Origin of the sequence: Candidatus Nitrosotenuis aquarius, from assembly GCF_002787055.1 — an archaeon.
Taxonomy (GTDB): domain Archaea; phylum Thermoproteota; class Nitrososphaeria; order Nitrososphaerales; family Nitrosopumilaceae; genus Nitrosotenuis; species Nitrosotenuis aquarius.
Map to the genome: position 1 here is coordinate 557027 of NZ_CP024808.1, position 57447 is coordinate 614473.

Genomic DNA, 57447 nt, shown 5'->3' on the forward strand with positions numbered 1-57447 from the left:
TTTTCGTTGAGTTTACCTTGTTTACATAAAATCCATTTTCGTATTGCGCAAACTCGTATGGGTGCATCATTACTACGGCATAGCCATACTCGAAGATGCTTTCCTCTATTTTCTCCATTATGGTATCATTAGAGATATGGCGCCAGATCCCAGCTGATGGATCTAGTCGTGCGGTGGCTGGAACTATAGGAAACTCGTAAAAGCTTGATTTTTTGAAGATTGGTGGTTCCCTAGTGGTTGTGGCATGGCTAAGATGGGTAAAGCCGTTTGTTTTTAGTACCGATATTGTGTCATTGTTAAAGAGATTCTCTGGCGGAATGAATACTGTGGGAGTGATTCCAAAGAGCGATTTTATTTTGTCATTTGTTTGAATTATGAGACTTTCTTGTTCTTTTTTTGATAGTGTTGAGAGGACTTTGTTGTTCCAGCTGTGACTTGCTATTTCTATTGGCGGATCAGCTGCAAGACCTCCTTTTATGGTATCAATTAATGCCTTGTCGGTGCCAATCAATCCTCCAATCACACCAATTGTAAATGTCGTATCTTTTCTCTCAAATAATGAGATCAGTTCAATTTGAGCAGGGGCGAGGAAATAATCTTGTACGTCATCTAATCGAAATGCGACGCAATTACAGTTTAGGTTATCGCTGTTTAGCTCTGGATTGTTCAGATAGATTTTGATAATTCCTGTGTCATCAGTTATTGTCACTTTTTTGGCTGCAACCGTATTTAGCTGGCCGGACACATCTTGGGATTTTACATATAGCGCATAATTGCCCACTTTGAGCTTTGAAAAATTAGCAGTTCCCTTTGCAGTGACCTGGGATTCGGCAACCCTGTTCTTTTTAGAATCATATAGTTGTGCTACAAAAGAGCCATCCTGCTTTGTTACCTTGTTTTTTGTGTTGTTGTAGACTTCGACTGGAAATGATTTGTCCACTATGACGGGCCACTTGGTAACTATTTTGAGGTCTTGGGCAATTCCCGCCTCTAGTTTTATCGGGGTGTAAATATACTTGAGATTTTGGCCCAGTGATATTTCGGCAAAATAATGATCATCTAGTTTTGTAGTAGGATAAAGCCAGGCTCTAATTGCCTGACCGTTTTGCGCCGTCTCTGAATAACTCCACCATTTTCCGTCGTGAGATTTTATCCAGACTTTGGCTCCAGGTAAAGGAGTTTCGCCGTCTTTGTAATAGATGTTCAATAGCAACCCGCCGGCGTTCTTGATTGGAATTTCTATGCTGGTATTTTTTTTGAGATCGATAAACTCGGTAGTAGCATACATGCTATTGGCATAAACCTCAATGCTGTACCGTTGATCAAGGGGCAAAGACGAAATTGTGAACGGGTTGGTTTGTAGCGAGTTGATCTCTTGGATTGGGGTTTTTTCTTGGTTTTTGTAGACCTTGACTGTGATTCCTTCGGGGGTCACCCGTTCGTTTTTTTCGTTTTTTATATAGACGTCAACGTTTCCAGTTTTTTCCTGAGCAAACGCTGGTGCAATTAATCCGGCTGCTAAAACAATCAGCATTGCAAAAATCAGTCTCATTGGTGCACTCTCTTTGCGCTAGTCCACTTTGCCTTGAGACCCAGTAATTCCTCAAATGCTGCTCTGAGTTGCATAAAGTCAATAATTTGCTTGTATCCCATGACCAAAAAGACTGAATACAGGATCATTCTTTTGTCATCACCGTCCATCCTTATTGCCATTGCGCTTAAAAGATACTGTAGTGTCACAAACATCGAAACGGTAAAGGCTACAAAGTAATAGTTACCAATGAGTAGCTGGTAAATAGCAAAGCCCCAGACCATTATGCTTGTGATAGGAATCAGTATCATGTGGATGACCATCAGGGGGAATGCAAAGCTGTGCAAGTAGCCAAACCTAGGATTTGTCAAAATATCTGAATGCCTTCGCAAGATCTGCAGGTTTCCGCGGTACCATCTTTTTCTTTGCTTGTAAAAGTCGACAAATGTTTGAGGTGCCTGAGTATATGCGATGGATTTGTTGCTTCCCTCAACAATCATGCCAGAGCGCAACACCTTTACTGTCGCATCAAAGTCCTCAACCAGAGTGTCCTTGTGATATGTTCCCGCCTCGAGTAGCTTGGTTTTTCTAAATGCACCCAATGCACCAGGCACGATGTAGATTGCCCCAAAATAGTCAAGACCTCGCCTCATTATTTGGATTCCAGATAGATATTCCAGTGCCTGGCACCAGGTAATCCAGTTCATTTTGTTTCGTATCTTGACATTTCCTGCCACCGCTACGACATTTTCATCTGCCATAGAGCGTGCCAGATATTTCAGTCCGGAGCGACTGCATATTGTATCGGCATCAACAATTACCACAATATCCCCAGTAGAATACAGCAATGCCATGTTTAGTGCGGATGCTTTGCCACCGTTTTCCTTGTGTAGTACCTTGACTCTGTCTTTGTATTCCATTGCAATTGCCAAAGTCCTGTCCTTGCTGCCATCATCCACTACGATAATTTCTTTGTCTGGATAGTCAGCGTCGATTAGCGCCTCTATTGTGGTACGAATTACTCTTTCCTCGTTGTATGCAGGCACAATTACGCTCATTCTTGGATATACCGGTGGTTCCTCTATCAGAGATTCTTTTGCAATGCTTCGAATTGCCAGGGGTACAAAAAGCATTGTTTGCCAAAACGACAGAGTAAGCATCCACACAAACAACACCTGAATTATCGACATTGTGCCAGTATAGCCATCGTACAACATCAGACCGCCCAGCACAAACGGTAACACCATCACAACTATGGAATAAAACGACGCGGTACGTGTTTTGTACTTGTATTGCGACGACGGCTCCCTTCTAGATAGAATCTGGTAAAACGACAACACGGCTGCAATGCCAATTGCCACATAACTGAGATAGCTGAACATAGAATATGCGGTAAAGAAGAGCAATGCAAAGATCGCAATTGCCAGCACAACCAGAACAGGATCTGCTCTTGCTTTTTTCTTTCTTGTTGATTTTGTCTTTACTTGTTTTGGTGTTGATGTTTCCGGGGTTTGAGCTTTTGGAATAGGTTCTGAAGTAGATGGGGACATTGATTTTGGAATGGATGATCCGATAGAAACAGTTTGTATGACAAATTTTGGTTCTCTTTTTTTTTGGATGGAGTACGTTTTCTCTGACACAATTGTCGCCCTATAGACATTTGGCTTTGGCAGTGATGTTTGTTTTTGCGGTATTGGTTTTTTTGGAATTGTGTCTAGTTTTTGTTTAAAGCATGATTCATGGAACCATTGGTTTTCATACCTGATGGACTTTTGGTCCAGTCTCAATTCCACAGTACAAAATGCACATTTGGCTAGCGAATAGTTTGTCAAACTTGATGAATCTGAAATTTTGTAATTGTTGTGCATAATTGTCACAATAATTGCGTATATTGATCAAGTTTGTTTAGACGGCTCAATTAAGGAGAGTTATTTCTTTTTGAACAAACTCGGAATTATCCAAGCCACGCACCCATAAAATCTGATGCAAAAAAGCGGAGATGTACTCCAGTCTCAACTGAAAAGTAGCCATAATTGCGCATTGTGCAGCTCAGAGTTGAGACTTGATGAACGAGTTATTCGCCACAAAGACCTGTGGTATCACATACAATGTTTTACACAAAATAAACACCGAATGAAGACGGAATTTGACGAAATAGATGAGAATCTGTTTGGAGGCAAAATAATAAAGACGATTTCTGCTTCCGAAAAGCCGCTTCGAACATACAAGGCAATCATACTAAAGCAAGAAACAAAACTGCCAATAAAAAACCAGCCAGAAAAAATGGTGCGGCAAATCAGTCCAGAAACAGAACTGCAAAAACCAGAAAAACCAAAAGAAAAAACACCAATAAAATGCAATTTTTGCAAAGACGACATTTTTGAAGAGGAAAAAACGATCAGTGCAAAAAACAAAACCTATCACGAGATCTGTTTTGAATTTGTACTAGACAAAATAAAGCCAGAAAAACAAAAAATTTCCAAAGACGGAAAACCGCAATATGGCCGTGTAGATCCAGTTTTGATTTTGTTGATGGGTGGAATCTTTGGAATGCTGATCTTGACTGCATACTTGATGTTATCAGTGCTTAGCGCAATTGCAATCACCATTGGGATGGCACTATCATTTTATCACATAATTGATGCTGGGCGAAGCTTCTCAAAGAAGAACAAGCCTCGGCAGTTGCCATCGTATTTTGTCTTTGTCACACTGATCATGCCGATAATATTTGGAGCAATAATCGCAATAGATGGATACGAAATCTGGTATTCTGCACCAAAGGCAATCATAGTCTGGGGTCTTGCACTAACATTTTGGAGCAACATGGTCTTTGTGCCACTATCCATCTATAGCAAGTACAAAGAGTCTGCACCATATGACAACACGTTTAGGCCGTTTGTGAGTGTAATTGTGCCTGCATACAACGAGGAAAAGGTAATTGGCAGGACAATAGAGTCGGTTCTCGCAGTGGATTATCCGCGCATGGAGGTAATCGTAGTAAATGACGGAAGCACCGATAGAACATTACAAATCATCAACACCTACAAGCCAAAAATCAAAGTAGTCGACAAGCCAAACGGCGGAAAATACACTGCGCTAAACTATGGCTTGCTGTATTCCAAAGGAGAGATAGTAGTCACAATAGATGCAGATACTATTTTGGCACCACAATCCATTACATCCATTGTAGAGTCATTTAAGAACAAAAATGTTGGCGCAGTTGCTGGAAACATCAAGGTACGAAACAGAATAAACTGGATTACCTGGTGCCAGGCACTTGAATATGTTGCAGGCATTCAGATCTTCAGAAGAACGCTGGATTTCTTTAATTCAGTTGCAATTGTTCCGGGAGCACTTGGTGCATTCAGGAAGAGCTTTTTGCAAAAGGTAGGCAATTTCACTGGGGACACACTTGCAGAAGACTTTGATGCAACGCTCAAGATACTGAAGTCTGGCCTTGTAGTGGCAGGCAGGATCAACTCTCGCGCATACACGGAATCGCCCGACTCGCTTGCACAATTCATCCGACAGCGAAAGAGATGGTACAGAGGAGACATGCAGGTCTTATCCAAGCACAGTAATGCCTTTATGAATTCCAAATTTGGCACACTCTACAAGCTTACCTTCCCGCTGATGATAATCTCCATGTTTGTAACACCTTTTGCTGGAATCATAGTCTGGACATTTGCAGTAATAGACATACTCGGGGGTGGAGCAATGTTTGTCGTACAGATGATGATAATTTTCATCATACTGCAACATTTGCAGGCGGCACTTGCGGTTAGAATAGAAGGAGAAGATCCAAGGCTGATTCTGTACTCGACATTTTTTGTAGTAGGCTACAAGCAGATAATCGACATATTATTGATGAAATCTGCAATAGAGACCCTGCTTGGAAGAAAGGCCGTGTGGACTACGGTAAAGCGCCAGGGACTAAATCCGCAGAAAAAATGAGCCTAGATTGTGATTATTTTATAGCCCGTGCTTTCACGCCATGCTGCGTTGTCTAGCTCGAATTTATTATTGCAGTTAAGGCACCTAAAATTCCACTGTAGTTCTGGGAACTTGCCCCCACAGTCATTGCAAAAATAAAAGTTTTCAATCAGCCTGTAATCCGCACCCAAGACCTTGACATCGTTGTTGCATGCTGGACATTTTTCGTTTTTGTATGTTCTGGCTGGGCCAATATTGCCACAACCATAGTGCTCAATCACTTTGTCTTTTTTGAAATTATAGCTATAGCAAGACGGGCAATGAAAGAACTGCTTTACCTTGACTGTGCCGCATTTTCCGCAGCTGATCTCCTTCAGTGTTCCAGACTTGACAATGTTGCCGTTTTTCTCAAACCCTTCTAGTATTGTACTAAGATCCGTTTTGTTTTTGCCCGTGCATTCAGTTAGCATCGCCATGCTTATTCTGGAATAATTTTTGAGAAACATTCGGATTATTTCCATGTCTTGGGAGTTATCCCGCGTGTTTAGGTCTTCTTTTCGTATTGTTTCCACTATTTGGCGAACCTCCTCATAACCATATGGTTTTGATAGATACCCATATGCGCCATACGATATGACATCGCGCACCTTCTGATCAGTTTTATCCAGTGCTGTTTCCAAAATGACACGCGTTTCTGGCCTCAAATCCAGAATTTGCGCAATGACTGAAATTCCATCCATGTCTGGAAGATTATAGTCCAGAAAAACCAATGGTGGTTTTTTTGTATCCATGTATTCTTTGAATGCCCGGATTCCTTCTGTGCCGCTCTTTGTAATGTGGATTTTGCCAAAGTTTAGCTTTTGGCAGAATTCTTTTAGCCTCAAACATATGGCCGGGCTATCTTCTATTATGACTACATCGTTTTGCTCCACAAGTTATGAGTTTATGCAAAAGCTAAGTTAACCATAGTTTGTTCGATTTAAACAAATTCTACGATGCCTTTGGCTTGGGCGGGGTTTTTGGCAGTTTTATGGTAAATCTGGTAGGGCCGTTGCTCACAGATATCTTGCCGCCGTGTTGCTCTATGATATTTTTGCAGCTGGCAAGCCCAAGGCCGGTTCCTGTCTGTTTTGTGGTAAACAATGGTTCAAAGATTCGGTCTATTTTGTCCTCCGGAATGCCTGGCCCAGAGTCCTCAACGTCAATTAGATATGCCCCAGTTTGTTCAGTTAGCCGTATTTTGATTTCCCCATTTTCTTTGATTGCCTGAATTGCGTTTATTATTAGATTAACAATCACTACCTCAAGTTTTTTTGGATCACAGTTAAGCATGGCATCACTTTCTGGCCTTACTATGGTTATAGTATCTGGTTTTTTGATTGAATTCAATATAGAATCCAACAATTCTTTAAACGGTATCTCCTTTATTTGGAGAGGACTTTCTCTCACATAGTCTAGCACATCCTCGATTTGATGGCTAATTCTTGCAATGGATTTTGCAAGCATGTCTAGTTGTTTTTCTACCTTGTCATCCATGTTGTCCTTGAACTTTAGCCGCATTATTTCAACGGTATTTTTGATAACAGATAGTGGATTTCGAATATCGTGTGCTAACCTTGATGCAATAAGACCTATGGTGATTAGTCGTTCGTTTTCGAGCTCCGATCTTGACTGATGCAGCTCGTGTTCTATCTCTATTTTCTTTTTGATAGATGTTCTAAGAAGATCAAATGATTTGCCAATTTGTTCTATCTCATCGCTTCCCTGGATTTCCATTTTGTAGTTCGCCTTGCCTCGAAGAATGTAGGATACGGACAGTGGCACCTTGTTTAGTTGCGATATGACATTTTTTTGTAAGTACACATACAATGAAAAGAATACGGCCACAGAAACCAGTGTTGATAGGGCGGACACCAAGACAGCATACATCTGATCTTGGCTTAGTGTTATGTTGAAAAATTTTAGTTGTTCATTAGAATCAATCATTGTAGATATTGTAGTGCTTGCAAAGTAAATTGCAGGAACAATTAATGATATAATAATTGCAAAAACAATTGCAAGTTGCGAGCCTAACTTCATAATTTACACAAAGATTGTTTTAACTAAAGCGCATGTGTGTTTGTCATTTACAAACAATGCGCTCAAGTATGGAATTATTGATCTGATTTGACCTTGTTTTGTAGCGCTTCTAGCGCTTGAGCTATCTTGTCACTATTATCTGATATTCCAAGTTTTTTTAGCTCGTGTTTTAGTGTCAGGATTGGGTCTTGTGGCTGCTCTTGTTTTTGCTGTTGTCCCAAATACTGTAGTTCTTCTTTTAGCTGCTCGATTTGCTGCCTTTTTGCCTCCAGATCAAGCCTTGTTTTTTGGATTTTTGCCTGTTCATGGTCAAGCCTTTCCTTCATGGTTTTGTATTCAGATTCCAGATTGTCGATGATTAGTTTTGCATCGTTCTGTGACACATATTTTGGATTTACCTTGTTTAGCTCGGTTTTGTCCTTTTTGGCATCTTGGAAGAAGCTCATCTCTTCGGCAAATCTTTTTTCATTGTCTAGCATTTTTTTAAAATCCTTGACTCGCTCCTGAAGCAGTACATTGACGAATTTTTGATATTGGTGCGTATTGCTCAGATTGTCCTTGACTTCTTCGGATTTTTCTTGGACTATTTCCTGCTTTGTTTGCGGTTTGGATTTGCTTGCAAAAAAGATTGACCTGTCAGTTACATCCATTGCGTCGCGCGCTTCAATTTTAGAGCCAACGCCAGTAATGTGCGACCATTCGTCTGCGGCATCATCATTTTGATTATAATGCTTTTTTAGATCCTCCTCTTCCTTTGATATTCTATTGATGTGCTTGACCAATGGTAAGAGTTTGATTTTGCCAATATGATACCTTTGGTGGTTGAATCAAACAAACAGTTTTTTGAATTTATGATATATTCTAGCGCTTTCTCTTTGCTAGCCAAGAAACCACGATTTGCTGGGCTAGCTTTTCTGGGTCTTCTTCCCTATACATGGAGATTCGTTCCAGCCTTTTTGCATACGTCTTGGGTAGTGTGACAGGCACAGTCTGTCTGACGGCAAGTAATCGTGCCTGTCGTAGTAAAGCAGTATGGTTTGCTCGTGGGTGCCTAGATAGTGCCCTGAGGTATGCTTTCTGCATTTTGGCATCAAGTCGGGATATTCGATGAGCTATTTTGACGGATTTTTTGACATTTGGGACTAGCTGGTGTAATTGTATGGCAGTACCGCTGGTAATTGTTCCCGGAACTAGGCTCTTGAGCTGTCCTGGCAGTGCTGCAAAGCCGACGTATTTTTTGAATGTTTTTCGTGAAATGCCTAGTGAGCTTGCTCCCTTTGAGACGCCCATCTTTTCTGCCAAAAAGCTGCACGAGTGAGCCATGTCTTTAGGATTCATGCTTTTTCTGTGCAAATTCTCAATGACGGATGCAGCCTTTGCGTTTTCTAGATCATAGCCCTTGGTTAAAACCAAGACTGGAATCTTTTTTGCTCTCAGTCGTTTGAGGGCAGCCAGTCGTCTTTGGCCAGACATTAGTAAGAATTGTCCACGTCCGTCCTTTTGGACCATTGGTGGATTTTGCAGTCCCTCGTTTTTGATCGATTTTGCTAGCTCTGCAATTCCTTCCCTGTCAAGGGATCTTGCTTGTGCTTCGTCCCAGACGCGGATCTTTTTAATTGGAATAATTTTTACTCGGTAGTGGATTTTTTGGCGGTATCTTGCTGACATCAGTCGGAGTTATGATGGAAAAGGAGCTAGTAAATGGGTGGGTTAAATTGAATTTGCCTTTGTGTGTGAATTTTTCCTCTGAATTTTTGTGAAATTGAAAAGCGCCGGGTAAGGGATTACCTAAAATCGGTTGATACCCCACATAAAAAGACCAGTTTATCCTTCAACCTGCACAATAGAACCCAAATCCATCAGATGGCTCATAAAGCAAAAAGGGACATTGTTATTTTGGACTGAGAAAGGTTGAGTGTATTGAAGTGTAGCGAATTGGTTAAACTATTCTAGTAATTTCAAAGCGGATGTTTTTGTGGCTCCAATATTCGTTGTATGTCATGAATTATCCCCTTTACAGATCCAGTTTCCAGTTTTTTTTGTAAAAATGTGATATTCCAATTGGTATCATCTTTACCTCCAGTTCCAGTCAATCTTGCGTATGGGGAATTTTTCCACACTTGTTGTTCTTCCTTAGTTGGTTTATGACTCAAAATACGGGTTCTAAAATCATACTGCGAACTAGGAGATATTGCAGCAAAGATTCCTCCTCGATCTACAAACTCCTTAAATTTTTCATTAATGTGCTCATCTCTGAAGGAAAAACCAATTACCACACACATATCTATGGATTTCATTAATTCATCAAACTTATTTAGAATCGAATTGTATGGCTCTTTCCCATTTGCTTCTTCTTTTGGAGATAATGTTGGATATATCAGAAAATCTTCTTCATAATTCGGATCTTCGGGTTTTCTTTCATAGGTAGTTCTTTCAATTCCATAATTCTTGTGTTTTTTCCAATTTAGTGAACCGTGAATCTTGTATAAGTATACTTTAGTCTTGTTTGTTATTGCATCAGCATAGGAGTAATCACCACCATTCCAACGGAATCTTCCGCTATCTTCATGTAGTTTGAATCCGTCAACACAAAAGTAATTGTTATCGTCTCTGCTACAAAATTCTTCTACCGCCCTATCGTAGTTTGTGGTGAAAACAATAATCTTCTCTGATTTTGTTTTAAGAAGTTCTAAAATTGGATGTAGTATTTGGTATGCAGCATTATCGGATTGATCCTTATCCCAGGAGTAGTTCTCAAATACTTCTTTTTCTAAAGTTAATTTGATATCTCCGAGATCACCTACTAAGTCATTATATCCTTGATTTCCACGATCAAGTCCTATTATCAATCGGCCTTTCTCTCCAAGCCATTGTAGGAATTGACCCCCTAGTTGTTTTTGGAATATAGTTAGATCCTTCATTGTTTGGAGAATATGCTCCACATCTTCAAAAATATCGCATGCAAGTAATGTTTGTAAATAACTTCGGCCTGGTTGATTTCCAAATTTATCAATTAAATTGTTCCGCAATTGAGACGTTGTTGGTTTTCCATATGGCACCGATGCTCCAGCTCCAAGAAACAGCGCTATTTTCAACTTTGATCATAAATAATGGCTTTGATATAACTATGATCTGGGTAATTATGCGATTACCTAAGCATATTCTCGAATTTAACGGTCATACTGTAATCAACTGAGACCATCTTAAAATAAAATTTAAAATAGAATGTAGAATCATGCATGCATGGTTTCTGTTTTTGTTTCCCACAGTAAACATGATATAGAATTACGCAAATTCTTTGCAGAGATCTTCAGTGGAATTGGGTTAAGAGCTCACTTCATGGAATTTGCTGAACTTGGAGGAAAATACGCCGGAAATGAGATCTCATGGATGATAAGGGCTGGTTTTTTCAGCGGACATGATACAACAGCAGTTTTTGTTCTGCTTGGAAAGAGTTTGGCAAATCCTCCAACAAACACACCTGAATTTACTCACAACTGGATAAGCTTTGAAGTAGGCGCTGCAGCAGGTTGTAGAAAACCGGTTTGGGTATTTGAAGAATTCGACAAAAACATACAATTTCCAATTCCGTTTGTTACTGATTATGTGAAGTATGATTTGGATAATGTAGATCATCTAAAAATTCTAAGACAGATCTTCAAGGAAAAAATTCAATATCCAAGCGGACAACAGACCATAAAACCAAAACAAAACGTAAAATGCCCTTGGGAAAACTGTAACGCAGAATATCGATTTTGGTCTGATGCGGATGCAATAAACTGTCCCGTTTGCAGAAGAGGGATAACTTTTAACAAAACTCAATGAATTAAATTTCTTAATTCTCCAGTTATTTTCACAAGATTATCCCACGACGAACATATAGATTACAAAAAACTCACGGTCCATATCCCATACGAATGTTGACTATGAATTCTGTAATGACTCAACATATAATCGAGTAAGGAATAATGAAAAAATCAGCCTAAGTTTTTTGGTTAAAACGAATAATTAAATTTCGTAAAGCTATTTTCGTTATAAGGCCTCTTTTGGTCTTCATAATCCAAAATATAGATGACGTCGTAAACAGTGGCAATAATGTTTTTCCTGTCTTTTTTAGATTTGATCGATATGCGTTTGTTTTTATGCACTAGTTCGTTTCTCAATCTGAATAATTGCTCAAACAAATCCCAACTCTTGTATAATGGGGATGCACGGTACGGATGATCTGATTCATTACCAAGTATGCTTCGTAATTCTTGGCTACGATGTCTCAATAATTGGAAGAAGTCTTTTCCCAACAATGTGGAAAATACATGATAAATTTCCTTCAGATTCGCAAACGAGTAATTCGATAAAATTTGTATGCCTAGATCCTTTCTTGTATCTCTGTTTTCTAGCAACGATTCAGCCCTCTCTGGATATTCTTTGATAAGTAAATCGCAATGATATCTTAGCTGTATTTCCAGATAAGTTACAACCTTAATCACGAGATATTCAAACAAGATGTCTGACAGAATAGATTTCTCATACTGCGGAGATAATCCATCAATCCGTCCTTCTAAAATCGGCTTGACCTCGCTGCGATAAAAATCACTGATTCTACCAGCGGGTTTTGCTTGATTAAGATCTTCTTTTAGCGATTCATAATAATGACGTGGAAATATCGGCTTTTTGGTACTTTTGTAATCATCTACTAGACTTTTCTTCTCCGAAGTCAATTGGTTGGATTATACTTACACTGATTAAAAATCCTCCACTAATAGATAAGAAAATGCCTATTCAGATTGATTCATTCCAAATCCATATCAAATAGGCGGTAGAATTGTTTTGCATTATCATCAGAAACATTACCATCCTCATCAGAAGATATCACCAACCATTCATTGACCATTCTAAATGATAATGGGAATCCATCTTCCAACATATTATCAGCTTCAAGTGTCATCACGTATCTGACCACATCATGAGACATTGTTTTGTCAATACTAGATTTAGAGGATTTTCGGATCCACAATTCATAGCCCAAAGATAGATCATCATAGATGTTATTTGCGAGAGATCTAAGATCCGTATCTTCAAAATCATTTCCGAATCCATCATAGATTGTTTTTTCAGCATCTTTTTGTCTTAATTTTACGTCAAATTTTAGGATGTTATTGTCTTCAAACTCTTCAAGCTCCGTCATATTCATCATTGGAGAATACTTGGCAATAATTTCCTTAGTTTTGTCATCCAATTTTATCACTAAATAGTTACTTGGATATTCAACCAATAATAAATTCTTAATTCATAGTAGGATATTCTTAGGATATGGGAAAACAATGCTTTGTATGCCATAAAGAATTAGGTGCATTAACTATCAAATTCCCATACAAAGACTTCCTAGCACGTAGAATACCAATACCGGAAGGGATGAGTCAAGATGATGTTACTTGTAAAACATGCATTGATGAGGCTAACAACTCCAATAAAGAGGCTACAAAAGAAGCTAAAGAGTCATTCAGAGATGTAACACAGGAACTGCTTAAACGAACCCCAGAATACAAGAAGTTGTGGAACAAAGACGGAATTATTCAATTCAAAAATGAACGAATTGCCATACTGCAACGTAGATTTGGTGCGCAGGTAGAATTCATTATTGCTTATGATGATCTGACTGCAGAAGGTTATGAGTTAAAAGCAATTGATGAGGGAAAAACAGCTGACGGCCAAGGGATCAGTGGTGGAATGAATTCGTATTATTATTTTCAGAAAAATGAATATTTGAAGTGATAATCAGAGAGGGCCAGATTTTATGATGCCCACTTGGAATGCTGGATTTGTATCATAACATTCTTTGCATACTTGGAAAATTGGTGTACCATTTTTCCCATGATCGTATGTTATTTCAAACGCAGGTTTGTGGCTCATACTACAATAGTATATGCGTGATGCATGTGTGTCATTCTTCAGTATTGGTCGTCGAGGCGTACAAAACTCACCAAAGAATTTTATCGAATGTATGTCCATGTGCAAATATAGATTCTCAATCGCCGATTCATCCATTATTTTCATGGCCATATCGTTGATGAAACCACCATAATTTTGCAACATGTTCTCAAAGCTGTCACTGATCTTCCTTACTGACATATTATCACTGCAAGTGATTTTGACTATCAGAACACATCCATTTTCATTCTTGTTTTGAAGTTCCAGTTCTTCTTTCTGTATTGCTTTTTCGATGGCAAGACTAATTCGTTGTTCTTTGTTCAGATTCTTCACCTCCATGAGTGGGAACCCGATCAGCATTTCTTGGTCGATTTGTGAAATTCATTTTTTGCACAGTAAAGTATGTACATACTTCTATATCAATATATGTACATACATTTTAATACACGTAGGTACATATAGTTATCAACGACCAAGAAATGCAAAGTATGAAGCTAAAGAAGCATCTGAACCGCAAGGACCGAAACACGGGCCATGAATTCTACCGTTATGACATCACAATCAATCCAGAAATAATCCGAGAATTGGGCTGGAAAGATGGTGACGAATTAGATGCAGAAGTTAAAGGGAAAGAACTTCGAATAAAGAAAAAATAACTTTTGCTGAAATTTGATTAATCTGGACTTTTAATTAGCACGTTGTTCAAGAAAGATAAAACTTCGGGGACCGTTGACTCGTACGAGTGTTCAACCAACGGCCTCATGAGATTTCCCGAAGTCATTATTCATTTAACACAGTGTGTATTATTTCCCCATAGTAAAGACGTTCTATTCAGTTGGTTAGCTAAAAATTGACAACAGTGATGATGCCAAATTATCTAAACTCTGTTATAATGTCCAGGTTTGGATTCGTAAATTGAAGCATCACTTAAGAATCTTCGAATAGAGTTCTTTGCTTCATCTTCCTTGAATCTACCCGTTTTGATCAATTCGGCAACAAAGAGTTTTTCTTCAACGGGTGTTTTCCTATCGCCCTCTAAACCGCGCAGAATATCAAAAAACAACTGAGGCATAATACGTCGACGTTTGTCTTCTTCCTCAAGTTTCTTCTTAATTTCAGTTGTAGTGGTATTACAATGATCATGTACAGACTCATAGATCTGTCTAACTGACATCATTTGCCAAATCATGTCATTCGCAGAATTTTCAGTGAATTTTCGAGTTTTTATTAGATGTTTAACTAATGTTCTGTGTTCTATGGGTTTTCTTTCAGGACCTTCTAACTCTCTAATCTTTTTCATGAACAATTCATCATTCAATAGAGGAAGTCCATTCTCATCAGTTTCTTCCTGATGTATCGAGTCGGTTTTGACGTTATCTTTCGCCACAGGATAACGTTTCAACAACTCTTCCAGCTTTGTTCTGTCGATTAACTCGATGTTATTGGATTTTGCCAGGTTTATTGCAGAATCATGAAAGAAATTATTCGTAACAACTATGCCGCCATCCGCATCATAGTGTTTTATTGCAGTTCCTATCTCTTGGACAGCTTTGTTGGATATTTTATTCTGTGATTTTTTACTTTGGACTACCTGTTTCCGTCCTAATTTTTCTATTATTAGATCAGCACCTTGATCTCCTGAACCTTTTGTTACCATCGCATCATATCCCATTTTTTTGAAAAGAGTTTCTAGAAAAACCTCAAAATCACGGCCATTCATTCTATCACAATCATTCATAGTGACAGATTCGGCCGTTACAGATAAGGTATTTTTGAAATTTTCTAATTCTAATTGTTCTTTAACTTCAGCAACACGGTTCTCTAGATCTGTTGTAGAATGTTGTTTTTCAGTAGCAAGTCTGTCTAATTCTGACAAATGGTTTTCGTAGCTATCACCGTAAATGTTAAGAAAATTATGTATGATATCTTCAAGGTTTGCTGGATCATTAGAATACATTCGCTCGACAAATTTCTCATATCCGATCTCCTGTTTCAAATGTCTGAGAATGTTCAATATTGGAATAGCATTTGCATCCACATTTTTTGTTTTGAGGATTTTTGCTAATTTTATGTATTCATCTCCAATTGGTGACGGGCCATATTTTATTACAAAGTTTTTTAGAAGAGTTATTACATCATTATCAAATTTTGAAACAATATTTTTGATTTCTTGTTGTTCTGCTTCTTTGGTTTTCTTCAACGCTAACGATTTTTGCTCAGCAGTTTGTTGCTGCTCTTTTTGATGATTTAGATAATTAAGTTGTTTTTCATTTAATTGTCCTATCTCAATGAATAATTTCTCATCATTATCGAATGGAATGTTATAACTATGAATTGGATCTAGTAGTCTCGAATCAAATAGAATTTTACCTTGCTTGATTCGTTCTTCAAGAGAATCGGCAGTCATTTTTGTTCTTAATTTCTCCATCATGGACTTTAATGACAATGTTATGTTAGAAATATCACCATTTTCAATCATGGTAAGTCCATCATATACGCCAAGAAGATATTCTCTGTCCTCAGAAGTTAGAAAAGTCACATCACGTTGGGTTTGCCATTTGTTCAGAATATCTTTCAGTTTTGGGTATTGTTCAAGAATGTCCATCTGTGCACCTTTTGGATGATTCTATCTACTAGAACTAGTCAGTAAATAAGTTGATTTCTAATCAGAACAATTTACGCTAATGCTGCAAGCTGTTTGTAGAGCTTCATTCCTTCGATATCTGATCTTCCTTGGCTTGTAGCATACATTGACATATAGGTTCCTGCATCCAGTCCGATGAATCCTGCATCTGAGGCAATCTTGGCTCTTGCTGCTGCAACCTGACGGTTGTATTCTATCATCTGCGCATCATAACTAGCCTGTGCTTGCCTGATTGATTGTTGCAGGAATTCATTACTTGGTGATCTGTATCCTCTGACCATTGCACTTAGATTGAAGCTTGGGGCTTGAATACTGAATCCTAGTAACGCAAGTTCATCTATTGTTGACTGCAATCCAGCTATTGTTTTTTGGAATGGTGCTTCAACTGCAGCAACTCCCCAGCCTGGCTTTGCGCCGCCGTGTTTTGATGATCTGCCTTTGGCCCCTTTACCTGCCGAAATTCCACCCAGGCTTTGAGCTTTTGATCCAATAGAACCGAATGGATTAGTACCATGGAATTTCTGGGATTGTACGTAAGCGGAGGCAGACTCTTGTGATATGCCGCCAAACTGAGAAAGTATTCCAGAACCATGTAAGTTAGAATATCCGCCACCCCCACCTAGAGCGGCCCTGCGGAAGACATCACTAATCAAACCTGAAACATAACTCATAACCCTGAATTGATTTGTGTTTATGCCTCTACCAGTAATGTTTCTGTTCCATAGTTCTGCATTGGCATCAATAAAACCAACAATGCCAGACTTGTCCGCAAAAAAAGCTCGATTTCGCTCTTCTGTCTTTCTTTCAAATTCCCGCTCAAATTCGATTATCTTTTGCTTGAGGGCCTGATCATTTAGTGCGTCTGCTATGCTGAGGAGATGCCCTGTTGCAATGTACGTGTCGTTTAGAAATCCTGCTATGCTATCTTCGTTTTTTTTTAAATTGTCAATCTTTGATGATGTGAGATCAATAGTTCGGCTCAACCCCTCCATTCTGTTGGTAGTCTCTGCAACAGAGTTGCCGTACGATTGCATTGTTGGGATTCCGCCAGTTTGCATTTCAGTGTTGAACTCTTGCATTTTTGGGGTTGCACCACCAAAGGACCCGATAAGTGAGTCTACCTTGTCTTTTACTCCAAACAGATTAGTCGAATAGATTCCAAGTGCAGCAACAGAACCTGCAACTAGTGCAAGACCAAGAGGGTTTGACATCATGGCCGCAGTCAAAGCCCGAAAGGATGCAGTCAGACCAACATTAGCTACTGCCTGTCCAGTAGCCGCAGAACCAGCTACAATGTGAGCAGTGGCCATACTTCTTAAGGAAATTATCGTTGTTGCCATCGTCAAGCCTGTTGTTGCCAGCGACAGTCCAAGCTGGATCGTCTGCTGTTTTACGTCTCCTGCAGCCTGAGAGGCTTGTTCCTGGGCCAGCCTGAGCCTTTCCGTTGCAATCGTGTATTCTTCCGTGTTTGTCTTGCCTTCTCTTTCCAGATCATTTACCTGCTTTTGTGCGCGCGCCACTGCTAGGGCTGATTTTTCTGCCCTAAGTTGGACCTTTTCCAGCTGATCAAACCCCTGGTACGCACTAAACACAGACGTACCCAAACCAAGCATGGATGTGGCCATCATTTTTGTGGAGAATTCTGTTTTCTTGCCAACAGATTCACTTTTTGTTTCTATTCGGTTCAGAGTGTTTTCTACTTTCTGGCCATTTGCCACAACAGAATCCGCCTCCATCTCAAGCCGGATTACTCCTGTTGGCAGGCTCATGTGTCAGTCACCCCATCATAAAACATGACGTTCGATATTGCCCCGCTAACATGGCCGCCCTTTCTGACATTAATTAGATTTTTGGCACAAATGTAACGCAAATTTCTTGGTGGCATAGTACATTCAACGGACTTGCTTTCTATCAGCTCACCGGACTCAGTACGCAGATTGATGAGGTAATTCCTTTCTTTGATTTGTATGATTTCAACAAGGATGTGTTCTTGCTTTAATGGGTGTGAGAAATACATGCTTGAATCTTTATTCAGTGTTGCATCAGATACATCCAGGGCACCAAACTGACATTTAGTTGTCCTTGATAGTTTTGGCACATTATAGAAAGATCCTCTGCTGTCTTTTACCAGTGCTTTTTGTTCGACGTATGTCTCTACAATGGCAAGTTGCAGCTCCAAGCCAATGAAGCTTTGTGGTTCATTAGATGATATATTTTGGTTCTTCGAGCTTAATCCGAAAAAGAATCTCGAAATTCCCTCTGATGGAAGGTTGAGCTGTGCTATATTGAGATTGAAACGCAAACCCCAGGATTCCGAGATTGGTTTGCCTAAGTCAAATGCAAATGAGTGATTTTCAGCATCATCAAGCCTGAAAACCAGATTACGTGCAGGTATGTTCACGTAAGAGTTTTCGTCTACTGATTCCCAGAATAGTTTGCTGTGTAACTCATTTTTGTATCTGAAATCCTCATGCAAGACAGGATTTTCTGCAAAGCTTGTATTGCGCCCAAGTACCTTTGTTGAATCGAATGAATCTACCCAGCGTACGCCTACTTTTGGGTAACATACTGCGATTGCGGTTTTTAGATTAGACTCTATCACAAAGATATCCCCAGTTTTGGATCTTTCGTGCGTGGGAAATTCATCCGCACATGATAATGGAATTCTTGGCACGGTATCCGATTCCATGTTGATGGATTCTTGTTTGGTTTTTTTGCTAAACACTGGACTCACCTTCAGTTTTAGAGACTTGCATGGCCCAATACAGAATGTTCCGGGTTTCTTCGATTACATGCTCGAGGCAGAAAAACAAAAGTTCCTGAGACTTTTCGTATTGAATTGCAAACAATTCGGAGTCTTTCTTGCTCTCCCCTATGGAGAATTCTCTAGTCTTTCGCCAGTTGTGATAATCGTTTGACTCTTTTCTTGCTTTTTTCCAATCTTCAAATAATTTGTTAGCTTGTTGAATTACTGCTGGTTTTTCTTCCGGATGTTTTCTATAGTGTTCAACGCTGTGGATTGTTTTGACGAGAAGAGTCGACAAAGCTTTTTCTTTCAGAGATGGCCATGTATTAGAAATGGCATCAATGTCGTCTTGAATCTCAGTAGACATTTAGATCACATCTTGAGGTTTTGGCCTTTGGAATTTTTCGTTGGATGTTCGTTCAGCAAATGCAATGAATTCATCTGTAGGAAAGAGATCTTCAGGCTCTGAATGTGAAGGATCCATCTCAACTCCAACTAGTGTAGGTCCATCAACAATTAATCGAATAATGTTCAGAGATGTTTCTTGGAGTAATCGGCCTGCCTCAATTCTGTCTTTTACCGGTAAGCTTGCGTCATCCAATATCGTGGTTGTTACAGATATGGTATTTTCCAAACGATACTTAGTAAGCATTATTTCATGGGCAAGCAGATCAGTTCTTTCTCTCTTTAATTCGGCCTTGTCCTCCGCCTGTAATTGAGAACAGTAATACCAATAGTTGCTTTTTGTCAGATCCAGAGTCTTGCAAATTTCATCCGGATTCTTGCCTTCAATCTTTAGGCGCCGAATATCATTTCTTATCCTAAGTGCTTCTAGTTTGGTTCGCTGTTTTTTGAAATTTCCTGAGCGTCCTGAGTCTTTTTGTTGTGATTTGTTTGATTCTAGGCTCATTTTCCTGACCTCTTAATGATGTACTTCTTCCCATCTTCACCTCGCTCAACCATGAATGGTCCTTCAAAGCCAGGAAAATCAGAGGTTAATTCATCCAAAAGCCTACGTGTGGAAACCTGTGACCCATGACCAAGATTTTCAGATACTAGAAAAGTCAAGCCATTTAGTGCTGTTTTGTATTCAATTCTTCCATCAGTGATAACGACCTCCAGAAGCTTTTGCTTGATGAGATTTCGTGAGTTTCTATTATGATCAATTTCTGGACTAACATCAGAGTCAGTTTTATCTTCAACTTTTGGAACAAAGATTCTTCTTTGATTTTCTAAGATCTTTTCGCGTGCTTTGATTTGATATTCAGGATTGAACCTCTTTTCCTTATTACACTGACCGTGACATAATATTTCGTTCCATTCGGCGTTATTATGGGGATTATTGTCCAAGTGGTCAAACTCGATAGTATCGTGTTCAAAATCCATTGTTTTTTCACAATAAATGCAAGTTGGCCCATCACGCTGAATGTAGTAATTGCGTTTTCGTAGTTTCTGAGTTGCGGTCTGTAGCATCACTTGATCTCCTCTTTGGATTTGATAAATCGGCTGAAACATGGGAGTACAGAGCATTCACTGCAAACAGCGGTGGTTTCACCAGTTAGATAGGTAATTTTGAAAGACGGTTCTTTCTCACAACAAGAAAAAATTTGGGAGGTCAGATCACTTATCACCCTTTTTTGTTTGCTCAAGTAGTTTGGTTATCACACCATCAAACGAATCACCCGCTTGGCCACGAGATTTGAGTTCAAAGTAATTCTGTTGAGACACCGCAATGCATTTGAGAGATTTAGAACTCATCTAATTAATAGAAGAGTTAAAGTAGCTATAACGGAACTAATATTCGATGGGTAGTCGTTAAAATGGGTAGTCAAAATTGTCCCATATGCCGTGAGATAGGACACCTAATAATAGAAAAACCACGCAAAAAAGATGAATCTAGATCATCAAGAAGACGTAGGAATGTCAAGCATAAAGAATACGAATCTGGGAATAGGCCCAGAACTTCCCGATATCGCTTTCACCATTATGTCTATGATGAGAAAATAAGAAAAAGCAAATGGTGTACATTAGGAAGCCTGGATAATGCAATAAACAAACTAGAACGATGTAGTCTATTCTGTACAAATCTTATCAATAAAAAATCCGTTAAAAGTAGTGTATTCAGCACTAAAACAATGCTTGATAGTATGTTGAAGTTAGGCAAAGGAGCAAAAATTAGTAATAACCCTAAATTGGTTTATGAAACAATCAAGTTTACAAGAAATCTAAAAGTGAAAAACGGTAAATTATTAACTTGGTACACATCTCAGTAGAACACTACTTTCTCTCACACACAGACATAACCTCAAAATTGTTCATTCTAAGCATAAGCATCACAACACAAACCTGTGTTTCCACTGCACCTCATGCTAACGCTGAATATTGAAGTGAGAGAGAGAAAATTATGGTTCTATATCCATTCCTAGTTTTTTAGCCATAGATTTGAGAATTCGATCCTGGCGCTCTACCTTATCCGCAAGCATCTCATTCTTTTGTTTGGTTTCCTCGTCTTGCAATAACGCCTTATCAAGACTTAGCGCTTTGGTACATTTCTCGCAATAATCCACATCATGAGCGTTTGGCCAGCCACATGTTGGGCATTTTTTAGGCAGTTTGAGATCCGCCTTTGTTTGCTTCTTTATCCCATAATGGCCCAATAGAGCCTCGTCAACATCCTCATCAACCAAGTGAGTGTATCTTGCAGGCATCTTGGAGCTTGACGACCACCCATAGCGTTTCTTTTGGTGTGCTTCAGTTAGGAAATTAGCTGTCTGTGTGATCTGGGAGTGTCTGAACAGATGAAAATAGACACGTTTGGGCAGATTTGCAAGCTCGACTCTTTTCTGGATTATCTCTCTAGCTCCCTTGTATGTCAAATGCGAACCATATTGGAATTTGCTCAGGTTTATCCATAACGGTGATTCTGTGTTTTCCTTGAACGGGTGAGCATTAAGCCAGGCGATAAGATATGGTGCAGAAGTCAGTAATCTGATGGGCCTTGCGTTGGTCTTGCCATCCACCTTGATAATTGCACCGTAATCATCTACGACGACATGTTTGATTTGTAGGGTAAGTGTTTCACCTATTCTTGTACCAGCCTCGTTGTGAACTGCGATTAACGCCCTGTCCCTGAGATTCTCACCACAGGCATGAAGTATTTTTGTCATATCACCCTCGGAGATTAGATCCTCCCTTGAAAGCCTGTCTTTGACTCGCCTCATCTTGATTTTGCGTATTTCCGGCGGATCTAGTGTGTCGGGATCTTTGTGCCTGGAGCCTGTTTTTAGCCACCTGTAGAATATCTTCAAGACCTTTTTGTGGTCCGCCGTGGTGTGTGTTTCCTGTCCAGAATCAGAGTATTTTTGCACGATAGTTACGACTAGCTTTTGAATGTCACCAGAACTAACCTCATCCCATTCTTTCTTTAGGAATCTAGACAGGTTTAACATGACTTCAAGGTGTTTTAGCTGTGTTGCTTTTGAGATGGATTCGGAGATCATCTCGTCGTGGTATTTTTTGATTAATGTCACTGTCTTTTTGGATAATGCGTTCTCAATTCTGCGTAGAACTGAGCTGATCCTTTGATCATAATTGTGAATATCCGGCTTTAGTTTGGAGTTTAGGGATTGTTTCATTATTCTGATCTATTAACACTGGTAGGGTTTTAACCCTAATGGAAAGCGCCGGGTAAGGGATTCGAACCCCTGAGTGCGAATGCACAACCGCTATCCTGTGAGATTGATCTCGAGGCGGTCGCCGTACCGCTTGGCTAACCCGGCACCATACCCCACAAACAAAATCGTCCCTAATATAGCAAATCACACAATACAAAAACAGGTAAAAATAAAACCATACCAATGGGCTTAGATCTAAAGGGACTCATCACCAAAGAAAAAACAACACTAGAGTCATTTGCATCCAAGGTAATCGCAGTTGATGCATACAATACCATCTACCAGTTTCTCTCAATAATTCGCGGACCAGATGGAATGTTGCTCTCTGATTCTCAGGGGCGGGTAACAAGCCACCTAAGCGGATTGTTCTATAGAAGCATCAATTTTTTGTCATTGGGAATAAAGCCCGTTTTTGTATTTGACGGCAAGTCTCCTTCCTTAAAGGCAGCCGAAATAGAGCGAAGAAAGCAGATCAAAAAAGAAGCCACAATAAAATACGAAAAAGCACTTGCCGAAGGAAACATGGAAGACGTTCGAAAATACGCCCAACAGACCACATCCATGCAGGACGGCATGGTGGAAGACGCAAAGCACTTGCTAGAACTGTTTGGAATTCCCTCGATTCAGGCACCGGCGGAAGGAGAGGCAACGGCAGCCCATCTGACCAAAACGGGTTTGGCGTATGCCTCTGCAAGCCAGGACTATGACTCCATATTGTTTGGGGCAAAAAAGCTGGTCCGTAATTTCACAAACTCTGGCAGGAGAAAGCTGCCAAACAGGAACACCTACATCGAAATAGAGCCGGAGATAATCGACACATCCCGGGTTTTGTCTGATCTTGGCGTTACCGCAGAACAGCTAGTCGACATTGGTATTTTGATTGGCACGGACTTTAACCCTGACGGATTTGACAGGATTGGCCCAAAGACTGCGCTAAAGATGATCAAAGAAAACGGCAGACTGGAAGAAATTGAACAAGTGAAAGACAAGCTCCAAACAATTCCATACCAGGAAATACGCAAGATCTTTTTGGAACCCAAAGTTGCCGACGTATCCGAGATAAAATTTGGCGAGCCAAACTATTCTGGTATTGTCAGTTACTTGTCAGGCGAGAGGAGTTTTTCTCGCGACAGGGTAGAGGCATCGCTGAACCGACTGCAGAAAAGCACGATTAAGCGGAGCCACACATTAGAGCAGTGGTTTGGCTAGTCACTTGAACTTGCCCAAGATTTTGTAAATGTCTTTGGTTATCATCTCAGAGTGATTTGCTTGGTTGCCTGAATTAGTGAGGCTTGGCCTCCCATGCGTGTAGTAAGGCTTGTCTCGTCATTTCTGTGCTCTGAGCACAGAATTTCACCGCTTTCTGAGCACATTGACGCAGAACGTATAGCAGAATTAGAACCGATGACTTTGCGGCAGATTTGTTCTGCCTCTGATTCAAGCATTACCTCTTCTTTTCCCCACATTGATATTTGTGTGAAATTTAGTTAGATAATCTACTAGTTGTGCAGAAATGACAAGCTCTGTATTGGTACAATTCATAAGTAATATTTTTTAATGATATCAAAAAAATCCAAAACATGAAGACTGTACTAATTGCAATGGCAGCGGTTGCAGTATTACTAGCATCAATTACGCTGGCAGGCGACGCGTTTGCCCAAAAATCAGGCAAGCAAGAAGTCCAGGACATCATGACTGCATACAAAAAGGCAATACACAAGGCCCAGGCCGACTTTACTGCAGCGATCAAAAAGGCAAACGAGGATGCGCGGGCGGCAATAGCAAAAGGCATACCTACAGACCAGATCAATGCCGAGTCCAAGGCGGCAATAGCCAAGGCGCGAGCAGACCTCAAGGCAGCAAAGGATACGGCCCAAAAAGAGACAAAGGCAAGCCTATCAAAACTAAAGGCTGCAATCAAGCCTTAGTTCATTATTTTCTTGCTTCACATATTACGCATTTTAGTCCATGTGTGAATCTGCCGCATCTTGTGCAGTGCAGGGAGAACTTTTCGTATTTGCCAACCTTGCTGGACTTATAGTATGCAAAAAGCACTATCAGAAAAATACCGCCCATTACCAAAAAGGGCACCAAGTCCGGCGGCGCGCCTATTTTGTAGTGTATATCATGGATTGATTTTGTGGCCGCAAGCGCCTGCATTGGGGCAAAAAAGGCCAAGCCCAGTACAAAACCGATCGCAGATTTTGCAGGAGCTAGCCTCATGGTGTGATAGTAGTACGCATAAATCTTAACAACTTGTTTGTTTGAAAAGGACGCACAGGTTTTTACTGGATCTGTTTTTTTAGCTCATCAAATGCTGCATGGATCTCAGATACAGCTGCTCCGTCCTCTAGTGTGCTGACATCGCCTATTTTTTCATTTGATGCTATTGCCTTTAGCAGCCTTCGCATTATTTTGCCGCTTCGAGTCTTTGGCAATTTGGATACAAAATAAATCGACTGGGGAGTCGCAATTGCCCCAATGTCTTTTCTGACCACATCTATTACCTGTGCCTTTAGGGAATCAGACACCATTACGCCTTCCTTTGGGACCAAGAAAGCAATGATTGCTTCGCCCTTGATCTCATCTGGAATACCACACACCGCTGCTTCTGATATTGAATTGTGCGACACCAGGCTTGATTCCAGCTCGGCAGTGCCTATTCTGTGTCCTGCTATCTTTAGGACATCGTCTGCTCTTCCCAAGAGCCAATAATATCCGTCCTTGTCGCATATGGCATAGTCGCCTGTATAGTAGATGTCTTTGTATTTTGACCAATAGACTGTCTTGTATTTTTCATCATCGCCCCACAAAGTAGGCAGCATGCCAGGCCACGGCTTTGTAATCACAAGATATCCCTTGGTGTCAGGCGGGAGCTGTTTTCCTGATTCATCCAGTATTGCCAGCTCCACGCCAGGAATTGCAAATGCGCCCGAGCCCGGCTTGAGCGGAATTGTCTCTAGGCCAGGCAATGGCGATATCATCATGGCGCCAGTTTCCGTCTGCCACCAGGTATCGATAATCGGGCACCTTGATTTGCCGATTGTGTTATAGTACCATTTCCAGACCTCTGGATTGATTGGCTCGCCTACCGTTCCCAGTAATCGAAGGTTGGACAAGTCATATGAATTTGGAATCGAATCGCCAAACTTCATGAACATTCGCAGTGCAGTCGGCGTGGTATAGAATATGGTGATTTTGTATCGTTGTATTATATCCCACATTCTTGCAGGACTTGGATAGTCAGGTGCACCCTCGTACATCACCTGGGTTGCACCACATACCAGCGGGCCGTATGCAACATAGCTGTGGCCTGTGACCCAGCCAATGTCTGCAGTGCAAAAATACACATCAGAATCTTTGATGTCAAATGCCCACCTAAACGTGGCAGCTACATGAGTCAGATATCCGCCCGTGTCATGAAGAACTCCTTTTGGTTTTCCGGTTGTTCCCGAAGTATACAGGATGTAAAGTGGATGTGTTCCGTCCAGTTTTTCTGGAGGGCAGACATTGGAGCTTTTTTGCAATATACTATTCCATGCCAAATCCCTTTTTCCCATTGGAATCGGATTTTTGGTTCTGGTCAATACAATCACATTTTGGACAAAATCCAGATCTGAAATCGCAGTATCAATTACTTCTTTTAGCTTGACGACGTTTCCCCTTCGGTATCCGCCGTCTGCGGTGATGATTATTTTTGATTGCGAATCAACCACCCTGTCCTTGATTGATTGGGCTGAAAATCCTGAAAATATCACAGTGTGTATTGCGCCAATTCTTGCACAGGCCAATATTGATACGATTAGCTCCGGCACCATTGGGAGGTAGATTGTTATTCGGTCTCCTTTTTGTACACCCAGGGACTTTAGGCCGTTTGCCAGTCTTTGAACGGAATCTGATAACTCTCCATATGTTACTGACCTGCGTTCCTCGTTTTCTCCCTCCCAGAATATTGCTATTTTTTCTTGGTTTTGCACATCTAGTGCGTTGTATGAAGCGTTGATTTTTCCGCCGACAAACCATTTTGCAAATGGGGGATTCCATTGCAGTGCCGTATGCCACGGCTCAAACCAGTGGAGTTTTTTTGCCTGAGACTCCCAGAATTTAACAAAATCTGCAGATGCTTCCCGGCGTGTCTGCGTGTCGTTGTGCCCTAGACCAACAAGATAGTCCACAGATAAAATCGAGCCTAGTTATTTCTAAATTTTTATTGTTTAAAAGCCAAAAACCTCCAAAAACCACAACTGATCAGAACTGGGCCGGTTTTTTGGAGTGGTGCGTAAAATCATACCATGACTGGTCAGGCAATGCAATTCAAGGATTTAATCCAGGAAATCAGGCAAAGCTGATTCAAGATTAGCACAAAAAGAAAACCGAGAATAAATGTAGAAAAAAGGGATGTTAGTGCCCCTTACTGTGCTTCCATGCCTGCAAACCAATCTGATTTCTCAGTTTGCTTAACAGTATTCGTCGGTGGCTGAGGCAGATTTGCGCTGACTACCTCTTCTCTATTTTCGGCCGGAGAAGGTGCAGTGTTTGCAAATATTGGCTGAGCCGATGTTTGCTCTGAAGGTTTTGCTTCAGGTGAATAGGAAGGTGCACTTGGAGCTTGCTCGACTGTCTGTCCGTTGTTTGTCACAAGATATGATACTGCAGATGTCTGGATTTGCGCTTGCTGGTTCACGTCGCTGCGAACACCATCCAAGGATAGATCCGACATTCTTCGCTGAATGTTGAGGATTTCCGCCTTTTCATGGTCGATGTGTTCCATTATTTCGCCTGTGTGCGTCTTGATGAGATCATATTTTGCTTCAGAGATTTCGTTGCTCTTGAATTGGACTTTGGCATCAAACAACAATGTCTTTACAGTCTTTAGCTGTGCACCTAGCTCTTCGAGACGTGAGCCTAGCGCTGATGAAATCTGCTTTTCAGCTTCTTCCAGCGATATCAGTTTGGACTTGTACTTTTCGTGTATGATTTCTGCGTCTTCCTTCATTTCGTCGTTTTCAGAGACAATGTCAATTAGCGCCTTTAGTCGCCTGATTGTCAGTCCCTTTTCTCTGAGGAATCGTTGTGCGTCGAGTCTCCATTTCGGTATGTAGATTACGACATCGCCCTGAACTACTAGTTGTTCAAATGGGACCTGTACTAGTCCTTGCAGACCACAGTCAACTCCCACAGTCTGTATGGAGCCATCAATATCGGTTATAGTACCGATGACTTTGCCCATCTGGGTGCCATACATGTCTTTGACTTGCTTGCCGATAATCTCTACTTCGTCCTTGTTCATTGGCTAAAACTTGAGCGTTGCGTATAACCGGCAAAATGTGAACAAGTGTTCTATTTTTGGTAAGAAGAAATTAACCAAGGCAATTCTAGTCGCAATTTTAAAATTTGAACGCTTTTGGGTATACTCCATGATAGACAAGGACGGCTTGGACCAAATACTGAACTTTGTGGCAAAGCGCTGGATTGAGCTTTCCAGGGATCCTGCCAACAAGGCTCTGCAGAATCTGCCGTCTGACTTTTGGATGAATTCTGTTGGCGGCAAGGCAGGCGAGAAAGGCCACTGGATGACGATGCTTTTGTACACGGAAAACGAGGCCGACGCAGCTGCATTAAAGGAAGTGCTGCTTCGATGGCAGGCAAAGGGATCGAGTCCCAAAGTAGATCTCATACAAATCAAGCGAAAATAGTTTAATTAGATTTGTCCAGTCTGGAGTTTGTTGAGCGAGTTTACCGAACAAGAAAAAGAAAAGCTAAAAAGCCATTTCTCAAATGCTGATGATTCTGTGTTTGCTATAATAACTCCGCGACAGGTGGACCGCGGTGCTCTGATGTCTAGATATTCTAGGACTGATAAAAGCATGCGGAGAATTTTTTTGGACGAGTTTTTGGCAAACGAAAATCGCGGTGAGGAATTTTACAATAAAGTCCTAATTGAATATGGCGATGATTCCGTTGCGGAACTTGGAATTGCGCAAATTGCAATCGAGGGAATATCAAATATCGCAGTCAAAAAAATAGAGGACCGCAGAATTGGCCTGTCGTATTTGGAAAAATCGTCTCGCTATGTTTCTTGGGACAAAAAAGTAAACGGGCAGTTCAAGTTTTTGCGGGAAAAAAAAATCATGGAATCAAAATTTGCCGATTCGTACATTCAAGCGTGTGATCTGGATTTTGAAGTTTATTCCAAGAACATAGATCCAATGCTGAAATTTGTGCGAGAAAAAGAGCCAATTGAAAAGCTGAAATTCAAGGATTCTGCATCCGGAAACGAGACGGAATTCTCCAAGCTAAAATCAGAGTCGGACATCAAGTCTGCCACATTCATCTATAATGCAAGTACAAAGGCAAAGGCACTTGACATTTTGCGTGGCTTGCTTCCAGCCTCGACGCTGACCAATGTGGGCGTCTCTGGGAACGGGCGCGCATTTGAGTATCTACTGACCATATTGTACAGCTCCGACCTTGCAGAAGAGCAAGAGGTTGCGGATAAAATCAAGCATGAACTAGACACTACCATCAAGTCCTTTGTTAGGCGCGCTACCGACAAGTACGGTATTGCAATGCAGCAATATCTCAAGTCGCTGCAAAAAAGCACCCAAATACTATCCAAAAGGCAGAAAATAAAGCCAAGGCACCGAGGGCCTCTAGTCAAGCTAGTCAATTATGAATCAGAGGAAATAGCACAGAGCAAGATAATTTCTGCAATTATTTACGAATCACAAACAATACCATATGGGGAGATTTTAGGTATGGTCAAAAAAATGAGCAAACCTTCCAAGGCAAAGATAATTTCTGATTTTGCAAAAATGCGCACAAACAGAAGGCAGCGGCCCCCACGTGCATTTGAGATGACAAACTATACCTTTGATGTCATTGGTAATTTTGGAATGTTTCGTGATCTGCACAGACATCGAGTGCTGACACTGGAGCGACAATTACTAACAACAGATCACGGATACAGCACCCCAAAGGAAATAGTCGAGCTTGGAATAAAGTCAGAATATGACTCCTGCATGAAGAATACAAAAAATGTGTTTGATTCGATACGAAATAAAATGCCGCAAGAATCCCAGTATGTAGTCAATTTTGCATACAACTATCCGTTCTTTATGAACATGAATCTGCGAGAGGCAGTACACCTAATTGAGCTCAGAACTATTCCGCAAGGCCACATTGACTATCGACAGGTAGCGCAGAAAATGTTCTTGGAAATTCAGAAAAAGCAGCCAAACCTATCCAAGATAATCAAGTTTGCAGATCTTAAATCGTACGAGCTTGAGAGATTCGAGTCTGAAAAAAGAATAGAGGAAAAGCGAAAATCCAATTAGGAACAATCCTATAATATTACAATCAGTTATTTTCACCTATGGAAAAAATAGAAAAATCCGATTCCCAATGGAAAAGCGAGCTATCCAAAGACGAGTTTGACGTCTGCAGAATGAAGGCGACCGAACCCCCATTTACTGGAAAATACACATACTGCAAGGATGATGGAATCTATCGCTGCACCTGCTGTGGAAATGAGTTGTTCAGCTCAAAGACAAAATACGATTCAGGCTCTGGCTGGCCAAGCTTTTGGGAGCCAATACATGAGAATAGTGTCAAGTACGAGCGAGATTCCAGTTATGGAATGACTAGAGTGGAGGTAATGTGCGCAAAATGCGATGCGCACTTGGGCCACGTCTTTGAAGACGGTCCAAAACCGACGGGAAACAGATTTTGTATCAATTCTGTGTCGCTCAAGCTGGAAAAGTCCTAGTCTAACCATTATAAATCAGGGCCGGGCCAAGTCTGAAGTAGAAAATGAGAATCATAGTTTGCGGATTTGGAACGGTTGCGCAAAGCCTGGCAAAATTATTGGTCTCACGCTCTGACGACCTGTACGCAAAATATGGAATAATGCCAAGAATCGTCGGCGCATTTGACACTCATGGCGGCGCAGTGGAGCAATCCGGCCTGGATTTGAACAGGCTAGTCGAGGTCAAAAAGAAATACGGTTCTATCAAAAACTATGACAAGTCAAAGAAAAAGTGGACCGGCCTAGATATAATAAAAAACATTGATGCCGATGTCCTAATAGAGACCACTGCAAGCAATTATCGCGACGCAGAGCCTGGCATGTCGCATATTACAACTGCAATGAAGCTTGGAATGCATGTCATATCTGTAAACAAGGGACCTCTTGCGATTGCGTTTCCTTCACTGATGGAGCTTGCCCTGTACAACCAGGTCCAGTTTAGGTTTTCAGGAACTGTAGGCGGTGGAACGCCAATTTTGAACTATGCCAAGAACAGCCTGCAAGGAGAGCAAATTACATCGTTTGCCGGCATACTAAACGGCACTACAAATTACATTCTTACCAACATGGCTCACGGGATGAGCTTTGCGCAGGCGCTAAAAGATGCCAAATCTCGCGGATATGTAGAAGCAGATGAATCACTAGACCTAGATGGATTTGATGCAGCTGCAAAACTAGTCATTTTGGCAAACTGGATTATGGGAATGAAGGTTACAATGCCAGACATTAAGCGAACTGGAATACGCAAAGTAACACTAGATGACGTCAAAAAGGCGGCCAAAAAGAAAATGGCAATCAAGTTGATTGCATCTTGCAATAAAGACTTGGAAGTGTCACCAAAAGAGATTCCAATCGATGATCCTCTGTGTGTCAATGGTACCCTGAACGCAATATCATTTACATCAGAGCATTCCGGCACCCAGACCATCATAGGAAAGGGTGCGGGTGGAACGGAAACAGCGAGCGCCATTTTGCGTGACTTGTTAGATATTAGAAGGGAAATTTTGCGGGCTTGAAGTCAAATCTAATATCAAAGACAGAGACTGCCGAAGTGCTATCACAAATATCCAGTCAATGGAAAGTGGAATTGCCAAAAATAAAAAATCTCAAAATTTACGAATTTGAGGAAGGACAAATCATAGTGGGCGAAGGCCTGACTGCAATCAAAATAGGCGATAATTACCTGCCGTTTTTGTCTGATAGTGGAACGCTTGCCAAGTTTCCAAGCGTCATGGTGGACATGGGGGCTGTGAAATTCATGTGCAATGGTGCAAACGTGATGCGTCCTGGGATTCGCAGCTTTGGGGAATTTGAGAAGGGCCAGATCGTATGCATTATTGAAGAGTCGCAGAAAAAATCTCTGGCTGTGGGGCGTGCGTTGGTCTCAAGCAAGGAAATGGCAGAGATGAGCAAGGGAATTGTCATAGAGAATCTGCACTATATTTCTGATAAATATTGGGAAGCCAAAAAATCAATTAAAGACTAGAATCATTTTATTGTCTTTGATAGAAATAGAATGACCGTAGCCTTTGAGGAATTTTACGTTGTAGTGGTTTTTGCGATCTTTGAGAGTCAATCTATTTCAAATTGTCAATATTTTTTCTAATTCCAAACAAATGATACAACATAAGTGTTAAGCCAACTCCTAAAAATGCAAAACCATTCCACGGATATAGTTCACGAGGAATTGTGTCACTATCGTGGTAATACCCAATGCGATAAGGATTCCACCGATAGTAATTACAGCTGATGCTTGAATTTGTAACTTGGCTAATCTTTTTTGAAAATCATGATCATCAGACATAGTTTTGCTGACTGAATTTTTCTATTAAACACTTTCTAACAAATTCTAACGTACGTAATGACTTGATGCGATGTGTTTTCCCGAACTAGAGGGGCCTTGTGTTTTTACAGTTTTTCTGTAAACTCTTTTGTGCCCTGCTTTGTTAATACCAAGACATCAATTCCGTCGCCAGAAAACGAATCTCTCATTGTTGCTGCTTTTACTGACTTAATTGCAAGCTCTGTTGCCTCTTTTTCTGACATGTTTGGCTTGAATTGGTGATCCAAAACACCCAGTGCCATTTCTGCACCTGTTCCAACTGCGGCATAATCATCTGGAAGAACAGAGCCCAATGGGTCCAGTGTGAATATTGATGGCTTTCCAACCACTCCGCCCACGATAACCTGGGTCAGTAATGGGAAGAATCGTCTCTCATACATCATGTTAGACATCATTTTTGCGATGGAATTCTGCGGAACGTCCCGCTTTAGCTCCATTTTGCGTATCTTGGCTAGCGCCTTTATCTGCAGGACCAAAATCTGCATGTCTGCAACTAGGCCTGCAACGCTTGTGCCGACTTTATCGGTCAATGTGTATGTCTTTTTGGTGTTCTTTGATACCAAGAAATTGCCATACGCGATTCTTTTTTCGCTTGCAAAAACTACGCCGCCATCAAAAGTGATTCCGACTGCGGTCGCACCTGGCATGTACATTGACATGTTTTAGCTTGATTCTGATGCACTTTAAAGTCTTTTCTGGGTGGTACAGGCTCAGAACCTATCCAGAATATGGCACATGCATTTTGTTGTCTTTTTGAGCAGATCGATTCTTGCAAATTCGTTTGGCGAATGAATCCTTGCAAACATGTATGTCGATCCAATGGAAATGCACGGGGCTTTGAGAACACTGGCAAAGGAGTGCATCGGGCCAGTTCCCGCATTGGAGACATTAACAATATAGCTGCCAAAGGATTCCTTTGCCGCTTGCTTTACTATGCCAACAAACGGGCTGGATGGGTCCGTCCTTGATGCTGCCTCGCCGTGAAATATTTTGACTGAAATATCAGAGAATCCATGTTTTTTGAGATGTGTCTTTAGTCGCGCTATTTGTTTTTTGGGATCCATCTTTGGTACCAGTCGAAAATCGATTTTCACAGTAGCAGAAGATGGCAACACAGTCTTTGCTCCTTGTAATGTATATCCGGAAATCATGCCGGCAATGTTACACGTTGGGTCCCCTGCCAGCGCCTTTTTGACATCAAGTCCTTTCATGTTATTTACAAATTGCAATATACCATATTCCCACTTGAATCCAGACTCGTCAAACGGCTCGCCGGATAACAGTTTCAAGTCTTCTTTGTTAAACGGTGTTACTTCGCGGTACCAGTCTTTTATGAGAATTTTTCCAGAGGAATCGCGCAGTGTTTTTAGCGCATCAATTAGTCGCCACGCTGGATTTTTGATAATTACCGCAAGACTGGAATGGGCATCGCGAATGGATTCTTTGGCAGTAAGCTCCACATATAGAAGTCCTTTCATGCCAAGGCCGATTATCGGTCGGGATTTTGCGTCAACATAGCCAAACTCCCAGATTACGCCATCGCATGCAAATTTTTTTCGGTATTTTTTGAGATACTGCTCCACGTTTGCGCTGCCTATTTCTTCTTCTCCCTCGATTACGAATTTTACCGTACACGGCACATCGCCGGTTTCTTGCAAGAACGCCTCTACTGCCTTTATTCTGGTGATCAGCTCGCCCTTGTCATCCGCAGAACCCCGACCAAAAATCTTGTTTCCCTTTACCTTACCGCTAAACGGTGGATCATCCCACAGCTCAAACGGTTCTGCAGGCTGGACGTCATAATGGTTGTAAAATAGAATGGTCTTGTTTGGGTTTTTCTTTGATTTTATTTCGCCATAGACTAGAGGTGCCACACCCTTTAGCCTCAGAATTTCTGATTTTATTCCGGATTTTTTGAGCATTTTTGCGACTAGTTTTGCACATTGCTCAATTCCCTCGTTTTTTGCAGAAACGCTTGGCTGTCGTATCAGGGTTTGCAAATCAGATACCAAACCTGACATGTTCCTATCCACATGTGCAAGAACTTTTTTCATCGGATCACTTTGTCAAATGGCTTCATCGCACTTGAGATGTTATCAATCAGATCAGTTGCAACTATGTGGAATCCGTGCTTTTTCTGTGCCAGCTTGCCAGCAGTACCATTGACAAATGAAGCTGCGGCTGCCGATTCTAGAGAATTTCGATTCTTCGATAATATGGCAGCAACCAAACCAGATAGGACATCTCCCGTCCCACCTACAGTCATTGACGGTAGGTTCTTTGGGTTAAGATAGGTCTGCTTGCCATCTGATATGACATCAATTGCTCCTTTGAGAAGTATTGTAACCGAATGTTCGCGGGCGTGTTTTTCCACCAGTGTTACCCTTTCCTTGATTTTATTTGGAGGCAAAACCCCAAAGAGCCTTTGGAATTCACCCGCATGAGGAGTCAGTACAATATTTTGCGGCAAAACAGGCAAAATGGAGCTGATCAGTGCACTTGCATCAAGGGATAATCTAACATCTTGCGCGGATAATTCCCGGACCAGTGCTTTGAGGCCTTCTTCGTCTGCTACTGCAAGGCCCATACCTATTGTTGCAGAGTCCAATCCAGACTGGGCTTGGCCTAGCAGCTTGTTTGCAGAGCCGCGGGTAAGCTTGGCGTCAACCATCGGAATTACTATCAAGTTTGGAGAGATTGCCCTAGTTGCAGAGGCGTTAATCTTTGGAACTGCAGTGTAAACAAGGTCTGTTCCTGCTCGCAGTGCTGCAAGCGATGCCAGAATTGGCGCGCCATGGTACATGTAGCTGCCACCAATCACTAGGACCTTGCCGTTTTGCCCTTTGCGAGAGTCAACCTTTCGCCCCGGGATGAATTTCTTTACTAGAATGGGTGTGAGTCTTTGGGCCACCAATCTTCTAGAGGCGGTTTGGATAAATTTTCTTCGATTATTGCGGTTTTTCGTTTTTTATGAGTTCGCGGATGGTGTCTAGCACTTCTTTTGACTTTTGCTCTACTTGTTGTGCAAGCCAGTCACGCTCTAGTCGTAGCTGCTCTTCTGAGCTTTGCAGCTTTAACAGGGTTTCCTGGAGTTTTTTGTTTAGCTCATCCGATCTTGCCTTTTCTTCTGTGATTGTTCTGTTTGCGTTTTCAAGTTGTACTACTTTGGTGTTAAGCTCCGCGTTTAGTCTTTGCAAGACTGATTCCTTCCACTTGTCTTCCTGCTCTATTTTCTCAAATTCCCGGATTTTGTCATTGAGTAAACATGACAGATCTTCTAGCATTCGCTCTCGGTGGATTGACTTTAGCTTGCGCATGTCATCTGCAAAGCCAAGTTTTGCAATGTCTTGCTTTGTGATGTGGTTTTCTGAGTGAATCAGACCAAAATTCTCAACGCTTTTTTTGGCCTCATCAAGTTGCATTTTTTTCTCGGATTTTTTATGCGCAGATAGCAATCGGATCAGTTTGTCTAAACCTAAAAAAGACTATTAGATTGTGTTTGTTTCATACAAACGAACAGCGCACTAGGCTGACTCTGGGGCTTCTTCTGCCTGCTCTTTTGCTTCCTTTTTGGCCTTTCTGTCGTAGAACGCCTTTCTTGCAAAGGCAATGTATGTGGTGTGTCCTATGCCATAAAATGAGTGTCTGGTTTTTCCTTCCCTTGCCTCGATTGTTCGCAATATATGCTCAGAGCACTCTATGTCGGTAAACTCGTTTTCAATTAGGGATGCAGTGAGCTTTTCCAGCTGGTTCATCGTAGGACAAATTGCAACAAATGCTCCAGAGCCCTTGAGCATTTTTCGCACCTGTGGCACTACGGTCCACGGATCACCCAAGTCCACCACCGCCATATCCATATCAGATAACGGCATTTTCTTGGCAGTCTTGAGGTCCTGCTCGTGCATTGTTACATATTTTATCATGCCTGCTCTAGTGATGTTCTTTTTTGCAATCTCCATAAAGTCAGGTGCCACATCAAATGTGTAGACGTGCCCCCTTGGCTTGACGATGCTTGCCAGAAATGTAGTCAGCGCACCGCTTCCGGTGCCAATCTCCAGTATTTTCTGCCCTGATTGCACACCAGAGCGTGCTGCGATATAGCCCAGGTCCTTTGGGTAAACAATTTGCGTGCCGTGTTGACTCCTCATCACAAAGTCGTGAACCGTCGGCTCTATCAGATACACGTACTTGTCCTTGTTTGTTCTCAGTCTGCTGCCAAACTCTTTTCCTATTGCATCCTTGTGTTTTATTACACCGACATGAGTATGCAATGACTGCTTTCTGTCTATTTTTTGCAGCCATTTCTTAGAATCATTATAGAAAAACAAAACGTATGCGTTGTTTTTTATCTTCATAATTTGGCACTTGACGGTTCGAATAATAAGCTATCTAGAAGGTCTTTGCCTTTTGGATCTTGCGCAACGCTTCCAAATAGTCACGGATTTGCGCATGTGTCGGATTCAGATCCATTAAATTCTGCACATTTACGTTAAGCTTGGCAAGCTCCTCGTAGATGTTCTTGTCCTCTATAGTGTCTACCAGCGCTTGCAGTGAAAACGGTTTTTGCAATAATTCTACTATTTGCTTGAGGTTTTTGATAGAATCGACCAGTGTTTCCTGCACATATGCAGACGCAAATATTATTCTCTGTGACGGGTTTAGCCCGAGGATTTCTTTTGCTGTTTGCAGGCCGTTTAGCTTTGGCATGGAATAGTCCAGCACCACCGCATCAAATGGATTATCAGAATTTTCTGCCAGTTTTTTTGAATATTCTAAAACGCATAATTCACCATCAAGTGTTGTTGTGACCTGATGGCCCTTGTCCTCTAAAATGGTGCGGTATTGCGACAGTAGGTCCGGCTCGTCATCTGCAATTAATATTTTCATGAAATACTATCAAAATCCGACAAATATAGCATTTATTGTGTTACTGTTACTGCCTGCTTGTGCACATTATTTATGGTGTCAATTACACTGTCGATTTCATACGGCTTGTAGATTACGGCAGAGGCGTTAAGCGATTTTAGCTTCTTTTCTGTGTCAGATGTCAGGTCCGCTGTCACCATGATCACCTTGGCATCATGATTGATTTGCTTGATGTTTGCCAGGCCGTAAAATCCGTCGTATTCAGGCATCATCACGTCAAGCAATGCAATGTCCGGCTTGAATCTCTCGTACAATTCCACCGCGGTTTTTCCATTATAGCCACGCCCGACCACAGTGATGTCCTTGATTTCCAAATACTCACAGAACACTTCGACTGTGTCTACGTCATCATCAACTACTATTACTTTTACCATTTTTACCACCATTGTCCCAGCATTTTTGATGGTACCATTTAGTATCATACAGCACTGCGCCCTCTGTTATCTCTACTAAATTTCCACAATCGGCACATCTGCTTTCTAAATTGGTACCATACGCTTGGGCCATACTATATCGGGTTTTGCTGGAAAATGATATTATTTCCTAGTTTGTTCAAAACAAACACCACAATTACATTCGTTCAGGCGTGTCTATTCCAATTAGATTCAGGGCTCTTTGTAGGCATCTCTGAAATGCATACACGAGGCAGACTCTCGCATTAAGCAGGTCCGGCTCTGCGTCCAATACCCGCACATGCTCATAAAATCCATTAAACGACACCGCAAGCGAGTAGCAATATTTTGCAATCACCTTGGGCGACAGGTTATTTGCGGCATCCTGCACTGCCAAGTCCAGCTTGCCAATTGCCTTTACAAGTGCAGACTCGTATTGGTCCTGGAGCAGCTCAAATTTTGCGTCAAAGTTTGGCTTTGTGTTTGATTTTTCTATGATTCGACTAGCCCTTGCATACGCATACTGGATGTACGGCGCAGTATCTCCTTCTAGGCTTAGCGATTTTGTAGTGTCAAAGGTTATGATCTTGTCTAGATCCTGCTTTATCATCTCGTATCGTAGGGTGGCAACTGCCACATTTTTTGCAATTTTATGCAGAGTGTTATCAGACAGATCAGGGTTGCGTTTTTTGGTCTCTTCTAGCGTTTTTTGTTCCAGCATATCTAAAATCTTGTCTGCATTGACATAGAGACCTTTCCTGCCAGACATTTGTGCACTTTTTCCCCCAGTATCTAGCCCTAGTGAATTTGCGGTATCTGATGATAACGTTACCGATTCGTACGACAAATGCACGTATTCCTTTTTGTTTTGGCCAAACTTTGCCATCAATGTAGTGATTATGTTTTGGAGTCTGGCTTGCCTAGAATCAATTACGGTAATGACTTTGTCTGAGGAATAGTTGTGTTTTGGAAGATCATTTGGAACCAATGTGGTTTGGTACAGGGTTTTTCCGTTTGGCTGATCACAATATGTTGCATAATAGAATGGATCTTCGACTAGACCTAGCTTCCATGCCGCATATGGAATATCTTTTGCAATGTATGTGGCAGTACCATTGCTTCTAACCAAGACCTTGTCCTCTTCGCCTTCAGCAAGTATTACCCAGCATCCCTTGTTTTTTCCTTCGGACTCGAATTTTACTAGATTCATCTGTTTTAGTTTTTCAAATATTTGCGGCCAAAGACGAGAGCGAACTATTTCAGACTCGAAGTTCAGGCAGTCATAGGATACACCAAGCCTCCAGCATGTCTTTAGCTGCTCAGAGAGAACTCGGCGGGTTATCTTTGATGCAAAATTTGCAGTCTCGGAATTGCCGTACTCGATTTCCTTGAGGATTTGGTTTCTTTTTTCTTGTAATTCCGGGTTTGCTTGGTATTTTTCTGTGGTCTTTACATAGACTTCGTCTCCGCAGTAATGATCAAATTTCTGCCCTGCCGGAGGCTCCTGCGAAAACCCAAGGTGCCTAAAGCCAAGCAAAATGTCGGCTACCTGCAGGCCGGAATCATCCACATAGTTTAGCGTGTTGATTTGGTATCCAGCCTTTTGCAATATTCTGATTATCGAATCGCCAACTACAACATTTCTCACATGACCAATGTGCAGCGCCTTGTTTGGGTTGACACTTGTGTGCTCTACGGTAATTGTTGCGCCAGACCCAACATTTACAGAACTGTAATCATCCTTTTGGGATTGTACAATGACGATTTTGCCTAGCCTGCCAGTGTCTGCATAAAAATTCACATATCCAGACGGGTGCGCCTCTGCTTTTGAGACCAATCCTCCTAGAAACTGTTGATATTTGTCTGCTATTTCCTGCGCTATCTCGTTTGGCCTTTTCTTTAGCGCCTTTGCAGCCAAAAACGCAACATTGCAGCTTACATCCCCAAATCCTTCCTTTGCAGGCTCTAGTGAAAACGCAAGATCGGAAATCTTTTGCTGCTCCAGTATTATCAGTAGGTTTTTTCTAATTTCGTCTAGTAAAACTCGAAAGCTCAAAAATTACAACTCCGAAAGGCTGGGCGCAAGCTTGTCTAATGCCTCAATTACTCCGTCTCCGGCATGCGAAGACACCACCATCTTTGCGCAAGATTTCACATCGTCAAACGCATTACCCACTGCAATGCTGTATCCCGCCATCCTAAATAATGGAACGTCTGTTTCGCTGTCGCCAATTGCGATTACGTCCTCTGATCGAATGTCCATCTTTTTCATTACCTCTTTGAATCCCACAGTCTTGTCTATACCTGCCGAGTTTATGTGGATTGCATATTGGCTGTCTGCAAGCACCACATCCATGTATGCATCTTGTGTTATTTTTTGCGCGTCTGCAATGTCAAATGTTCTTTCTAGTACGACTTCGGTCATTCTAGGAAAGACCGGTTTTTCTCGCACGTTGTCAATTTTTGTGCGAATTAAGGACAGTGCCTCAACACATTTTTCCTTGTTTCCAATCAGATGGTGCTGGTTTGTCCCATATGTGACGCATCCGCCGTTTTCCCCAACACCTACTGTGTCCAGCCCCCCAAAGACCCCAAGCAAATATGCCTCAACTGATGATCTGCCAGAAACCAAAATCACGTTGTGCCCCATTTTCTTTATGTGGCGCAAAGAGTTTAGTGCACCCAAATGAATTCTTCCTCCGCCGTTTTCTGTTATTGTACCATCAATGTCCACTGCAAAGGTCTTGCGCCTCATGTGGGATTTTGTGCTACGACCCAGATAATAATCAATCAAAAGATTTTATTGACAAACCAAGACGTCTTAATTGAAATCAATTGGGAATCCCAGAAAAAATAAAGGCAATCCAAGACCAGATACACCAGACTCAGCTAAACAAGGCAACAGAGCACCATATTGGTTTGCTAAAAGCAAAGATTGCCAAGCTGAAACGAGAGCAAGAAACAGTTCAAACAAAAAAGACTGGAATCAGCTCTGATGGATTCGATGTAAAGCGCACAGGCGATGCAACAGTTGTGTTTATCGGATTGCCAAGTGTTGGAAAATCCACATTACTCAACAAATTAACCGGCTCGCGCTCTGCAGTCGGCGCTTACCAATTCACCACGCTAACCGTAGTGCCCGGCATGATGGAATACAGAGGAGCTAGGATCCAAGTGCTGGACTTGCCTGGAATCATCGAGGGCGCATCCAGAGGAAAGGGACTTGGAAAAAGAATTCTTGCGGTTGCACGCAGTGCAGATTTGGTCATTTTGATACTAGATGTCTTTCAGCCATATCACGAGGATGTTTTGCGAACCGAGCTTGGCAACATCGGCATACGACTGGATCAAAAGCCGCCGAACATAGTAATAGAAAAGGCGTCGACTGGTGGCGTGGCAATAGCACAACAGGTAAAGCTGACATCCATGTCCGAAAAACTTGTGCGTGAAATACTAAACGTGTATGGCTATACCAGCGCTCGAGTAGTAATACGCGAAGATATTACCTCAGAGCAGCTAGTCGACTATTTAACAGGCGACAAAAGCTACGCAGAGTCCATCACAGTGCTAAACAAGGTGGACCTAGTGGACCCCAAATTCGTCAAAGAGGTAACTGCCAAGGTAAAATCCAAGGTAATTCCGATTTCCGCAGACTCTGGCCTGAACATTGAATTGCTCAAAGAAAAAATCTACGAAAAACTAGACTTTATCCGGCTATACATGAGGCCAAAGGGCGGAGAGACAGACTTCAAAGAACCACTAATCATCAGGAGAAACTCCACGGTGGAAGATGTATGCAATAAATTACATCGCAGCATGAAAAAAGAATTTCGTTACGGACTGGTTTGGGGCAAAAGCGTCAAGTTTGGAGGACAACGAATCGGCCTGCAACATGTTTTGCAAGACGAAGACGTTTTGACAATAATTAAGACGCGTTGAGTGCAAAAATGGATCAAGAAACAGAGAATCGCTGGTGTAATTACTGCATGATCAAGACAAAACAACAAATCATTTTCATTGCAAAGAACGCGACATACAAGCGTAGAAGACAATACAAGTGCACAATTTGCAATCATACAAATTGGTTGCAAGGAAAAAGGCCGTCAGCTGAAAGTGTTTACTGAGATTTTTGCGATCAGAGATTTTTTTGCAACAAAAAAATCGTGTACATTATGTAATCAGTTGGTGTAATTTTGTTTAGTATTACTATAGAAAAACAAGCGAACATCACTTTTTGTAATGGCTACTAAACGTAAAGCAGCTAAGCGAAAGGCAGCTCCAAAGAAGAAGGCAGCTCCAAAACGCAAAGCAGCAAAGCGAAAAGCTCCAAAGAAGAAGGCAGCAAAGAAACGACGATAAGTCGTAAAGCGTCAATCAGCAGATTGACGCAAAATATTCTTTTTCTATCAACTAAACATTTGACTTGGTGGTGGCGGCGCTTGTTTGTCTTTGAGATTCTTTTCTACTGAAAATTTCCTGTCATTTGGAATGATTGAAATTTTGACAGACGTATTGATTGCATAGTGAGGAGTTCCGTCTGGGTTTTTGTGATTCAGTGCAATCCCGACTCGATCAAGATCGACTTTGACCTTGACTAGGGCACCGTCTTCTAGCTTGAATGCAACAAAATCCCCGCCGACTCGCTCATAGTCAAGCATTTTAAAATCGATTTTGTTTTTTGATTCGCTCATGCTAGTACAGATAGCTCATCAGTTTTATCTGCTCTTCAGTAGAAATGATGTTTTTGGCGGTTAGAACCTCGAGTAGTTCCTTGAATAATGCTTTTTGTTCATCCGACATTCCGGTTGCTCCCGGTGGGCCTGGTGGTCCGGGTGGGCCTCTTGGACCCTTGTCACCTGGCGGTCCCTGTGGACCCATAGGGCCCTTATCACCTGAAGGACCTTTTTGTCCTGCTTGACCTCGCTCGCCTTGAGGACCCTGAATTCCTTGCGGACCTTGTGGGCCTCGCTCGCCTGCCAATCCCTGTGGGCCTGGTTCGCCTTGAGGGCCTTGCGGACCGGTCTGACCTTTATCGCCTGGTGGGCCTGTTGGTCCTGTAAGTCCTTTTTCTCCTGCAGGACCTTGCGGACCTCGTGGGCCTCGCTCGCCTTGAGGGCCTGGAACTCCAGTTAATCCTTTTTCGCCCGCAGGACCTTGTGGGCCTTGTGGGCCTTTATCGCCAACTTCACCCTGAATGCCTTTTGGACCCTTGTCTCCGGGGGGGCCTGGTGGACCCAGTGGTCCCTTGTCACCCGCAGGACCTTGCGGACCTCGTGGGCCTCGCTCACCGATTGGGCCTTGAATTCCCTTGTCTCCGGGGGGGCCTGCAGGACCTGTTGGGCCTTTTTCCCCCTGTGGGCCTGGTGGACCCATGACACCCTTGTCACCTGGCGGTCCCTGAATTCCTGTTGGGCCTTTATCGCCTTGCGGACCGATTGGGCCTGTTACCCCTTTGTCTCCAGATGGACCCAGTGGGCCTTTTTCCCCCTTGTCTCCCGGTGGGCCTGGTGGGCCTTTGTCTCCCTTGTCTCCTTTATCGCCAGTTAATCCCTTGTCTCCTTTGTCTCCCTTGTCTCCCGGTGGGCCTTTGTCTCCCTTGTCTCCTTTATCGCCAGTTAATCCCTTGTCTCCTTTTTCACCCTTGTCGCCGGACGGACCAGTCGGGCCTCTATCGCCTTTGTCTCCCTGAGGGCCAATTGGACCTTTTTCGCCTTGTTGTCCTGCTGGACCCATTGGTCCCATCGGACCTTTGTCACCTTGAACTCCGATTGGGCCTGGTGGACCTATTGGTCCGCGCTCGCCTTGTGGTCCCATAGGACCTGTTGGACCCTTGTCACCTTGCAATCCAGGTGCGCCACGCAGTCCGCGCTCACCCCTAGGTACTCGCTCCTCTGTAGTTTCTACTTCACGTTTGCGTCTTGGTGCAGGCGGCATTTCGGGTGTTTCCATCGGTGCAAAACTTTCCGGTGCTGAAACTCTAACTTCAAAGATAGAATGTAATGATGAGAATTGATCGCTTACAATGATCCAAATTGTTGGCAACCCAAAGACAGAATCCGGGATGGGGTTTGTGTCAGAGCCAAGTGTTTGTGTGAATTTTGCGTCCTTGACATGTAGATGGTAATGCTCTTGCCACAATGATGCAAAACGCTTTGAGACAATCTCTTCTGTGGATGGCGCTGAATCGCAGATAGAAATTTGGACCTCGTAGACGCCTGACTGCTTAAATGGTGCTGTGCCAGAAACCTCGAGCCTCTTAGCCTCAGTAGACATCAAACAGGTTGTAATCTGCAAGTATATTTGGATTTTCCATGTATGAGTTGATTTCCTTGCTTGTGTATGATCAGCTTGGTATTTATTCGAATTAACTCCAAAAATGACAAATGAAAAAGAGTTTGGAGGAAAAAGAAGACAAAAACCTTCCAAAGCCAGTAGATGAAACTCAGACAAGCCTAGTCAAGGCAGACTATCAGCAGACAAAGCTTCTCAAAAAAGGCATCCATCTAATGGCAGATGAGCGCCTCGAAGACGCAGTAAAGGTCTTTGATCAGATTATTCGAATCGACCCCAATAACACAGAGGCACTGCTCAAGATGGGCTATTCCAAATTCCACCTAGACGATTATGCAGGTGCCCTCCAAGCATACGACAAAGTTTTGGATATCGACGTTGCAAATTCAGAGGCCTGGAACCTCAAGTCACTTGTTCACTATCAGCAAAAACAGTACCCAAAGGCGCTGGACTGCGTGGAAAAATCAATCGAGTCCGACCCAACATTTGGGATGGCTTGGTATAACAAGGCATGTTATTTATCATTGCTAAACGAGGTTCCCGATTCTATCGAGTCACTGAAAAGATCAATTGAAATCGACGTCAAAAACGCAAAGCGCGCAGTACGAGACAAGGACTTTGCAAATATCAAAATCGAGGAAAGTTTCAGAAGAATCGTAGAGCTCGTAGTCTTTGAATCAATACGACAGGGTTATCACACAATTGGAGCAATAGTGTGGACCACATTTATCAGCAAGGCCGAAGTCGAAGACTCGCTCAGAAAGCTAATGGAAAAGGGACTAGTCGTCAAAAACGAAAAGAGGCAAGGCCTAAACAAGATTGACACTTATGATATAGAGCCAGAGATGGCAGCAAAAATTGGCGTAGAAAAGAAAAGCCTCATCGGCACAACAAAGAAACTTCCAGGGACAATCAAGTCACTCAAAGATGTCAGCGAGTCAATCCAGTCAACTAAGCTTGCAATCGAGGAAGAAAATATTGAAAAGATTATCAAAAATTTCAGCTTATTCATTGATGCAGAAAAACTTGGCACTACAATGATTGAGCAATTCCTAGAAGAACATCGAGAAATCAGACTCTACAAGGTAAGACTTGAAGACAAGGGACTAGACTATCTCAAAGAAAACAAGGAAAAGATTCTAGGACTGTTTGATAGTGTAGAGGCAGTAATCACAAAAAAGCTGCGCGGCCAAGTATAGCTATTCTGCAGACAAGTCCCAATAGTTTGCATTTTCCTGCTTTACTATTGGCTTGTTGAGGCCCTTCCATTCCTTGAAAGAGCGCACGTACAATTTTACATTTGGATAGTCAGCTGACTTGAGCGCATAGTACGCAAGGCCAGACAGTGTCCCAACGCTTCCACAATACGTGATGATTTCTGCGTTTTCTGGAATGTTTCTGTTTTTGAGCAGTCTCTTTAGGTCGTCTTTTGGTTTTAGGATTTTGTCTTCGGATGCCAGAGTTCGATACGGAATGTTGACTGCGCCCGGTATGTGTTGCTCCAGATAGTTGAGTCGCTCACGATTATCAATTACTATGACGTTTTTGCTCTCTTTTGCTTTTTCCAAATAGTCAGCAGTTGCCATGATTTCCGGCTGGAGTTTTACAGAGTGAGTCTTTTGTGATGGTGCGGTTTCCGCAGTATCGGTTTCAAGGCCCAATCCCTTCCACTGCGAATACGTCATGTCCAATAGCGACACATCAGAATGACCCAGATATTGCAGAGTCCACGCTACACGGGATGCCAGTGCACCAAACGTGTCATCATATACTACAACAGGGGTTTGATCGTCTATTCCCAGTCGCTGCGCTATTGCGAGCACCTTTTCTGGCGAGTCGTCTGCCAGCAGTTCTGCCAATGGTAAATTGACAGATTTTGGAATGTGATCTTTTTTGTAGTCTTCTGCGCGCCTCACATCAATTACTCGAACGCTGTTATCGCGCAGCTGTCCGCGCAAGTGATCAGCATCAATTGTAGGCCTGCTCAAGCTGCGCATTCTCCCTTGCCGGTTCGTGCGTGGTAGCCAGAATCGCTTCCATAGTCGGCATAGAAATCCTTGTCTTGTTCAATCGATGGCGCCTGTGTGAACGGCAAGAGAATTTTTTTAATGTCATCTATTGTTTTGACCTGCGAGTCCGCATGTCCAGTTACAACTTTGTGGATCCAAGACTTGAAGTCCTCTCCCTGCTTTTTGTTTGCCTTGAATGTCTCAACTAGCTTTAGTATGGACGGGATGACTCGCTTTGCTGGAATTCGCAGTATGTTTGCGCCAAGCATTGTCTCACCGTCGGATCTTCCGCCAAGCGACATTTGGTACACTGGGTACATGTCTTTGCCCACCCTGCCCCCACCTCCATAGAAGCCAATTGTTGCTATTTCGTGCTGACCGCAAGAGTTGGGGCATCCGCTTATTTTGATAGAGGCCTCACGCAGATCATCGTCTTCGTCCAGCTTTAGCTCAATGAACTTTCTTTGGATTTCTTTTGCCATCCTGTGCGAGTTTGTCAGTGCCAAGTTACACGATGTCGTGCCAGAACATCCAATTGGGTGCACCATCGTAAGCGAGCCCGGGTTTGCAAGGCCTACTTCCAGTAGTTTGGCATACAATCGTGGCAAGTCAGATTCTGCTACATACCGCAGGTAAATGTCCTGCACAAAGCCCGTTCTTGCGTATCCCTCTGCTGAGAATTCTTTGGATATTTCCGCTATAGCTCGAAGCTGGCTTGCGGTGATGTCTCCTGCCTCCAGTGTTATAGACACCGAATAATATCCAGGTTGTTTTTGCGCAAACGTGTTGCCCTTGCGCCACCTAGAAAATCCATCAGGGATTGATTTTCCATCAAATCCGGAAATTCTCACGTGCGAGTCCAGTTTTTGCGGAGTCTGATCAACTGACAACTTTACAATCACAGACTGCGCCATTCTTACTAGGGCTCGCTCTTTGAGGACTAGGTTCTGGAACTGCTCCCAGCCCATCGAGTCAACCAAATATCGCATTCTGTTGCGCTCCATGTGTTTTCTGTCTCCAAGTCTGTCAAAAATCCTAATTGTTGCAATCGAAGTGTAAAGTAGATCTTCTTCCGGAGTCCAGTCCTCTAGCTGGTGTCCAACAAAGGACTTGTTTCCTAGGCCTCCACCCAAGAACACCTTGAATCCCCGTCGCTGCTGTCCGTTTATGGTTTTGATCTGCGGAATCAGGCCAACGTCAACCATTCTTGCCATTCCGTGTTTTTCACAGCAGGTGAAATTGAACTTGAACTTTCTTGGCAGCGACTGGTTTAGCGGATTTCGAAGGAAAAACTTGGCAGTAGCTACTGCGTATGAAGTCACATCAAATTCCTCTTCTGCACAAACTCCCGCAAGAGGACTGCACATTACGTTTCGCACTGCGTTTCCACATGCTTCCCTTGATGTTAGTCCCACTTCGGCAAGACTGCGAATTATTTCAGAGACGTCTTCCAGTATAACCCAGTGTAATTGCACGTTTTGTCTTGTAGAGACATGTGCAGAGCCAATCGAATATTGCTCAGATAATGTCGCTAATTTTTCTAGTTGGTGCGGATAGACTTCGCCTGCTGGAAGCTTTACTCGCACCATTGCATAATCATCAGTCATTCTAGTACCATATGCGCCGTTTTGCAGTCGGAATCTTCTGAAGAGGTCAGGCTCGAGTTTGCCCTGTCGGAACTGCTTTACCATGTTTGCGAAATGGTCGGCTTCCTCTACTCGCGCCCAGTTTACCCTGGCCTTTCTGCCTTCTTTGGACTGTTTTGTTATGGTACTCAAATTCAACTAACTTCCCTTAAATTTGGATATAAATTTTTGATAAAAATTGGAATTTGCCGACATAGTAAATTTGCAGACAAATTTTTCCTCCTTGCATTAGTGCCGCCTAAGCGACTTGTGCGTAAATGACAATAAACTATTAATGTCATATAATTTGGGCTAATTTCGTGCAAAGCGCTCAGACAAAGACAAAAATTTTTGCAGACGTAAACGAGGCAAAAATCACTGCGGCAATTGCGGATGAATTCTTTGCAGTCTTCAAGGAGCGAATCACATCGGATGTTATCATTATTGGTGCAGGACCGGCAGGACTAACGGCCGGACGAGAGCTATCATTGATGGGTTACAAGGTTTTGATTATAGAGCAGAACAACTATCTTGGAGGAGGCTACTGGCTTGGTGGCTATATGATGAACCCAGTCACAGTCCGAGCGCCGGCACAGAAAATCTGGGACGAGCTTGGAATTCCATACAAGCAAGCAACCGATGGACTATACATCACTGCAGGACCCCATGCAGTATCAAAGCTAATTGCTGCTACCTGCGATGCAGGTGTAAAATTTTTGAATCTGACTAAATTCGACGATCTTATTTTAAAATACGGCCGAGTGTCCGGCCTTGTGGTAAACTGGATGCCAGTGTCTGCACTGCCAAGAAACATCACGTGTGTAGACCCAGTTGCCCTAGAGTCAAAAATGGTAATTGACGCATCAGGCCACGATTCCGTTGCAGTAAAACGACTAGTGGATAGAAAGCTAGTAGACTGGAAGGGAATGAATCCAATGTGGGTAGAAGACGGTGAGGATAAGGTGGTAGAATCCACCGGCGAAGTCTATCCAGGGCTAGTCATTGCAGGCATGTCAGTAACGGAGACACATGGCTTGCCAAGAATGGGCCCAACCTTTGGTTCCATGCTATTTTCAGGCAAGCGTGCAGCAGAAATAACTGCTCAAAAGTTAAAAGAACTAAACCGAACCTAAATCGTGCGGTTCTCCAAAATTTACATCTACGATGAGCTATCCATACCAGAATTAAAGCTAGATTCGCTAGTGGAATTTTTACAAAAAACATTCCACGTACCAGTAGAAAAAAGAAAGAACATCTTTGCAGGCTGTGGACAAAATACAGCACACGACATAGCTGCTACTAGAATCTTCAACTATAGGCAGAAATTTCAAAGGCACGAACCGACACCAGAAGAAATACAATTTGAGATGGAGTCATTTGCAGACTCGGCCAAAACAGAAAACATTATTCTCTATGATGGATTTGAGTTTCACAAAATTGTATCAGGATTAATTCCAGACAGGGAAGCAACTTTGGATAATTTTCATTTGATATTTACAAACAAGCTTACCTGCACGTTTGATGATTCTGATTTTAGATATCACGGCAGAGCATTGATTGGTGCAAATCCCGCAATAATATCCACAACAGGAATAATCGAGGCGCCTGCAAAGTCGCGCGAATATTACATGGACATGATGGCAAACTACGGGATGGGCCTAAACATTGATTCCATCAAGGAAAAATACATGGGCCAGTACCTAGAGTACCATGACCCAAGGCTGGACAAAATAATCCAAGGCTATGCACTGCAAGCGGTATTCTATTATATCACAGGAGATCCGTTTTGCGAATTTTTGGACTGCAGGCTAAACAATGCGCACTGGCAGCGCGATCTTTTGTATTCGCAGCTAGAGTTCGGCAAGCTTTGCCCAAAACACCAAAAAGCAGTCGATGATTGGTTGACTTTAAATTAATCAAATAATTAGGCACAGTCATGATGGCTGCAGACGGTGGCTCCACCGTAATGATGGAAAAAGAGTTCCCCAAGACAGAAAAAAAGAAAACAAAATACGACGTCATCATCATAGGCGCAGGCCCTGCAGGATATACCGCGGGAATTTACTGCTCTCGCGCAAGACATGACACTTTGATATTATCTGGAATATTGCCTGGAGGACAGCTGGTCAACACTACCGAGGTTGAGAACTATCCAGGATTTGAAAACGGGATCATGGGCCCAGACTTGATGATTACCATGAGAAAGCAGACAGAGCGAATGGGTACCACCATAATAGACGATGAGGTAATCGATGTTGATTTCAGACACAAGCCATTCAAGATTCTAACAGCATCCGAAGAATACGAATGCAGGGCAGTAATCATTGCAACTGGTGCAACCCCTAGAAAGCTCGGCCTTGCAGGCGAGCAGACATTTGGAGGGCGAGGAGTGTCATATTGCGCAACATGTGATGGGCCGTTCTTTAGAAATCAGGAGATAATTGTAGTGGGTGGCGGAGACTCTGCAATAGAGGAGGCCACGTTCTTGACAAAGTTTGGAAGCAAGGTCCACATCATCCACAGAAAGGACACGTTACGTGCAAGCAAGGTAATGCAAGAGCGCGCATTTTCCAATCCAAAAATCCAGATGCACTGGAACAGTGTTGTCTCTGAGATTCAGGGCGACCAAAAGGTGCAAAGCATTGTTTTGTCCGATACCAAGTCTGGCCAAAAGACAACCATTCAGGCAGGTGCAGTCTTTGTGGCAATAGGCCATGAGCCAAACACAAAGATCTTCGCCAACAGCGTAGAGCTGGACGAGCAAGGATACATCAAGCTCAGGGACAACACAAAGACAAGCGTTCCGGGAGTTTTTGCTGCAGGCGACGTCCATGATCATAGATACAGGCAGGCAATCACGGCAGCAGGCTTTGGTTGCATGGCGGCAATAGATGTTGACAGGTATCTGACTGAAACCAAGTCCTAGTTCGTTCGATTCAGACAAACAACCACAAAAACCAATCTTGTCTTATTTGCAAGCTGTGTTTGAGAAGACAAGTCTGAAGATCAGCGGCACTGTTGGAATCATCATATTACTACTGGGTGTTACCATCTTGTTTGGCACATACCAAATGTCAAAGGTAAGCTCTGAGATCATCATGATATCAGAAGCATACAAGCCACTGCAGGAAAGCCTGAGCAAAATACAGCTCCACCATCAAAAGCAGGCATCAAGTTTTGATAGAATCATTGCAAACCAGCAAGACAGCGCAAAGGAGGAGTTTTGGGCAAGCACAGTACTAATAAAATCCGACATTGATCACGCAAAAAAGATAACAGAGACTGGATTTTCTGTTGCGCCAGACCCAACCCAGGCAAACTTTAGGCTAGTGCACCAAATGTTTTCGGAAATAGAGCAGGCGCATCTGGAATACGAAGAGATGGCAAAGACAGCCATGACATCGCCCAGTCCAGTTTTGCTGGATCAGCTAAATTCCAAACACAAGCAGATCCAAAACAAAATAGATTCAATATCATCTGAGATTGGAAAATTTGACGACCAGGCCATAACTGCAATAGAGGAACATGAGAGGGGATGGCTGATTGTTCAAATTGCAATTATAGTTACAGTTGGAGGAATTGCTCTTGCACTGCGGTACTTTTTCTCGCAGGTAAACTCGGACCTCAAGCGAGAAATTGACTACAAGACCCGCGAGCTGTCCGAGGCAAACAAAAAACTCAAAGACCTAGACAAGATGAAAGATGAGTTCATCAGCATTGCATCACATGAGCTAAAAAGTCCGATTCAGCCAATCTTTGGCTTTGCAGAACTTGCACAGTCTGGCGACATTGACCAAAAGGAGGCATGGGACGGAGTAACCACGCTTGCAAAAAAACTTCAGGACTTGGCAAACGATGTTCTGGATGTAACCAGAATAGAGAGCAACCGACTGACAATATACCCAGAAGACATCTCACTTAACAATACAATCAAGGAGGCAGTAACAATGGCAAAGACAGGCCTATCAAAAGACCTCAAAATACTAGAAGAAACAGGCCAAGACGTCACAATACGTGCAGATAGAACAAGGCTAGACCAAGTATTGCGAAACCTAATCAACAATTCAATAAAGTTCACAGAAAACGGGCACATCAAAGTAAAGACCGAGATAGGACAAGGCGAGGTGAAAATATCGGTGTCCGATACCGGAAACGGCATCCCGCAAGAGATCCTGCCCAGAATATTTGGCAAGTTTGCCACAAAGGGACACGGATCCGACAATCAGGCAGGAAACGGCCTGGGCTTGTTTTTGTGCAAGGGAATCATAGAGGCCCATGGTGGAAAAATCACAGCAAAAAACAACAAGGACTGCGGTGCAACGTTCGAGTTTACAATACCCACAATACCCAAGGCCATCACAATAACAAACTAGGTTTGCGCTAATCGAACAGACATCGACTAAAGTATGCACCAGCCCGAGTTTTATCAAATGAGCCTAAACATACTAGTAGCAGAGGACAATGCGTTTACCGCAAGCCAGTACACCAAGATACTGGAAAAAAACGGCCACCGAGTACAGATAGCAAAGGACGGAGTAGAATGCATAGAAACATACGAAAAGGCACTATCCGAATTTGACTCACTTGATCAGAATCCATTTGATGTAGTATTATTGGACAACAACATGCCCAGAAAAAGCGGAGTCGAGGTGGCAAAGGAAATACTTGACAAGAGGCCAAACCAGAGAATCATCTTTGCTTCTGCATATGACATCAACTCGCTAATCAAGGCTCCAGGAGACATGCCAAAGTCAGTAGAGGTCCTAGAAAAGCCGTTTTCGCTCAACACAATGATTAGTAAACTGCAGAGCTAGTCCAGGTATACTATCTTGGATAGGTGTACTGCCTGCTTTAGGTTTGCGTCAAATTCTTCTTCGGTAAAGACCTTTTGCTGCGAATATAGAGACTTGAACTTTCTGCCATCGTCTGCAAATATTCCAACCACTATTCCCTCTTCTATTGGATATTTTTTCATTGCAGCATAAACAGTGGCAGATGACGGCGATACTAGCAACTTTTCTTTTGCAAAGATCTCCTTTACTGCCGCAAACGCAGTCTCGTTGTTAATTGTAATCCAGTCGTCAACTGACTTTTCCCTTCGCAAAAACAAGTCAGGCTTGGCAGACTCTTCAAAGTTTCTCAAGCCCTGAATCAGGTGGTTTTGCTGTGGCTGCACTCCAATTGTCTTTAGCTTTGGGTTTTGCTCTTTGAGGTATGTGGAGATGCCGGTAACCGTTCCTCCCGTTCCAACGCCGGTGAAAAAATGTGTTACCTTGCCGTCTGTTTGTTTCCAGATTTCAGGTCCCGTTCCGCGATAGTGTCCCAGAAAATTTGCCTCGTTTGCATACTGGTTTGGAGAATAATACTTGTCGGGTCGCGATGACGCAATGGATGTGGCAAGTGCGATGCTTTGATCAGTTCCCGCACCAACCTTTGGGCAGAGATCATCGCTTGTCTCATAGATCTTTGCGCCAAGCTTTGCGATTATTTTCTTTGTTTCCTCTGATGCCTTTTCTGGGATTACGATTTCCACCTCATATCCAAGCAGGCTTGCAATGCCTGTTAGCGCTATTCCGGTGTTGCCCGACGTCGGCTCGATTATTATTGTGTGGTTTTTCTTTAGCTTGCCCTTTTCCTCTGCGTCTTTAATCATCCAGTATGCCGCACGGTCCTTGACTGAGCCAAAGGGGTTGTGGCTTTCTAGTTTGGCAAAATACTGGACTTTATTATTTGATAATGATTCTAATTTTACTAGGGGAGTGTTGCCAACTCTGTTTAAAATGTCTGCATCAAGTGCGACTTTGGCCAGAAATTATTTCACCTTTTTAATTTGAAATTCCAGCGCATTGTCTTTTTTCTGCAAAGACAAAAGCTCGTGTCCGTTTCGCTTGACCCATCTTGAGACGTCTTCTTCTGCATTTGGGTCGTCAGCTAGAACCGTCAGCGTTTCCCCTACTTGCATTCGCTCTACTTCGATTTTTGTTCTAAACACAGGCTCTGGGCAGAACAGTCCTCTGGCGTCTAGCATTTTGGTCGTAGTACTCAATATTGTAAAAAGAGAAATTTGCATATTAAAATCTATTTAGAATTTTCCGAGTGTTTAGTGCCAGCTAATCGCATTTTGCAAAATAATGGGGCATATTCTCCTATAATCTTATTAGCTTGAATCGCCTTACTTTACTGACTATGGGAATCATACGAATTGGCGGCAGAGGAACATCAAGAAGAGTAGAAGACAAAAAAGAAGACAACTGGACGGGTCCTGCGTTTAAGCAATACAGCGAACAACAAAAACAGGCAGCCAAAGACCAATACATCTCTATGGGCAGAGGCACTGCAAAAATAAAGTTCGGCGATGTTGCAAGTACGACAACTGCATCCTCAAAGGGAATGTGGGTAGGTACTGGTCGCGGCACAGGCAGAAGAAAACTCTAGGCAGCCATAACAAAAAGGAAGAGATGGACTCTAACGAAAAGTCCTTACTCGATTTACCACTTTTTTGTGGTCAAATGCAGAAGTCGTCGTGATGAACAGTAGGTGGTTTGGACCAGCAGGCATCGTAATTCTCTTTACGCTACCATATTCGGCCAAGACATACTTGCATGCGCCAAGCTTCTTTTCCAGCTTTTTTCGCACCTTCCATGCGCGCGCGGCGTTTTGCAGTGACATTTTGCTTTCCTGTTTTGATAAAAGCAACTTGACACGACTAGAACGAGCCGAAAAGAGGACCTTGCCATTCATGTCACAGATAGTCACAACTCGAACTGACGGGCTAAGCTTTAGTAGCTTCTCAGCTGCTTGTTGAACTTCCATGGAAGAAACAGCCCAGTCTGACTGATAAAGATTTACTCAGATTGCCATTTTCAGCATCGTCGCAAGATTTCGATCATGGAGTTTTGATGCATCATATCCTTGGATGTTTATTTTATTTGATACTCGCTTCATCAGATACACCGCCAGCTTGTACACAAGCGACCACATGTAGCTGTTCTGGTTTAGGTCATACATTTTGAGCAACAGCGACATCATCCATTGCGAGTTTGGATAGTGTTCTCGGATGTATTCTGCCAGATAGTCCTTGGAGTTGTTGATTTTGTACTTGATGTGCTCCAGAGTTTCCTGCTCTTTTGCATATCCAGTCTGGTGGATTGCAATCTTGTTGTGCCGCATCGAGTATAGTGCGTCATCTAGTGTGTTTTCCGATTCTATTACATTGACGCACCTGCCAAGTGTGGATAAAACATGCGAGTCGCTTCCCGCAACGCCAATTTTGTTGTGCTCTAGTGAAAACTGGGCAGCCCTTGCATTTGATATTATATCCACATTATTGCTGTTAAAGACCTCTATCATGTCGCATTTTGACGCATCATTACGCAGTGCATCAAGCAGGCTAAACGGGTGTGGCGCGCACGAAATCCCGTCCTGTTTTCTTATTTGGTCTACGATTTCTTCCAAGGGTAGTCCTGCCTTGATTTCCTTGTGGATTCCATATGCAATTACGTGCGCTCCTGTGTTTGTGGTGATTTCCTCTGCCTGGAAAATCTGGATGTGCCGGTACTTGGAATGGTCGTTTTTGTACTGGAGTAATTGCGAATAGCCATCTAGTGTGTTGTGGTTTGTTACAAACAGTGCGTCAAGGCCCAGTGCATGGGCTCGCTCTAGTTGTTGTGGTATTGTGATGTTGCAGTCAAACGGCGCGTCGTCTTCGCCCACATGAAAATTTGAAAATGAATTGTGGCAGTGCAGTTCTGCCTTGATGTACCCCAAACCAACTAAATTTTTAGTGTAATGATTATAATCTTTTGTAGAATTATCGGAACAGGTCTGTATTTTTGGATCGAATCAGCGTTTGGATTGTATCGTCCGATGAGTCATACTCAAAATTCCTAATTACAGCGAACGGACAGTTTTTTGTCTTTTTCATTACCAGCTCGGCCGCACCGCATAGCTCATCTATTTGCGCTATCTTGGTTACCCGCATGGTCCTGCCGTACGTGTCTGCCTTTCCCTCATAGTCATCAAGCGGTTTTATCCCTGCCACACCGATTGCCACATTTGTCTGGCCTTCCCGAAACGGCCTGCCAAAGGTATCGGAAATTATGACTGCTATTTTTTTGCCCGACTTTGCAGATATTTTTTGGGCAAATTCTGATGCAGACCTGTCAGGGTTTTCTGGAAGCATTGATGCAAACCCAGGAGGCAGATTGCTCTCGTCTACTCCTGAATTTGCGCAGACAAATCCGTGCCTTGTCTCTGTTATTATAATTCCAGATTCCAGGCGCACTATTCTTTTTGCCTCTGATAATATCACCTCCACTAGTTTTGGGTCCTTGTTGTATTCAGCACCTAGGCCCACAGACAAAATAGAGGGGATTACCTGAGCAAGCTCGACTACCCTACCTTCCTGCTTTGATACTATTTTTTGCGCCATAACTATAATGTCGCCGTCCTCCATATCCTTGAAGTTGGATGCAAAAATCTTTGCCAGGTCGTCTCCTTTTTTGATATCAGATTTTACTGGTACTGGAATTATTTGCAGCACAAGACCCGGTACTGTATTTGTAATTTAACTTGATTTGTTTGCGCAAACCCCAGTGCGTTTGTTTTGAACGGATAATTTTGCAAGATCTTTAGATGATCCGGCATCATACTATACCCCATGATGCCAGCAAATCTAAACGAAGAATCCCTAAGGGCAGTCCGTGAGCAAATCTATGGACATGCAAAGACAGATGCAGCAATCTGCATCCAGCTTGAAAAGCTAGACAGGTACCTATCTGAGCACAGGGGATTCAAGCCAGACACATTTGACACATTTGACTATGCATAGAACTTGGAGTTTACGCTATTTGCAGCTCCAAGTCCAAGTTGTACTTTGCATTAATAATTGGAATTAGGTTTGTTAGATTTTTCTCTTCTATAATTTTGTCTGCCTTGTCCTTGACTATGTCCTGTGCGCGAAACGCCACGCCAAGGCCGCAGATATCAAACAGTGTCAGGTCATTTGCGCCATCAACTGTTACCACAATGTTTTCCTTGTTTTCCCTCCATTCGGCGATTTTAATTCTGGCTGACTTTGCCTTGTCTGATGTTACGTTGATTTTTACTCCGTCCAGTTTTCCGTCCTTGAATATCAGCTCATTAGAATAGACATAGTCGAGGCCCAGCTGCTCCTTTAGCCTGTCAGTCATAATTGTAAATCCGCCAGAGACTGCCATTATTTTCCAGCCTGCCGCCTTGAGTGCCCTGCACGTCTCTGCTGCGCCAGTCATTATTGGCAATTCGTCTGCCACTTCCTTGCATGTATCATAGCTGAGCCCCTTTAGTGCCTCGACTCGGGTTCTCAGGCCTTCCTCCCAGTTTATCAAACCCTGGATTCCTTTTCTGGTGATTGCCCAGATTTCATCCTGCTTGTTTATTTTTTCTGCGAGAATCGGCAGGTATTCAGCGTCAAAGAGAACTCCTTCTACGTCAAAAATGGCAAGCAATTTTTTCTAGTTTTTTGGCTCAAACCTATCAATATAAAAGTTGAAGTCTGTTTTATGATCGCAAACGTTACCGTTAAATCATGGCACTCAAAATTTGACTCAATGGACGAGCTTGAACACAAATTCGAAGTCGAAGTAAAGGAAGCAGAAAAATCCCAAAAGCTAGGCGACGAAATCAAGGCAGAGCTCAAGGCATCCGGAATGATGGACGACAAGGGCAAACTCAAGCTAAAAGGAGTCAGCCCAAAGATGCTCAAGCGAATGAAGCAAGAATATGTTAACTGCCCAGTTCTGAAATCAGACGTTGGATTTATCCAGTGCTTTGTGTGCCCCAATTTTCAGTCAAGAGTCATGGGCAAGGTTTTGTGCAAGGGCGCACCGCTAAAAAAATAAGTAAAAAAGAGAAATTATTGTCTGGTTCCCCAGCCAAGTTGTACTAGTCTGTCTGCAGTAGATGTTTTGACACATGCAGGAGAGCCTGTCGATGACTTTATGATTAATACCATGTCACCATTGCATTGGACCTCTTCT

Annotated in this window: 62 protein-coding genes and 1 tRNA gene (2 of these 63 only partly in view); 21 read left to right on the plus strand and 42 right to left on the minus strand. The window is 42.5% G+C overall.

The window, feature by feature from the left end:
• Nucleotides 1-1552, minus strand: partial view of a polysaccharide deacetylase family protein gene (locus NAQ_RS03385; protein ID WP_100182250.1) — the 5' portion only. The gene continues 1124 nt to the left of window position 1, outside the view; only the first 1552 of its 2676 coding nucleotides appear in the window; its start codon is at nt 1550-1552; its stop codon lies off the left edge, out of view.
• Nucleotides 1549-3318: a glycosyltransferase family 2 protein gene (locus NAQ_RS03390; protein WP_162858620.1), complete on the minus strand. Its 1770-nt coding sequence runs from the start codon at nt 3316-3318 to the stop codon at nt 1549-1551. The genes NAQ_RS03385 and NAQ_RS03390 overlap by 4 nt, the downstream gene beginning before the upstream one ends.
• Before the next feature lie 268 nt (nt 3319-3586).
• On the opposite strand from NAQ_RS03390, the gene NAQ_RS03395 reads away from it, so the two are divergent.
• Nucleotides 3587-5485: a glycosyltransferase gene (locus tag NAQ_RS03395; protein WP_162858621.1), complete on the plus strand. Its 1899-nt coding sequence runs from the start codon at nt 3587-3589 to the stop codon at nt 5483-5485.
• Between the two features lie 2 nt (nt 5486-5487).
• Here NAQ_RS03395 and NAQ_RS03400 read toward each other — a convergent pair whose 3' ends face one another.
• The 5 genes from NAQ_RS03400 to NAQ_RS03420 form a co-directional block, all read right to left on the minus strand.
• Nucleotides 5488-6396: a TackOD1 domain-containing metal-binding protein gene (locus NAQ_RS03400; protein ID WP_100182253.1), complete on the minus strand. Its 909-nt coding sequence runs from the start codon at nt 6394-6396 to the stop codon at nt 5488-5490.
• Nucleotides 6397-6454: 58 nt separating this feature from the next.
• Complete coding sequence (locus NAQ_RS03405) at nt 6455-7543, minus strand: sensor histidine kinase (protein ID WP_100182254.1); 1089 nt, start codon at nt 7541-7543, stop codon at nt 6455-6457.
• A gap of 74 nt (nt 7544-7617) precedes the next feature.
• The gene (locus tag NAQ_RS03410) at nt 7618-8325 is read right to left on the minus strand and encodes a hypothetical protein (protein WP_100182255.1); all 708 of its coding nucleotides are present in this window, start codon (nt 8323-8325) and stop codon (nt 7618-7620) included.
• Nucleotides 8326-8404: 79 nt separating this feature from the next.
• Nucleotides 8405-9211 (minus strand): ParB/RepB/Spo0J family partition protein, encoded by an 807-nt coding sequence (locus NAQ_RS03415; RefSeq protein WP_100182256.1) that lies wholly within the window; start codon nt 9209-9211, stop codon nt 8405-8407.
• A 290-nt stretch (nt 9212-9501) separates the two neighbouring features.
• Nucleotides 9502-10638, minus strand: a complete 1137-nt coding sequence (locus NAQ_RS03420) for an SIR2 family protein (protein ID WP_162858622.1) — start codon at nt 10636-10638, stop codon at nt 9502-9504.
• A gap of 148 nt (nt 10639-10786) precedes the next feature.
• Between NAQ_RS03420 and NAQ_RS03430 the strand changes: the two genes are divergently transcribed.
• Nucleotides 10787-11368 (plus strand): hypothetical protein, encoded by a 582-nt coding sequence (locus NAQ_RS03430; RefSeq protein ID WP_162858623.1) that lies wholly within the window; start codon nt 10787-10789, stop codon nt 11366-11368.
• A gap of 170 nt (nt 11369-11538) precedes the next feature.
• On the opposite strand, the gene NAQ_RS03435 is transcribed toward NAQ_RS03430, so the two are convergent.
• Together NAQ_RS03435 and NAQ_RS03440 are read right to left on the minus strand one after the other, a co-directional pair.
• Nucleotides 11539-12261, minus strand: coding sequence for a hypothetical protein (locus NAQ_RS03435; protein ID WP_100182260.1), 723 nt, complete (start codon nt 12259-12261; stop codon nt 11539-11541).
• A gap of 71 nt (nt 12262-12332) precedes the next feature.
• A complete protein-coding gene (locus NAQ_RS03440; RefSeq protein ID WP_100182261.1) occupies nt 12333-12779 on the minus strand; it encodes a hypothetical protein in 447 nt (148 codons plus the stop codon).
• Nucleotides 12780-12853: 74 nt separating this feature from the next.
• Between NAQ_RS03440 and NAQ_RS03445 the strand changes: the two genes are divergently transcribed.
• Nucleotides 12854-13315, plus strand: a complete 462-nt coding sequence (locus NAQ_RS03445; protein ID WP_100182262.1) for a hypothetical protein — start codon at nt 12854-12856, stop codon at nt 13313-13315.
• Between the two features lie 3 nt (nt 13316-13318).
• Here the strand turns inward: NAQ_RS03445 and NAQ_RS03450 are convergent, their stop codons facing one another.
• The gene (locus NAQ_RS03450) at nt 13319-13810 is read right to left on the minus strand and encodes a hypothetical protein (RefSeq protein WP_162858624.1); all 492 of its coding nucleotides are present in this window, start codon (nt 13808-13810) and stop codon (nt 13319-13321) included.
• Between the two features lie 149 nt (nt 13811-13959).
• Here NAQ_RS03450 and NAQ_RS10055 point away from each other — a divergent pair, with 149 nt between their 5' ends.
• A complete protein-coding gene (locus tag NAQ_RS10055) occupies nt 13960-14127 on the plus strand; it encodes a hypothetical protein (protein WP_162858625.1) in 168 nt (55 codons plus the stop codon).
• A gap of 221 nt (nt 14128-14348) precedes the next feature.
• On the opposite strand, the gene NAQ_RS03455 is transcribed toward NAQ_RS10055, so the two are convergent.
• The 8 genes from NAQ_RS03455 to NAQ_RS03490 form a co-directional block, all read right to left on the minus strand.
• Nucleotides 14349-16076 carry a restriction endonuclease gene (locus NAQ_RS03455; protein ID WP_100182264.1) on the minus strand — a complete coding sequence of 576 codons (1728 nt, stop codon included), beginning with the start codon at nt 16074-16076 and terminating at the stop codon, nt 14349-14351.
• Nucleotides 16077-16147: 71 nt separating this feature from the next.
• Nucleotides 16148-17884 carry a hypothetical protein gene (locus NAQ_RS03460; protein WP_100182265.1) on the minus strand — a complete coding sequence of 579 codons (1737 nt, stop codon included), beginning with the start codon at nt 17882-17884 and terminating at the stop codon, nt 16148-16150.
• Nucleotides 17881-18840 (minus strand): hypothetical protein, encoded by a 960-nt coding sequence (locus NAQ_RS03465; RefSeq protein ID WP_100182266.1) that lies wholly within the window; start codon nt 18838-18840, stop codon nt 17881-17883. Before NAQ_RS03465 ends, NAQ_RS03460 begins: the two co-directional genes overlap by 4 nt.
• Nucleotides 18833-19228, minus strand: a complete 396-nt coding sequence (locus tag NAQ_RS03470) for a hypothetical protein (RefSeq protein ID WP_100182267.1) — start codon at nt 19226-19228, stop codon at nt 18833-18835. The genes NAQ_RS03465 and NAQ_RS03470 overlap by 8 nt, the downstream gene beginning before the upstream one ends.
• Nucleotides 19229-19771 (minus strand): hypothetical protein, encoded by a 543-nt coding sequence (locus tag NAQ_RS03475; protein ID WP_100182268.1) that lies wholly within the window; start codon nt 19769-19771, stop codon nt 19229-19231.
• Nucleotides 19768-20376: an HNH endonuclease gene (locus tag NAQ_RS03480; protein WP_100182269.1), complete on the minus strand. Its 609-nt coding sequence runs from the start codon at nt 20374-20376 to the stop codon at nt 19768-19770. The genes NAQ_RS03475 and NAQ_RS03480 overlap by 4 nt, the downstream gene beginning before the upstream one ends.
• A gap of 887 nt (nt 20377-21263) precedes the next feature.
• Complete coding sequence (locus tag NAQ_RS03485) at nt 21264-22496, minus strand: tyrosine-type recombinase/integrase (RefSeq protein ID WP_100182270.1); 1233 nt, start codon at nt 22494-22496, stop codon at nt 21264-21266.
• A gap of 46 nt (nt 22497-22542) precedes the next feature.
• A tRNA-Ser gene (locus NAQ_RS03490) sits at nt 22543-22640 on the minus strand.
• 78 nt (nt 22641-22718) lie between these two features.
• On the opposite strand from NAQ_RS03490, the gene fen reads away from it, so the two are divergent.
• On the plus strand, nt 22719-23744 hold the full coding sequence (fen, locus tag NAQ_RS03495; protein WP_100182271.1) for a flap endonuclease-1: 1026 nt from the start codon (nt 22719-22721) through the stop codon (nt 23742-23744).
• Between the two features lie 41 nt (nt 23745-23785).
• Here the strand turns inward: fen and NAQ_RS03500 are convergent, their stop codons facing one another.
• Entirely contained in the window at nt 23786-24001 is a 216-nt protein-coding gene (locus tag NAQ_RS03500) for a hypothetical protein (protein ID WP_100182272.1), read from the minus strand.
• A gap of 114 nt (nt 24002-24115) precedes the next feature.
• Between NAQ_RS03500 and NAQ_RS03505 the strand changes: the two genes are divergently transcribed.
• The gene (locus tag NAQ_RS03505) at nt 24116-24463 is read left to right on the plus strand and encodes a hypothetical protein (RefSeq protein WP_100182273.1); all 348 of its coding nucleotides are present in this window, start codon (nt 24116-24118) and stop codon (nt 24461-24463) included.
• A 4-nt stretch (nt 24464-24467) separates the two neighbouring features.
• Here NAQ_RS03505 and NAQ_RS03510 read toward each other — a convergent pair whose 3' ends face one another.
• The 3 genes from NAQ_RS03510 to NAQ_RS03520 form a co-directional block, all read right to left on the minus strand.
• Nucleotides 24468-24758 (minus strand): hypothetical protein, encoded by a 291-nt coding sequence (locus NAQ_RS03510; RefSeq protein ID WP_100182274.1) that lies wholly within the window; start codon nt 24756-24758, stop codon nt 24468-24470.
• 62 nt (nt 24759-24820) lie between these two features.
• Nucleotides 24821-26710, minus strand: coding sequence for an acetate--CoA ligase (gene acs / locus NAQ_RS03515; RefSeq protein WP_420887492.1), 1890 nt, complete (start codon nt 26708-26710; stop codon nt 24821-24823).
• Nucleotides 26711-26946: 236 nt separating this feature from the next.
• Nucleotides 26947-27825, minus strand: coding sequence for a CdvA-like protein (locus NAQ_RS03520; protein ID WP_162858627.1), 879 nt, complete (start codon nt 27823-27825; stop codon nt 26947-26949).
• 127 nt (nt 27826-27952) lie between these two features.
• On the opposite strand from NAQ_RS03520, the gene NAQ_RS03525 reads away from it, so the two are divergent.
• The 5 genes from NAQ_RS03525 to NAQ_RS03545 are packed head-to-tail and all read left to right on the plus strand — an operon-like array spanning nt 27953 to nt 31828.
• Nucleotides 27953-28231 (plus strand): hypothetical protein, encoded by a 279-nt coding sequence (locus NAQ_RS03525; protein WP_100183424.1) that lies wholly within the window; start codon nt 27953-27955, stop codon nt 28229-28231.
• 30 nt (nt 28232-28261) lie between these two features.
• On the plus strand, nt 28262-29872 hold the full coding sequence (locus NAQ_RS03530; RefSeq protein WP_100182276.1) for an FAD-dependent thymidylate synthase: 1611 nt from the start codon (nt 28262-28264) through the stop codon (nt 29870-29872).
• Nucleotides 29873-29910: 38 nt separating this feature from the next.
• Nucleotides 29911-30303 carry a peptide-methionine (R)-S-oxide reductase MsrB gene (gene msrB / locus NAQ_RS03535; protein WP_100182277.1) on the plus strand — a complete coding sequence of 131 codons (393 nt, stop codon included), beginning with the start codon at nt 29911-29913 and terminating at the stop codon, nt 30301-30303.
• A gap of 44 nt (nt 30304-30347) precedes the next feature.
• Nucleotides 30348-31358, plus strand: coding sequence for a homoserine dehydrogenase (locus NAQ_RS03540; RefSeq protein ID WP_100182278.1), 1011 nt, complete (start codon nt 30348-30350; stop codon nt 31356-31358).
• Complete coding sequence (locus NAQ_RS03545) at nt 31355-31828, plus strand: PUA domain-containing protein (RefSeq protein ID WP_100182279.1); 474 nt, start codon at nt 31355-31357, stop codon at nt 31826-31828. Before NAQ_RS03540 ends, NAQ_RS03545 begins: the two co-directional genes overlap by 4 nt.
• Nucleotides 31829-32250: 422 nt before the next feature.
• On the opposite strand, the gene NAQ_RS03550 is transcribed toward NAQ_RS03545, so the two are convergent.
• The 9 genes from NAQ_RS03550 to NAQ_RS03590 form a co-directional block, all read right to left on the minus strand.
• Nucleotides 32251-32844 carry an Ntn hydrolase family protein gene (locus NAQ_RS03550; protein ID WP_245871709.1) on the minus strand — a complete coding sequence of 198 codons (594 nt, stop codon included), beginning with the start codon at nt 32842-32844 and terminating at the stop codon, nt 32251-32253.
• Nucleotides 32845-32895: 51 nt separating this feature from the next.
• Complete coding sequence (locus tag NAQ_RS03555) at nt 32896-34239, minus strand: M20/M25/M40 family metallo-hydrolase (protein WP_100182280.1); 1344 nt, start codon at nt 34237-34239, stop codon at nt 32896-32898.
• On the minus strand, nt 34236-35099 hold the full coding sequence (locus NAQ_RS03560; protein ID WP_100182281.1) for an NAD(P)H-hydrate dehydratase: 864 nt from the start codon (nt 35097-35099) through the stop codon (nt 34236-34238). The genes NAQ_RS03555 and NAQ_RS03560 overlap by 4 nt, the downstream gene beginning before the upstream one ends.
• Before the next feature lie 34 nt (nt 35100-35133).
• The gene (locus NAQ_RS03565) at nt 35134-35607 is read right to left on the minus strand and encodes a hypothetical protein (RefSeq protein WP_162858628.1); all 474 of its coding nucleotides are present in this window, start codon (nt 35605-35607) and stop codon (nt 35134-35136) included.
• 102 nt (nt 35608-35709) lie between these two features.
• A complete protein-coding gene (locus NAQ_RS03570; RefSeq protein WP_100182283.1) occupies nt 35710-36543 on the minus strand; it encodes a tRNA (adenine-N1)-methyltransferase in 834 nt (277 codons plus the stop codon).
• Nucleotides 36544-36574: 31 nt separating this feature from the next.
• Entirely contained in the window at nt 36575-37072 is a 498-nt protein-coding gene (locus NAQ_RS03575; RefSeq protein ID WP_100182284.1) for a response regulator, read from the minus strand.
• A 32-nt stretch (nt 37073-37104) separates the two neighbouring features.
• Complete coding sequence (locus tag NAQ_RS03580; protein WP_100183426.1) at nt 37105-37485, minus strand: response regulator; 381 nt, start codon at nt 37483-37485, stop codon at nt 37105-37107.
• Nucleotides 37486-37681: 196 nt separating this feature from the next.
• Entirely contained in the window at nt 37682-39559 is a 1878-nt protein-coding gene (locus tag NAQ_RS03585; RefSeq protein WP_100182285.1) for an arginine--tRNA ligase, read from the minus strand.
• A gap of 3 nt (nt 39560-39562) precedes the next feature.
• On the minus strand, nt 39563-40258 hold the full coding sequence (locus tag NAQ_RS03590) for a phosphoglycolate phosphatase (RefSeq protein WP_100182286.1): 696 nt from the start codon (nt 40256-40258) through the stop codon (nt 39563-39565).
• A gap of 80 nt (nt 40259-40338) precedes the next feature.
• On the opposite strand from NAQ_RS03590, the gene NAQ_RS03595 reads away from it, so the two are divergent.
• On the plus strand, nt 40339-41442 hold the full coding sequence (locus NAQ_RS03595) for an OBG GTPase family GTP-binding protein (RefSeq protein WP_100182287.1): 1104 nt from the start codon (nt 40339-40341) through the stop codon (nt 41440-41442).
• Nucleotides 41443-41909: 467 nt separating this feature from the next.
• Here NAQ_RS03595 and NAQ_RS03605 read toward each other — a convergent pair whose 3' ends face one another.
• Nucleotides 41910-42194, minus strand: a complete 285-nt coding sequence (locus NAQ_RS03605) for a hypothetical protein (protein WP_100182289.1) — start codon at nt 42192-42194, stop codon at nt 41910-41912.
• Nucleotide 42195: 1 nt separating this feature from the next.
• Nucleotides 42196-43776 carry a collagen-like domain-containing protein gene (locus NAQ_RS03610; RefSeq protein WP_100182290.1) on the minus strand — a complete coding sequence of 527 codons (1581 nt, stop codon included), beginning with the start codon at nt 43774-43776 and terminating at the stop codon, nt 42196-42198.
• A gap of 110 nt (nt 43777-43886) precedes the next feature.
• Here NAQ_RS03610 and NAQ_RS03615 point away from each other — a divergent pair, with 110 nt between their 5' ends.
• Nucleotides 43887-44993 (plus strand): tetratricopeptide repeat protein, encoded by a 1107-nt coding sequence (locus tag NAQ_RS03615; protein ID WP_100182291.1) that lies wholly within the window; start codon nt 43887-43889, stop codon nt 44991-44993.
• Here the strand turns inward: NAQ_RS03615 and NAQ_RS03620 are convergent, their stop codons facing one another.
• Nucleotides 44994-45782, minus strand: coding sequence for a sulfurtransferase (locus tag NAQ_RS03620; RefSeq protein WP_245871711.1), 789 nt, complete (start codon nt 45780-45782; stop codon nt 44994-44996). It lies immediately after the preceding gene.
• Nucleotides 45779-47587, minus strand: a complete 1809-nt coding sequence (locus NAQ_RS03625; RefSeq protein WP_100182293.1) for a nitrite/sulfite reductase — start codon at nt 47585-47587, stop codon at nt 45779-45781. The genes NAQ_RS03620 and NAQ_RS03625 overlap by 4 nt, the downstream gene beginning before the upstream one ends.
• Before the next feature lie 161 nt (nt 47588-47748).
• Here NAQ_RS03625 and NAQ_RS03630 point away from each other — a divergent pair, with 161 nt between their 5' ends.
• From NAQ_RS03630 to NAQ_RS03650, 5 genes are read left to right on the plus strand one after another with little or no spacing between them, the layout of a single operon-like run.
• A complete protein-coding gene (locus tag NAQ_RS03630) occupies nt 47749-48561 on the plus strand; it encodes a sulfide-dependent adenosine diphosphate thiazole synthase (RefSeq protein ID WP_100182294.1) in 813 nt (270 codons plus the stop codon).
• 3 nt (nt 48562-48564) lie between these two features.
• Entirely contained in the window at nt 48565-49344 is a 780-nt protein-coding gene (locus tag NAQ_RS03635) for a DUF6775 family putative metallopeptidase (protein WP_177585554.1), read from the plus strand.
• 20 nt (nt 49345-49364) lie between these two features.
• A complete protein-coding gene (gene trxB / locus NAQ_RS03640) occupies nt 49365-50354 on the plus strand; it encodes a thioredoxin-disulfide reductase (protein ID WP_100182295.1) in 990 nt (329 codons plus the stop codon).
• Nucleotides 50355-50409: 55 nt separating this feature from the next.
• Complete coding sequence (locus NAQ_RS03645) at nt 50410-51801, plus strand: sensor histidine kinase (RefSeq protein ID WP_162858629.1); 1392 nt, start codon at nt 50410-50412, stop codon at nt 51799-51801.
• A gap of 57 nt (nt 51802-51858) precedes the next feature.
• A complete protein-coding gene (locus NAQ_RS03650) occupies nt 51859-52242 on the plus strand; it encodes a response regulator (RefSeq protein ID WP_162858630.1) in 384 nt (127 codons plus the stop codon).
• On the opposite strand, the gene NAQ_RS03655 is transcribed toward NAQ_RS03650, so the two are convergent.
• Both NAQ_RS03655 and NAQ_RS10280 read right to left on the minus strand, forming a co-directional pair.
• Nucleotides 52239-53237: a PLP-dependent cysteine synthase family protein gene (locus NAQ_RS03655; RefSeq protein ID WP_177585585.1), complete on the minus strand. Its 999-nt coding sequence runs from the start codon at nt 53235-53237 to the stop codon at nt 52239-52241. The genes NAQ_RS03650 and NAQ_RS03655 overlap by 4 nt on opposite strands.
• A 3-nt stretch (nt 53238-53240) precedes the next feature.
• Nucleotides 53241-53456, minus strand: a complete 216-nt coding sequence (locus NAQ_RS10280) for a sulfurtransferase TusA family protein (protein WP_420887499.1) — start codon at nt 53454-53456, stop codon at nt 53241-53243.
• Between the two features lie 158 nt (nt 53457-53614).
• Between NAQ_RS10280 and NAQ_RS03660 the strand changes: the two genes are divergently transcribed.
• Nucleotides 53615-53863: a hypothetical protein gene (locus NAQ_RS03660; protein ID WP_100183428.1), complete on the plus strand. Its 249-nt coding sequence runs from the start codon at nt 53615-53617 to the stop codon at nt 53861-53863.
• A gap of 30 nt (nt 53864-53893) precedes the next feature.
• Here the strand turns inward: NAQ_RS03660 and NAQ_RS03665 are convergent, their stop codons facing one another.
• The 3 genes from NAQ_RS03665 to cofE are packed head-to-tail and all read right to left on the minus strand — an operon-like array spanning nt 53894 to nt 55970.
• A complete protein-coding gene (locus tag NAQ_RS03665; RefSeq protein ID WP_100182298.1) occupies nt 53894-54241 on the minus strand; it encodes a hypothetical protein in 348 nt (115 codons plus the stop codon).
• A gap of 36 nt (nt 54242-54277) precedes the next feature.
• Nucleotides 54278-55195 (minus strand): PHP-associated domain-containing protein, encoded by a 918-nt coding sequence (locus NAQ_RS03670; RefSeq protein WP_100182299.1) that lies wholly within the window; start codon nt 55193-55195, stop codon nt 54278-54280.
• Nucleotides 55196-55238: 43 nt separating this feature from the next.
• Entirely contained in the window at nt 55239-55970 is a 732-nt protein-coding gene (gene cofE, locus NAQ_RS03675; RefSeq protein WP_320410632.1) for a coenzyme F420-0:L-glutamate ligase, read from the minus strand.
• Between the two features lie 117 nt (nt 55971-56087).
• Here cofE and NAQ_RS10060 point away from each other — a divergent pair, with 117 nt between their 5' ends.
• Nucleotides 56088-56258 (plus strand): hypothetical protein, encoded by a 171-nt coding sequence (locus tag NAQ_RS10060; protein WP_162858631.1) that lies wholly within the window; start codon nt 56088-56090, stop codon nt 56256-56258.
• Between the two features lie 10 nt (nt 56259-56268).
• Here NAQ_RS10060 and serB read toward each other — a convergent pair whose 3' ends face one another.
• Nucleotides 56269-56916: a phosphoserine phosphatase SerB gene (gene serB, locus NAQ_RS03680; RefSeq protein WP_100182300.1), complete on the minus strand. Its 648-nt coding sequence runs from the start codon at nt 56914-56916 to the stop codon at nt 56269-56271.
• A 102-nt stretch (nt 56917-57018) separates the two neighbouring features.
• On the opposite strand from serB, the gene NAQ_RS03685 reads away from it, so the two are divergent.
• Nucleotides 57019-57309 carry a hypothetical protein gene (locus NAQ_RS03685; protein WP_100183430.1) on the plus strand — a complete coding sequence of 97 codons (291 nt, stop codon included), beginning with the start codon at nt 57019-57021 and terminating at the stop codon, nt 57307-57309.
• 14 nt (nt 57310-57323) lie between these two features.
• On the opposite strand, the gene NAQ_RS03690 is transcribed toward NAQ_RS03685, so the two are convergent.
• On the minus strand, nt 57324-57447 hold the 3' portion of the coding sequence (locus tag NAQ_RS03690) for a PEFG-CTERM sorting domain-containing protein (RefSeq protein WP_100182301.1). Its footprint extends 1094 nt past the window's final position; the window shows 124 of its 1218 coding nt (coding positions 1095-1218); its start codon lies beyond the right edge, outside the window; its stop codon occupies nt 57324-57326.

What these genes read in the sequence shown, in the direction of transcription:
- NAQ_RS03405 (WP_100182254.1), bottom strand. Translation starts at nt 7,543, where the DNA reads ATGAAGTTAGGCTCGCAACTTGCAATTGTTTTTGCAATTATTATATCA.
- NAQ_RS03415 (WP_100182256.1), bottom strand. Translation starts at nt 9,211, where the DNA reads ATGTCAGCAAGATACCGCCAAAAAATCCACTACCGAGTAAAAATTATT.
- NAQ_RS03430 (WP_162858623.1), top strand. Translation starts at nt 10,787, where the DNA reads ATGGTTTCTGTTTTTGTTTCCCACAGTAAACATGATATAGAATTACGC.
- NAQ_RS03445 (WP_100182262.1), top strand. Translation starts at nt 12,854, where the DNA reads ATGGGAAAACAATGCTTTGTATGCCATAAAGAATTAGGTGCATTAACT.
- NAQ_RS03450 (WP_162858624.1), bottom strand. Translation starts at nt 13,810, where the DNA reads ATGGAGGTGAAGAATCTGAACAAAGAACAACGAATTAGTCTTGCCATC.
- NAQ_RS10055 (WP_162858625.1), top strand. Translation starts at nt 13,960, where the DNA reads ATGAAGCTAAAGAAGCATCTGAACCGCAAGGACCGAAACACGGGCCAT.
- NAQ_RS03455 (WP_100182264.1), bottom strand. Translation starts at nt 16,076, where the DNA reads ATGGACATTCTTGAACAATACCCAAAACTGAAAGATATTCTGAACAAA.
- NAQ_RS03460 (WP_100182265.1), bottom strand. Translation starts at nt 17,884, where the DNA reads ATGAGCCTGCCAACAGGAGTAATCCGGCTTGAGATGGAGGCGGATTCT.
- NAQ_RS03470 (WP_100182267.1), bottom strand. Translation starts at nt 19,228, where the DNA reads ATGTCTACTGAGATTCAAGACGACATTGATGCCATTTCTAATACATGG.
- NAQ_RS03475 (WP_100182268.1), bottom strand. Translation starts at nt 19,771, where the DNA reads ATGAGCCTAGAATCAAACAAATCACAACAAAAAGACTCAGGACGCTCA.
- NAQ_RS03480 (WP_100182269.1), bottom strand. Translation starts at nt 20,376, where the DNA reads ATGTTTCAGCCGATTTATCAAATCCAAAGAGGAGATCAAGTGATGCTA.
- NAQ_RS03485 (WP_100182270.1), bottom strand. Translation starts at nt 22,496, where the DNA reads ATGAAACAATCCCTAAACTCCAAACTAAAGCCGGATATTCACAATTAT.
- fen (WP_100182271.1), top strand. Translation starts at nt 22,719, where the DNA reads ATGGGCTTAGATCTAAAGGGACTCATCACCAAAGAAAAAACAACACTA.
- NAQ_RS03500 (WP_100182272.1), bottom strand. Translation starts at nt 24,001, where the DNA reads ATGTGGGGAAAAGAAGAGGTAATGCTTGAATCAGAGGCAGAACAAATC.
- NAQ_RS03505 (WP_100182273.1), top strand. Translation starts at nt 24,116, where the DNA reads ATGAAGACTGTACTAATTGCAATGGCAGCGGTTGCAGTATTACTAGCA.
- NAQ_RS03510 (WP_100182274.1), bottom strand. Translation starts at nt 24,758, where the DNA reads ATGAGGCTAGCTCCTGCAAAATCTGCGATCGGTTTTGTACTGGGCTTG.
- NAQ_RS03520 (WP_162858627.1), bottom strand. Translation starts at nt 27,825, where the DNA reads ATGAACAAGGACGAAGTAGAGATTATCGGCAAGCAAGTCAAAGACATG.
- NAQ_RS03525 (WP_100183424.1), top strand. Translation starts at nt 27,953, where the DNA reads ATGATAGACAAGGACGGCTTGGACCAAATACTGAACTTTGTGGCAAAG.
- msrB (WP_100182277.1), top strand. Translation starts at nt 29,911, where the DNA reads ATGGAAAAAATAGAAAAATCCGATTCCCAATGGAAAAGCGAGCTATCC.
- NAQ_RS03540 (WP_100182278.1), top strand. Translation starts at nt 30,348, where the DNA reads ATGAGAATCATAGTTTGCGGATTTGGAACGGTTGCGCAAAGCCTGGCA.
- NAQ_RS03550 (WP_245871709.1), bottom strand. Translation starts at nt 32,844, where the DNA reads ATGTCAATGTACATGCCAGGTGCGACCGCAGTCGGAATCACTTTTGAT.
- NAQ_RS03555 (WP_100182280.1), bottom strand. Translation starts at nt 34,239, where the DNA reads ATGAAAAAAGTTCTTGCACATGTGGATAGGAACATGTCAGGTTTGGTA.
- NAQ_RS03565 (WP_162858628.1), bottom strand. Translation starts at nt 35,607, where the DNA reads ATGCAACTTGATGAGGCCAAAAAAAGCGTTGAGAATTTTGGTCTGATT.
- NAQ_RS03575 (WP_100182284.1), bottom strand. Translation starts at nt 37,072, where the DNA reads ATGAAAATATTAATTGCAGATGACGAGCCGGACCTACTGTCGCAATAC.
- NAQ_RS03580 (WP_100183426.1), bottom strand. Translation starts at nt 37,485, where the DNA reads ATGGTAAAAGTAATAGTAGTTGATGATGACGTAGACACAGTCGAAGTG.
- NAQ_RS03590 (WP_100182286.1), bottom strand. Translation starts at nt 40,258, where the DNA reads ATGAGGCGCAAGACCTTTGCAGTGGACATTGATGGTACAATAACAGAA.
- NAQ_RS03605 (WP_100182289.1), bottom strand. Translation starts at nt 42,194, where the DNA reads ATGAGCGAATCAAAAAACAAAATCGATTTTAAAATGCTTGACTATGAG.
- NAQ_RS03610 (WP_100182290.1), bottom strand. Translation starts at nt 43,776, where the DNA reads ATGTCTACTGAGGCTAAGAGGCTCGAGGTTTCTGGCACAGCACCATTT.
- NAQ_RS03615 (WP_100182291.1), top strand. Translation starts at nt 43,887, where the DNA reads ATGAAAAAGAGTTTGGAGGAAAAAGAAGACAAAAACCTTCCAAAGCCA.
- trxB (WP_100182295.1), top strand. Translation starts at nt 49,365, where the DNA reads ATGATGGCTGCAGACGGTGGCTCCACCGTAATGATGGAAAAAGAGTTC.
- NAQ_RS03650 (WP_162858630.1), top strand. Translation starts at nt 51,859, where the DNA reads ATGAGCCTAAACATACTAGTAGCAGAGGACAATGCGTTTACCGCAAGC.
- NAQ_RS10280 (WP_420887499.1), bottom strand. Translation starts at nt 53,456, where the DNA reads ATGCTAGACGCCAGAGGACTGTTCTGCCCAGAGCCTGTGTTTAGAACA.
- NAQ_RS03660 (WP_100183428.1), top strand. Translation starts at nt 53,615, where the DNA reads ATGGGAATCATACGAATTGGCGGCAGAGGAACATCAAGAAGAGTAGAA.
- NAQ_RS03665 (WP_100182298.1), bottom strand. Translation starts at nt 54,241, where the DNA reads ATGGAAGTTCAACAAGCAGCTGAGAAGCTACTAAAGCTTAGCCCGTCA.
- NAQ_RS10060 (WP_162858631.1), top strand. Translation starts at nt 56,088, where the DNA reads ATGATGCCAGCAAATCTAAACGAAGAATCCCTAAGGGCAGTCCGTGAG.
- NAQ_RS03685 (WP_100183430.1), top strand. Translation starts at nt 57,019, where the DNA reads ATGGACGAGCTTGAACACAAATTCGAAGTCGAAGTAAAGGAAGCAGAA.